The 56,176-nt window shown below is 65.0% G+C and carries 54 protein-coding genes (1 of these 54 cut by a window edge); 40 read left to right on the forward strand and 14 right to left on the reverse strand.

Features of this window, described 5'->3' with window-relative positions; all coding sequences use genetic code 11:
* Positions 1-255 precede the first annotated feature (255 nt).
* A complete protein-coding gene (locus JQ627_RS20605) occupies positions 256-1,323 on the reverse strand; it encodes a GTP-binding protein (protein ID WP_212485986.1) in 1,068 nt (355 codons plus the stop codon).
* 120 nt (positions 1,324-1,443) lie between these two features.
* On the opposite strand from JQ627_RS20605, the gene JQ627_RS20610 reads away from it, so the two are divergent.
* On the forward strand, positions 1,444-2,541 hold the full coding sequence (locus tag JQ627_RS20610; protein WP_212485987.1) for a cyclase family protein: 1,098 nt from the start codon (positions 1,444-1,446) through the stop codon (positions 2,539-2,541).
* Positions 2,542-2,759: 218 nt separating this feature from the next.
* On the opposite strand, the gene JQ627_RS20615 is transcribed toward JQ627_RS20610, so the two are convergent.
* The 5 genes from JQ627_RS20615 to JQ627_RS20635 all read right to left on the reverse strand — a co-directional run bounded on the left by JQ627_RS20615 (position 2,760) and on the right by JQ627_RS20635 (position 10,771).
* Positions 2,760-4,103, reverse strand: coding sequence for a cytochrome c (locus JQ627_RS20615; protein ID WP_212485988.1), 1,344 nt, complete (start codon positions 4,101-4,103; stop codon positions 2,760-2,762).
* A complete protein-coding gene (locus JQ627_RS20620; RefSeq protein ID WP_212485989.1) occupies positions 4,100-6,265 on the reverse strand; it encodes a molybdopterin cofactor-binding domain-containing protein in 2,166 nt (721 codons plus the stop codon). The genes JQ627_RS20615 and JQ627_RS20620 overlap by 4 nt, the downstream gene beginning before the upstream one ends.
* Before the next feature lie 8 nt (positions 6,266-6,273).
* Positions 6,274-6,738, reverse strand: coding sequence for a (2Fe-2S)-binding protein (locus tag JQ627_RS20625; RefSeq protein ID WP_212485990.1), 465 nt, complete (start codon positions 6,736-6,738; stop codon positions 6,274-6,276).
* A gap of 751 nt (positions 6,739-7,489) precedes the next feature.
* Entirely contained in the window at positions 7,490-8,914 is a 1,425-nt protein-coding gene (locus JQ627_RS20630; protein ID WP_212485991.1) for a methyl-accepting chemotaxis protein, read from the reverse strand.
* A gap of 108 nt (positions 8,915-9,022) precedes the next feature.
* Positions 9,023-10,771, reverse strand: a complete 1,749-nt coding sequence (locus JQ627_RS20635) for a methyl-accepting chemotaxis protein (RefSeq protein ID WP_212485992.1) — start codon at positions 10,769-10,771, stop codon at positions 9,023-9,025.
* A 203-nt stretch (positions 10,772-10,974) separates the two neighbouring features.
* Here JQ627_RS20635 and JQ627_RS20640 point away from each other — a divergent pair, with 203 nt between their 5' ends.
* From JQ627_RS20640 to JQ627_RS20670, 7 genes are all read left to right on the forward strand, one after another.
* A complete protein-coding gene (locus JQ627_RS20640) occupies positions 10,975-11,721 on the forward strand; it encodes a YebC/PmpR family DNA-binding transcriptional regulator (protein ID WP_028150892.1) in 747 nt (248 codons plus the stop codon).
* Positions 11,722-11,946: 225 nt separating this feature from the next.
* Positions 11,947-12,474 (forward strand): crossover junction endodeoxyribonuclease RuvC, encoded by a 528-nt coding sequence (gene ruvC, locus JQ627_RS20645; RefSeq protein WP_212485993.1) that lies wholly within the window; start codon positions 11,947-11,949, stop codon positions 12,472-12,474.
* Positions 12,471-13,088: a Holliday junction branch migration protein RuvA gene (gene ruvA / locus JQ627_RS20650; protein ID WP_212485994.1), complete on the forward strand. Its 618-nt coding sequence runs from the start codon at positions 12,471-12,473 to the stop codon at positions 13,086-13,088. Before ruvC ends, ruvA begins: the two co-directional genes overlap by 4 nt.
* Positions 13,089-13,108: 20 nt before the next feature.
* Entirely contained in the window at positions 13,109-14,143 is a 1,035-nt protein-coding gene (gene ruvB, locus JQ627_RS20655; protein ID WP_193375700.1) for a Holliday junction branch migration DNA helicase RuvB, read from the forward strand.
* Between the two features lie 149 nt (positions 14,144-14,292).
* Complete coding sequence (locus tag JQ627_RS20660) at positions 14,293-15,207, forward strand: metallophosphoesterase (protein WP_212485995.1); 915 nt, start codon at positions 14,293-14,295, stop codon at positions 15,205-15,207.
* Between the two features lie 69 nt (positions 15,208-15,276).
* Positions 15,277-15,726 (forward strand): tol-pal system-associated acyl-CoA thioesterase, encoded by a 450-nt coding sequence (ybgC, locus tag JQ627_RS20665; RefSeq protein WP_212485996.1) that lies wholly within the window; start codon positions 15,277-15,279, stop codon positions 15,724-15,726.
* 93 nt (positions 15,727-15,819) lie between these two features.
* Positions 15,820-16,287 (forward strand): nuclear transport factor 2 family protein, encoded by a 468-nt coding sequence (locus tag JQ627_RS20670; RefSeq protein ID WP_212485997.1) that lies wholly within the window; start codon positions 15,820-15,822, stop codon positions 16,285-16,287.
* Positions 16,288-16,540: 253 nt separating this feature from the next.
* Here JQ627_RS20670 and JQ627_RS20675 read toward each other — a convergent pair whose 3' ends face one another.
* Positions 16,541-17,254, reverse strand: a complete 714-nt coding sequence (locus tag JQ627_RS20675; protein WP_212485998.1) for a type 1 glutamine amidotransferase — start codon at positions 17,252-17,254, stop codon at positions 16,541-16,543.
* A 29-nt stretch (positions 17,255-17,283) separates the two neighbouring features.
* A complete protein-coding gene (locus JQ627_RS20680) occupies positions 17,284-18,210 on the reverse strand; it encodes a LysR family transcriptional regulator (protein ID WP_212485999.1) in 927 nt (308 codons plus the stop codon).
* 151 nt (positions 18,211-18,361) lie between these two features.
* On the opposite strand from JQ627_RS20680, the gene JQ627_RS20685 reads away from it, so the two are divergent.
* From JQ627_RS20685 to JQ627_RS20725, 9 genes are read left to right on the forward strand one after another with little or no spacing between them, the layout of a single operon-like run.
* The gene (locus JQ627_RS20685) at positions 18,362-19,318 is read left to right on the forward strand and encodes an N-carbamoyl-D-amino-acid hydrolase (protein ID WP_212486000.1); all 957 of its coding nucleotides are present in this window, start codon (positions 18,362-18,364) and stop codon (positions 19,316-19,318) included.
* Positions 19,319-19,354: 36 nt separating this feature from the next.
* Entirely contained in the window at positions 19,355-20,182 is an 828-nt protein-coding gene (locus tag JQ627_RS20690; protein ID WP_212486001.1) for an ABC transporter substrate-binding protein, read from the forward strand.
* Positions 20,179-21,036 carry an amino acid ABC transporter permease gene (locus JQ627_RS20695; RefSeq protein WP_212486002.1) on the forward strand — a complete coding sequence of 286 codons (858 nt, stop codon included), beginning with the start codon at positions 20,179-20,181 and terminating at the stop codon, positions 21,034-21,036. The genes JQ627_RS20690 and JQ627_RS20695 overlap by 4 nt, the downstream gene beginning before the upstream one ends.
* Positions 21,033-21,797: an amino acid ABC transporter ATP-binding protein gene (locus tag JQ627_RS20700; RefSeq protein ID WP_212486003.1), complete on the forward strand. Its 765-nt coding sequence runs from the start codon at positions 21,033-21,035 to the stop codon at positions 21,795-21,797. Before JQ627_RS20695 ends, JQ627_RS20700 begins: the two co-directional genes overlap by 4 nt.
* 16 nt (positions 21,798-21,813) lie before the next feature.
* Positions 21,814-22,644 carry an ABC transporter substrate-binding protein gene (locus JQ627_RS20705; RefSeq protein ID WP_212486004.1) on the forward strand — a complete coding sequence of 277 codons (831 nt, stop codon included), beginning with the start codon at positions 21,814-21,816 and terminating at the stop codon, positions 22,642-22,644.
* Positions 22,631-23,515 (forward strand): polysaccharide deacetylase, encoded by an 885-nt coding sequence (locus tag JQ627_RS20710; RefSeq protein ID WP_212486005.1) that lies wholly within the window; start codon positions 22,631-22,633, stop codon positions 23,513-23,515. The genes JQ627_RS20705 and JQ627_RS20710 overlap by 14 nt, the downstream gene beginning before the upstream one ends.
* Before the next feature lie 8 nt (positions 23,516-23,523).
* On the forward strand, positions 23,524-24,180 hold the full coding sequence (locus JQ627_RS20715; protein ID WP_212486006.1) for an aspartate/glutamate racemase family protein: 657 nt from the start codon (positions 23,524-23,526) through the stop codon (positions 24,178-24,180).
* A 41-nt stretch (positions 24,181-24,221) separates the two neighbouring features.
* Entirely contained in the window at positions 24,222-25,805 is a 1,584-nt protein-coding gene (locus JQ627_RS20720; RefSeq protein WP_212486007.1) for an ABC transporter substrate-binding protein, read from the forward strand.
* The gene (locus JQ627_RS20725) at positions 25,802-27,175 is read left to right on the forward strand and encodes an amidohydrolase family protein (protein ID WP_212486008.1); all 1,374 of its coding nucleotides are present in this window, start codon (positions 25,802-25,804) and stop codon (positions 27,173-27,175) included. The genes JQ627_RS20720 and JQ627_RS20725 overlap by 4 nt, the downstream gene beginning before the upstream one ends.
* Here the strand turns inward: JQ627_RS20725 and JQ627_RS20730 are convergent.
* Complete coding sequence (locus JQ627_RS20730; RefSeq protein ID WP_212486009.1) at positions 27,165-28,088, reverse strand: LysR substrate-binding domain-containing protein; 924 nt, start codon at positions 28,086-28,088, stop codon at positions 27,165-27,167. The genes JQ627_RS20725 and JQ627_RS20730 overlap by 11 nt on opposite strands.
* A gap of 273 nt (positions 28,089-28,361) precedes the next feature.
* On the opposite strand from JQ627_RS20730, the gene JQ627_RS20735 reads away from it, so the two are divergent.
* The 10 genes from JQ627_RS20735 (at position 28,362) to JQ627_RS20780 (ending at position 37,438) form a co-directional block, all read left to right on the forward strand.
* Complete coding sequence (locus JQ627_RS20735; protein ID WP_212486010.1) at positions 28,362-29,396, forward strand: ABC transporter substrate-binding protein; 1,035 nt, start codon at positions 28,362-28,364, stop codon at positions 29,394-29,396.
* Positions 29,397-29,424: 28 nt separating this feature from the next.
* A complete protein-coding gene (locus JQ627_RS20740; RefSeq protein ID WP_212486011.1) occupies positions 29,425-30,465 on the forward strand; it encodes an ABC transporter ATP-binding protein in 1,041 nt (346 codons plus the stop codon).
* Positions 30,462-31,337 (forward strand): ABC transporter permease, encoded by an 876-nt coding sequence (locus JQ627_RS20745; RefSeq protein WP_212486012.1) that lies wholly within the window; start codon positions 30,462-30,464, stop codon positions 31,335-31,337. The genes JQ627_RS20740 and JQ627_RS20745 overlap by 4 nt, the downstream gene beginning before the upstream one ends.
* A complete protein-coding gene (locus JQ627_RS20750) occupies positions 31,334-32,140 on the forward strand; it encodes an ABC transporter permease (protein ID WP_039153716.1) in 807 nt (268 codons plus the stop codon). The genes JQ627_RS20745 and JQ627_RS20750 overlap by 4 nt, the downstream gene beginning before the upstream one ends.
* An 8-nt stretch (positions 32,141-32,148) precedes the next feature.
* Positions 32,149-33,345 (forward strand): FAD-binding oxidoreductase, encoded by a 1,197-nt coding sequence (locus JQ627_RS20755; protein WP_212486013.1) that lies wholly within the window; start codon positions 32,149-32,151, stop codon positions 33,343-33,345.
* 27 nt (positions 33,346-33,372) lie between these two features.
* Positions 33,373-33,669, forward strand: a complete 297-nt coding sequence (locus JQ627_RS20760; RefSeq protein WP_212486014.1) for a (2Fe-2S)-binding protein — start codon at positions 33,373-33,375, stop codon at positions 33,667-33,669.
* On the forward strand, positions 33,666-35,084 hold the full coding sequence (locus tag JQ627_RS20765; RefSeq protein WP_212486015.1) for an NAD(P)/FAD-dependent oxidoreductase: 1,419 nt from the start codon (positions 33,666-33,668) through the stop codon (positions 35,082-35,084). Before JQ627_RS20760 ends, JQ627_RS20765 begins: the two co-directional genes overlap by 4 nt.
* Positions 35,081-36,202, forward strand: a complete 1,122-nt coding sequence (locus tag JQ627_RS20770) for an FAD-binding oxidoreductase (RefSeq protein WP_212486016.1) — start codon at positions 35,081-35,083, stop codon at positions 36,200-36,202. Before JQ627_RS20765 ends, JQ627_RS20770 begins: the two co-directional genes overlap by 4 nt.
* A 15-nt stretch (positions 36,203-36,217) precedes the next feature.
* Positions 36,218-36,565, forward strand: a complete 348-nt coding sequence (locus tag JQ627_RS20775; protein ID WP_212486017.1) for a RidA family protein — start codon at positions 36,218-36,220, stop codon at positions 36,563-36,565.
* Between the two features lie 147 nt (positions 36,566-36,712).
* Complete coding sequence (locus tag JQ627_RS20780) at positions 36,713-37,438, forward strand: hypothetical protein (protein ID WP_212486018.1); 726 nt, start codon at positions 36,713-36,715, stop codon at positions 37,436-37,438.
* Here the strand turns inward: JQ627_RS20780 and JQ627_RS20785 are convergent.
* Positions 37,428-38,276, reverse strand: coding sequence for a tetratricopeptide repeat protein (locus tag JQ627_RS20785; RefSeq protein WP_212486019.1), 849 nt, complete (start codon positions 38,274-38,276; stop codon positions 37,428-37,430). The genes JQ627_RS20780 and JQ627_RS20785 overlap by 11 nt on opposite strands.
* 235 nt (positions 38,277-38,511) lie before the next feature.
* On the opposite strand from JQ627_RS20785, the gene JQ627_RS20790 reads away from it, so the two are divergent.
* Positions 38,512-40,107: an ABC-F family ATP-binding cassette domain-containing protein gene (locus JQ627_RS20790; protein ID WP_212486020.1), complete on the forward strand. Its 1,596-nt coding sequence runs from the start codon at positions 38,512-38,514 to the stop codon at positions 40,105-40,107.
* Between the two features lie 150 nt (positions 40,108-40,257).
* Here the strand turns inward: JQ627_RS20790 and JQ627_RS20795 are convergent, their stop codons facing one another.
* A complete protein-coding gene (locus JQ627_RS20795; RefSeq protein WP_212486021.1) occupies positions 40,258-41,592 on the reverse strand; it encodes a dicarboxylate/amino acid:cation symporter in 1,335 nt (444 codons plus the stop codon).
* Positions 41,593-41,716: 124 nt separating this feature from the next.
* Between JQ627_RS20795 and JQ627_RS20800 the strand changes: the two genes are divergently transcribed.
* The 5 genes from JQ627_RS20800 to JQ627_RS20820 all read left to right on the forward strand — a co-directional run bounded on the left by JQ627_RS20800 (position 41,717) and on the right by JQ627_RS20820 (position 48,740).
* Entirely contained in the window at positions 41,717-43,036 is a 1,320-nt protein-coding gene (locus JQ627_RS20800; RefSeq protein ID WP_212486022.1) for a solute carrier family 23 protein, read from the forward strand.
* Positions 43,037-43,108: 72 nt separating this feature from the next.
* Positions 43,109-43,945: an SDR family oxidoreductase gene (locus JQ627_RS20805; protein WP_212486023.1), complete on the forward strand. Its 837-nt coding sequence runs from the start codon at positions 43,109-43,111 to the stop codon at positions 43,943-43,945.
* 86 nt (positions 43,946-44,031) lie between these two features.
* Positions 44,032-44,853: an NAD-dependent protein deacetylase gene (locus JQ627_RS20810; protein ID WP_212486171.1), complete on the forward strand. Its 822-nt coding sequence runs from the start codon at positions 44,032-44,034 to the stop codon at positions 44,851-44,853.
* Between the two features lie 141 nt (positions 44,854-44,994).
* Positions 44,995-47,079, forward strand: a complete 2,085-nt coding sequence (locus JQ627_RS20815) for a hydantoinase/oxoprolinase family protein (RefSeq protein ID WP_212486024.1) — start codon at positions 44,995-44,997, stop codon at positions 47,077-47,079.
* A gap of 2 nt (positions 47,080-47,081) precedes the next feature.
* Complete coding sequence (locus JQ627_RS20820; protein WP_212486025.1) at positions 47,082-48,740, forward strand: hydantoinase B/oxoprolinase family protein; 1,659 nt, start codon at positions 47,082-47,084, stop codon at positions 48,738-48,740.
* A 38-nt stretch (positions 48,741-48,778) separates the two neighbouring features.
* On the opposite strand, the gene JQ627_RS20825 is transcribed toward JQ627_RS20820, so the two are convergent.
* Positions 48,779-48,958, reverse strand: a complete 180-nt coding sequence (locus JQ627_RS20825; RefSeq protein WP_212486026.1) for a hypothetical protein — start codon at positions 48,956-48,958, stop codon at positions 48,779-48,781.
* Between the two features lie 228 nt (positions 48,959-49,186).
* Here JQ627_RS20825 and JQ627_RS20830 point away from each other — a divergent pair, with 228 nt between their 5' ends.
* From JQ627_RS20830 to JQ627_RS20845, 4 genes are all read left to right on the forward strand, one after another.
* Positions 49,187-50,905, forward strand: coding sequence for a PQQ-binding-like beta-propeller repeat protein (locus JQ627_RS20830; RefSeq protein WP_212486027.1), 1,719 nt, complete (start codon positions 49,187-49,189; stop codon positions 50,903-50,905).
* Between the two features lie 122 nt (positions 50,906-51,027).
* Positions 51,028-51,336 (forward strand): cytochrome c, encoded by a 309-nt coding sequence (locus JQ627_RS20835; RefSeq protein WP_312015796.1) that lies wholly within the window; start codon positions 51,028-51,030, stop codon positions 51,334-51,336.
* A 37-nt stretch (positions 51,337-51,373) separates the two neighbouring features.
* Positions 51,374-52,141: an ABC transporter substrate-binding protein gene (locus tag JQ627_RS20840; protein ID WP_212486029.1), complete on the forward strand. Its 768-nt coding sequence runs from the start codon at positions 51,374-51,376 to the stop codon at positions 52,139-52,141.
* A 2-nt stretch (positions 52,142-52,143) separates the two neighbouring features.
* The gene (locus JQ627_RS20845) at positions 52,144-53,028 is read left to right on the forward strand and encodes a sugar phosphate isomerase/epimerase (RefSeq protein WP_212486030.1); all 885 of its coding nucleotides are present in this window, start codon (positions 52,144-52,146) and stop codon (positions 53,026-53,028) included.
* Between the two features lie 48 nt (positions 53,029-53,076).
* On the opposite strand, the gene JQ627_RS20850 is transcribed toward JQ627_RS20845, so the two are convergent.
* On the reverse strand, positions 53,077-53,721 hold the full coding sequence (locus JQ627_RS20850; protein WP_212486031.1) for a glutathione binding-like protein: 645 nt from the start codon (positions 53,719-53,721) through the stop codon (positions 53,077-53,079).
* A 116-nt stretch (positions 53,722-53,837) separates the two neighbouring features.
* On the opposite strand from JQ627_RS20850, the gene JQ627_RS20855 reads away from it, so the two are divergent.
* Entirely contained in the window at positions 53,838-54,482 is a 645-nt protein-coding gene (locus JQ627_RS20855) for a TetR/AcrR family transcriptional regulator (protein ID WP_212486032.1), read from the forward strand.
* A 170-nt stretch (positions 54,483-54,652) separates the two neighbouring features.
* Here the strand turns inward: JQ627_RS20855 and JQ627_RS20860 are convergent, their stop codons facing one another.
* Positions 54,653-55,618: a glyoxylate/hydroxypyruvate reductase A gene (locus JQ627_RS20860; protein WP_212486033.1), complete on the reverse strand. Its 966-nt coding sequence runs from the start codon at positions 55,616-55,618 to the stop codon at positions 54,653-54,655.
* A 144-nt stretch (positions 55,619-55,762) separates the two neighbouring features.
* Here JQ627_RS20860 and JQ627_RS20865 point away from each other — a divergent pair, with 144 nt between their 5' ends.
* Both JQ627_RS20865 and JQ627_RS20870 read left to right on the forward strand, forming a co-directional pair.
* A complete protein-coding gene (locus JQ627_RS20865) occupies positions 55,763-56,131 on the forward strand; it encodes a YciI family protein (RefSeq protein WP_212486034.1) in 369 nt (122 codons plus the stop codon).
* Positions 56,128-56,176, forward strand: the start of a protein-coding gene (locus JQ627_RS20870; protein ID WP_212486035.1) for an RNA polymerase sigma factor. 1,250 nt of this gene lie beyond the right edge of the window; only the first 49 of its 1,299 coding nucleotides appear in the window; its start codon is at positions 56,128-56,130; its stop codon lies off the right edge, out of view. Before JQ627_RS20865 ends, JQ627_RS20870 begins: the two co-directional genes overlap by 4 nt.

The following is a 56,176-nucleotide window of genomic DNA, read 5'->3' on the forward strand; positions in this document are numbered from 1 at the left end:
ACGCCTCAAGCTCAAGCGGGCCGGCTGGAACGATGCCTTCCTCTTCGAACTCCTCGGCTACATGCGATAGCCCTGCCCTGGAGGGGGAGGGTCGATCGCGCGCAGCGCGAGCGGGGTGGGGTGAGCTCTCCCCACGGGCACTGTTCGAGGTGGAGAGACTGTCACCCCACCCCGCTGCGCATTCCGCTTCGCTGCATGCACAGCGACCCTCCCCCTCCAGGGCAGGGTCGGCAGCGTCGCTCATTTCGACGCGCCTCACGCTGCGGCGCGAACCGCCTGCCAGAGCTCAAGCACTTCCGCACGCGCGATCCCGCGCGTGATGAAGACGATGCGCGAGCGGCGATCGCTGTCGGGCCAGCCGCTGAGTGCCACCGGCGGATGGAAGACGTGATGCACGCCATGGATCACGATCGGCACCGGTTCGTCACGGAGATCGAGAATCCCCTTCACCCGCAGCAAATCCTGGCCGCGCGCGTTGCGCAAATGCGCAAGCCAGCGCGTCACAGCCATCCAGTCGAGCGGTTCATCGAACGCCAGCATGAAGCTCGCGATCGACGCATCGTGATCATGATGGCCATGATCATGGTGCGCGTGGTGATCGTGATGCGAATGGCCGGCGTGCGCATGCGGCTCCGCGAAGGCCCGCTCGTTGAGCCAGCGCTCAACGTCTATCCTTTTCAACTCGGGATCGATCAGGCCGGCGCCGAATAGCTGCGCGGGATCGATCTCGCCGTGACTGACGCTTTCGATTCTGGCGCCGGGATTGAGCCGCCGCAGGCGCAGCTCAAGCGCCGCGATGTCCTCGACCAAATCGCTCTTGGTGATCAACAGCCGGTCGGCCAATGCCACCTGTTTCACCGCCTCATACTGACGATCGAGCTGATGCGGCGCGTTGACGGCATCGACCGTGGTCACGACCGTGTCGAGCCGCAGGAAGTGCGAGACGAGCGGATTGTTGAGCAGGAGCTGCACGATCGGCGCGGGGTCGGCGAGACCGGTGGTCTCGACCAGGATGCGGCGGAACGGCGGAATCTCGCCGCGGTCCTGCTTCACCAGAAGGTCTCGCAGCGTCTGCTCGAGGTCGCTGCGGATGGTGCAGCAGATGCATCCGCTCGCGAGCACGGCGACTTCGCCATCGACGCGTTCGACCAGGAGATGATCGAGACTGACCTCGCCATACTCGTTGATGATGACGGCGCTGTCCTTCATGCCGTCGTGGCGCAGCAGGCGATTGAGCAACGTGGTCTTGCCGCTGCCGAGAAAGCCGGTGATCAGCGAGACCGGAAGTCGCTGTGCGGATTTGTCGCTTTCAAACAGGCTCATTGGAAGCTCTCGCACCAACGGTCTTCATTTTGTCGCTGGACAACAACCTAGCGGAGGAGGAGGGTTGCGGAAACAATTTTAGAGTCCGAGCTTGTTCGGACCACAACCTGGGAGGGTGCAATGTCTAATGAGATCAATAACGTAGATCAAGACGGCAGCGGCGCCACGACTGACCGCCGGACCTTGCTCCGCACCGCGGGCATCGCCGGCGTCGCCGGCGCGGCGCTCGCGGGCTCGATGCATGGCAAGTTCTCGCTGGCGCCGATCAGCGAGGCCCAGGCGCAGACTGCAACCTCCATGCCCAAGAATGTCGACAAGCCATGGTGGCCCTCGAAATGGGGCAAGGATGACGAGTCCGGCGCATCCAACCACATCACCCCGGCGAAGGTCCTCGACGCGGCGAAATGGATCAAGGACGGCAAGATCTACAAGATCGGCCGCGTCTATGAGGCCGCCATGCCGCTGTTCGGCGCGCGTGTATTCGCGCTGCGCATTCCCGGCAGCCCGACCGGCGGCCCGTTCGGCGACAACAAGCTCGTCTATCACGACGAATTCCTCGCCACCGAGATCGGTCAGACCGGCACGCAGTTCGACGGCCTCGGCCACATCGGCATCCAGATGGGCAAGGAGGGCGACAAGAGCGAGATGCGATTCTACAACGGCTTCACCGCCGCCGAGATCAGCGACGCCTACGGCCTCAAGAAGCTCGGCATCGAGAAGCTTAAGCCGATCTTCACCCGCGCGCATCTGATCGACATGGTCGCGCTCAAGGGTGGCATGATGGATGCGGGGCAGGAGATCACCTCGGCTGACATCAAGGCGGCGCTGGCGAAGCAGAACATCCCCGAGAGCGACATCAAGCCTGGTGACGCGATCATGTTCCACACCGGCTGGGGCTCGCTCTGGATGAAGAACAACGATCGTTTCAACAGCGGCGAGCCCGGCATCGGCCTCGACGCTGCCAAATGGATCGTCGAGAAGGATCTTGCGCTGACCGGCGCGGACACCTGGGCGGTCGAGGTGGTCCCCAATCCCGACAAGACGCTCGCCTTCGTGGTCCATGCCGAGCTGCAGACCAAGAACGGCATCCACAACCACGAGAACCTGATCTTCGACGAGCTGATCGCCGACAAGAAATATCAGTTCGTCTATTCCTTCACCCCGGCGCCCATCAAGGGCGCCACGGGAAGCAACGGCTGTCCGATTGCGATTACGTGACAGGCCTGTAGGGGATGCAGGATGCTACCCTCCCCTGGAGGGCCCCTGGAGGGGGAGGGTCGATCGCGCGAAGCGCGAGCGGGGTGGGGTGACGGTCCCTCCATTGAAGCGGTGCCCGCGTGGAGAGATCACCCCACCCCGCTGCGCATTCCGCTTCGCTGCATGCACAGCGACCCTCCCCCTCCGGGGCCCCTCCAGGGGAGGGTAAGAGGACCGCGTTACTCTGCCGTCTGCTCCCGCAGCTCGGCCACGTCCTTCGCCGTCAGCTTCGAGCCCTTGGTGCCGAACCGCGCCGTGACGTAGTTCGCCACCGCCGCGATCTCGTCGTCGCTATACGCATTGCCGAACGCCGGCATCGAGAGCGCGCCGTCCGGCGTATGCCGCCTGGTGCCTGACAGCACGATCTGTGCGACGTTGGTGGCGGCGGGGTCGTTGACGGCCCAGGTGCCGGTTAGCGTCGCCATTGGCGAGACCGGGCTCTCGCCGCTCCAGCCATGACAGCTGGCGCAGGCGCTGGCGAACACCATTTTGCCGCGTGCGTCGGCCGTGACGCCGTCCTTGTGCGAGGCGGGCGCGGCCGGTGCCGTGGTGGCAGGCAGGTCGGGCGAGGCCACCGGCGGCACGCTGCGCAGATAGGCGACGACGGCGCGGATGTCTTCGGGAGCGAACTGGCTGAAGCTGCGATCGACCGCTTCGCCCATCGGACCCGAGGCCGAGCCGTGGCCCGGCGCGTGGCCAAGCGACAGATACGAGATCAGGTCCTCGTCGCGCCAGTTGCCGAGGCCGGTGGCCTTGTCGGAGGAGATGTTGAAGGCGCGCCAGCCGGCCGTGATCGCGCCGCCGAACTTCTTGCGGTTGTCGAGCGCAAAGCCGAGATTGCGCGGGGTGTGGCACTCGCCGCAATGCGCCAGCGCTTCTGCGAGATACGCACCTCTGTTCCACTCCGGGCTCTTCGAGGTGTCAGGCGTGAAGCGCGTGTCCGGATTGAACACGGCCGACCAGAACATCATCGCCCAGCGCTGGTTGAACGGGAACGACAGCGTGTTCTCCGGCGCCTTCGCGCGCACCGCCGGCAGGCTGAACAGATACGCCTTCACCGCCAGCACGTCCTCATCCGTCATGTAGGTATAGGACGTGTAGGGCATCGCCGGATAGAGCCGTGCGCCGTCATGGCGCTTGCCATGCTGGACTGCGTTGAGGAAATCCTGGTCGCTGTAATTGCCGATGCCGGTGTCCTTGTCCGGCGTGATGTTGGTGGAATAGAGCGTGCCGAACGGCAGCTTGAAGCCGAGCCCGCCGGAATAGTCCTTCTCGCCGGGCTTGGTGTGACAGACCATGCAGTCGGCCGCCTTCGCCAGATACTCGCCGCGGTCGACCAGGCTCGCCTTTTCGAGCTTGGCCGGCACGCCGGTCGGCTTGCCCGCGCGGTAATCCGCCAGCGCCACCTTCGTGCCGCCGGCGAAATCGAGCGGGCCGGGCCCGCGGATGATCCAGACGCCGAGCCCTGCGGCGACGATTGCGATCACAACGACGCTTGTGAGGATACGCATCTTGCCGCTCATGCCTTCTTCCCCGCAGCCAGCAGTTTTCGATCGATCGGCAGGCGCCGTAGCGTCACGCCGGTTGCGGCCAGAATCGCGTTGCGCAGCGCCGGCGGTCCGGCGTTGACGCCGGCCTCACCGATGCCGCCCGGTGCCTCGCCGCTCTTGACGACGATGACCTCGACCTTCGGCGTCTCGTTGATGCGCATCATGCGGTAGTCGTGGAAGTTCGACTGCTGAACGCGGCCCTTGTCGATGGTGATCTCACCATAGAGCGCCGCGGTGAGGCCGAAGATGAGCCCACCTTCGATCTGCGCCTTCACCGTGTCGGGGTTGACCGCAATGCCGGTGTCGACCACCGAGGTGATGCGGCGGAGCGCGATCTCGCCGAATTCGTCGACCTCCGCTTCCACCACGGTCGCGATGAAGCTCGCGAATGATGGCTGCACGCAGACCCCGCGGCCGACGCGCGGCGGCAACGGCTGGCCCCAGCCGGATTTTTCCGCGACATGGTTGAGCACCGCGAGCATGCGCGGGTTCCTAGTCAGCATGGACTTTCGGAATTCAATTGGGTCCTTTCCGGCCTTGCGCGCAAGTTCGTCCATCGCGCATTCGACCGCGAACACGTTGTTGTTCGGGCCGACGCCGCGCCAGAAGCCGGTCGGGATCGACAACGGTTCGGCGCGGACATACTCGACGTGGAAGTTGGCGAAGTCGTAGGGCGCATCGACCGCCGCGTCGATCGCGTCGATGTCGATGCCCTTCTGGAACGCCGGCGGCAGCCAGCGCGCCAGCACGGCGGAGCCCGCGACCTTGTACTTCCAGCCTGCGATCTTGCCGTCGACCAGCGATGCCGTGATCTGGTCGCGATAGACCGGACGATAGACGTCGTGCTGGATGTCCTCTTCGCGGGTCCACACCACCTTCACGGGATAGTCGACCTGCTTGGCGATGTTGACCGCCGCGACCACCATGTCGGGTTCGAGCTTGCGGCCGAAGCCGCCGCCGAGCAGATGCTGGTTGACGATCACCTTGTCGACGGGAACACCGGCGGCCTTCGCCGCCTCGGACTGCACGCGCGTCATGATCTGCGTGCCGGTCCAGATCTCGCAAGCATCGGGCCTGACGTGGACGGTGGCGTTGATCGGCTCCATCGAGGCGTGCGCGAGGAACGGCAGCTCGTAGGCGGCCTCGAACTTGTCGCCGGTGGCGAGCGCCTTGGCGATGTCGCCGTCGGATTTCGCGATCGCGCCGTCCTTCTCGCTGGCCTTGCGCAAATCGTCCCAGATGTCCTTGGTGGATATCCCAGCGTTCGGCCCCTCATTCCACTCGATCTTGAGCGCCTCAAGGCCTTTCTTTGCCGCCCACATGTGATCGCCGATCACCGCGACGGCATCGTCGAGCACAACGACCTTGCGCACGCCGGGCAGCTTCACCGCGGCGCTGTCGTCGACCTTGCCGACCTTGCCGCCGAACACCGGGCAATTGGCGATCGCGGCGATCTTCATACCGGGCAGGATCGCGTCGATGCCGTAGAGCGCCTTGCCGTTGACCTTGTCCGGCGTGTCCAGTCGCTTCAGCGGCTGGCCGATGAGGACGAAATCCCTGGGATCCTTGACCGCGACGTCCTTTGGCGGCGTCTGGCCCTGTGCGGCAAGCGCCAATTCGCCATAGCCGAGCTTGCGGCCGCTCGCGGCATGGGAGACCTCGCCCTTCGAGGCTGTGCAGCCTGAAGGCTCGACGCCCCATTGGCTGGCCGCGGTCTGCACCAGCATCGCGCGTGCCGTGGCGCCGGCCTTGCGCAGCGGCGTCCACCAGGCGCGGATCGAGTTCGAGTTGCCTGTGACCTGGAGCCCGAAGGTCGGGTTGCCGTAGAGCTTGTCGTTGGGCGGGGCGTGCTGGACTTCGACCTTGCTCCAGTCGGCATCCAGCTCTTCGGCGATCACGGCGGAGATCGAGGTGTAGGTGCCCTGGCCCATCTCCACCTGCGGCATCATCAGGACCGTGCGGCCGGTCTGATCGATGCGGATGAAAGCGTTGGGCGCGAACTTGCCGTCGGTTACATCGCGTTGCACCGGCTCGTTGCCGGCGGCGCGTAGCGGCAGATGGAAGGCGAGCAGGAAGCCGGTGGCGAGGCCGCCGGTCAGAAGCGTGCGGCGGGAGACGTCGTTGTGTGCATTCATGGCGAACCTCAGGACTGACGGCCGGAGGCGGCCTGCTTGATGGCCTCGCGGATGCGGACATAGGTGCCGCAGCGGCAGATGTTGCCGGCCATGGCGGCGTCGATATCTGAATCGTCAGGGTGAGGCGTTGCCGCCAGCAGGGCTGCGGCCGCCATGATCTGGCCGGACTGGCAGTAGCCGCACTGGATCACCTCGGCATCGAGCCACGCCTTTTGCACCTTCGCGCCTGCCGGCGTGCTGCCGACATGCTCGATGGTGGTGACGGCGCGGTTCGCCACCGCACTCACCGGCAGCACGCAGGAGCGCACCGCCTTGCCATCGACATGCACGGTGCAGGCGCCGCATTGCGCGATGCCGCAGCCGAACTTCGTGCCGGTCATTCCGAGGATGTCGCGCAGCACCCACAGCAAGGGCATTTCGGGTGGTGCATCGAAGGATTTCGTTTCGCCGTTGATGGTGAGTGTTGTTGCCATATGCATCCCCTTGCTTGCTGGATCGCTTGCGGCGACCTGGTCGGCGAATTTCCGCGCGACCATAATCATACCGATGCGAAACGATGAAGCGTCGAAATTTCCGGCGATGCATATTTGCGCGGCCGACGCATCAGGCCATGACGTTCACGAATTCGTGCGACGATCTCTGCAAGGGTTTTGGGCTAATTGATATGATAATCGTCATGTTTTGACGCATTTTCGTCGCACGCATCGTTGATCGCCGCAGATGATCGTGCGAATGCGGAAATTCATGCGATGACGAAATTCGTGCGATTGGGAAAGTCGGGCGGCGGCACGCACTGCTGACGGGATCAATTGCAACGACTCATTGTTGTGCCCTCTCCCCTTGTGGGAGAGGGCAGCGACGCCGGTAGACGCAGACTCACTCGGGTGAGGGGTCTTTCTCCGCGTATGATCCTCTCATTCCGAAGCAGCTTTGTCCGCCGATAGAGACCCCTCATCCGGCGCCATAGCCGAAGCTTTGCTTCGGCGTTCTTAAGAATAGGCGGCCGAAGGCCGCCTATGCCACTTTCTCCCACAAGGGGAGAAGGGAAGAGGAGAGTGAGGATTTCGGAATAATGGCAATATGCCCCTGTTTTGCCCGACGAGTCAAACTGCGTCTTAAACTGCGTCCTGGCCGGCCGGCGCAAGCCATTGATTCCCCACGCCCCGGCTACTGTGCATGGGGTTGTTTTTCAGATTTTTGATTCAAGGGCCGCAGCGGCGGGCGTCAGCTCTGCCGAAAACCCATCCGGAAGGCGCCCCAGTGCTTGCCGCGGATCACGATCGGCGAGGACAGGTCCTTCATCAGCACGAACTGCCCGCCGCCCATGTCGCGGCGATAGGTCTGGAGCAGGAACGGTTTTGTGTTGGCCGCGACCTTCTTCACCGCGCGGTCGCTGAACAGGCGGCGGTTGCGGCAATTGGCGTTGTTCCAGACGGGGTCCTTGCCCTGCGGCAGGCGGTAGTTCGGGTTGTGGGTCGGCAGATAGCCGCCCTTGGCCCAGGCGACGCAGAACACGATGCGGGGGTCTGACTTCTGGATCGGGTCCTGGATGGCGGGCAGCACGCGGTCGGTGAAGTCGACGTAGCTGGTCTTGTATTGCTTGGGATCGGTGCCGGGGATTTCCCGGTAGTTCTCGTCCAGGAGCTGGTCGAGCGTGATCTCGCCGCGGTCGATTGCGGCCTCGAACTCGTCCGAGATCCGCCTTGCGGTCTCGACGACGACGCGGATCAGCGGCGCATCCGATGTCTCCACGCCGCTGTCGGCGATCATCGCGATCAGCGCTTCGGACGTGTCGAGCAGTTTTGTCACGCGCTGATCGGCGTTCTTGAGATCGCGCGAGGACAGGTCGACGCCCTTGGCGAGCTCGTTGAGCTCGCTGATGACCGTGTCGCAATGGCCGAGATTGGAGGTCGCGGCGCGCGTGACGCTGTCGATCTCCGCTTCCACCGAGGCAAAACCCTGCTGGACCCGCGAGATGATGCCGGAGATCTGCTGGGCGCCCTCGCCGGCAGTCTTGGCACGTTGCGAGGCGTCGCTGCTCTCACCGATCAGGCCTTCGATCTGGCCGTCGAGATCGCGCACGGTGTCGGAGATCTGATGCGTGGCCGCACGGGTCGCTTCCGCGAGGTTCTTGACCTCGCTTGCCACCACCGCAAAACCGCGGCCGGCATTGCCGGCGCGCGCCGCTTCGATGGTGGCGTTGAGCGCGAGCAGATTGGTCTGCTTCGCGATCGCCTCGATCGAGCCGGACACTTTTGCCACCTGCGCCAGCGCCGAGCCGACGGCGCTCAGGCGGGCCTCGATCCGCTCCACGGCTGCGACGAGCTCGGAGATGTGGCTGACCGCGGTGTCGACCGCGCCGCGCGACTGCGCGATCTCGCCGACCGCCGCCGATGCGGTCGATTGCACCGCTTGTGACGCATTGGCGATGTCGTGATTGGCCGAGACCATCGTCTCGGCCGTCTCCTGGAGGTGATGGAACCGTTCGGACTGGTTCGCGACGCGGTTGGCGACTTCCTGGACGTTGCCGGCGATGTCGGCGAGCTCGACGCCGAGACCGCCGATGCGGTCGGCGAGCTGGTCGATCAGACGTTCGGCAAGTGTCCGGTTGGAGCCGGTGTCCAGTACTGCAAGTTGGGCGAGGGACATGTACGGGCTTTCCTCCAAGCGGAGCCGTTCATCGGCTCACCACGGCATTCCCATTCCAATTTTATTCAAAGCGGTGATTCGCGCGTCGGCGTCTTGCCTGAGCGTGCACTAGAGCTTGTAAGCCGTGCGGAATCCGCCCCAATGCCGGCCCTGGACGCGGATCGGAACGTCGATCTCGCGCATCATCACGGTGTTGCCGTTGCCCATGTCGCGGGCATAGCTCTGGACCAGGTACGAGCGCAGGTTGTGCGCGGCGGCGAGCCCCGCGGGATCGTTGAAGATCCGCCGGTTGCGGCTGTTGGCCGTGTTCCATGCGGCGTCGCCAGGCCGCTGCGGATGCGAATAGATCTTGTTGTGCACCGGCAGGAAGCCGTTGCGGTCGACCATGGCGCAGAACGCCATGCGCGGTTCCTTGGCGAGAAAGGCTTCCTGGAACGGCGGCAGCGCGCGGTCGGCCCAGTCCAGATATTTCGTGCGGTATTGTTGCGGATTGGTGCCGGCGATCTCCGCATAGTCGGTGTCGAAGAGGTCGTCGATCCTGACCTCGCCGCGTGCAACCGCCTGCTCGAAGATCCGGGTCAGCGCCGTGCCTGCTTCCATGGCGCGGGTGACGAACTCGGTGTTCTCCTCGTGGATCGACCAGAGCCGGTCTTCGATCTTTTCGCTGAGCTCGGCGTTGGGGCCGACGAATTGCGCGCGGGCGCCGGCCTTGGTCTGCTCGATCACGCGCAGGCGGCAGGCGCCGACGCCTTCGAGCGTGCCGTCGACGACGGCCTGCGTGGCAAGCTTCGCCGCCTCCGCGCCGCCGATCAGCACGCCGTCCATCGCGATCTCGTAGACCTGCAACACGCCGCGCGCGGTTTCGAACTTGAGATGGCAGGGCAGCCGTTCGGTCTTGCGACGGTCGTCGTGCTCGCTCTGGCGCAGCAGCACCGCACAGCGCGATTTCAGCTTCTGTGCGAAGGTGGTGACGGCCTTGCCGGCGCTGGCGACGTTCTCGCCGTGGGTCTCAGCGGCCTTGGTTGCGGCATCGATCTCGGCCGCGCTCTCACCGACCGAGATGATGAACTCAGACGCGCTTGCCGCATTGCCGGAGACTTCGCTGGTGGTGGCATTCTGCTCGGCGACCGCGCCGTTGACGGTGTCGAACACCGGGCGGATCGCCTCGATCGCCTGCGCGATGCGGTGCACGGCGTCGGCCGAGCCGGCGGCGTCGCGCTGGAGCGCGTCGATCTTCCTGGTGATCTCCTCCGTCGCACCCTGGGTCTGCACCGCGAGCGCCTTCACTTCGGTAGCGACGACCGCAAAGCCCTTGCCGGCCGCACCCGCACGCGCGGCCTCGATGGTCGAGTTGAGCGCGAGCAGCGTCGTCTGCCGCGCGATCTGCGCGATGAGATTGACGACATTGCCGATGGCGGCGGAGGATTCGCGCAGGCGGTCGACATTGGCGCGGGCTTCCTGCGCCGCCGCGCTGGCCTCGTCGGCCAGCTTGCCGGCCTCGCGCACCTGCGCGCCGATGCCTTGCGCGGACTGGGTGAACTTGTCGGCGGCATGGGCAAAGGTGGAGGCGGTCGACTGCGCCGCATTGGTGCGGCCGGTGAGGGCGTCGGTGCGCTCGCGAATATCCGCGAGCGTTGCCGCGGTCGCCTCCGCGCCGCCGGCGACCGAATTGGCCGCACGCTCGAGCTGGCGGATCATGGCGCCGAGCTCGAGTTCCAGCAGTTCCAGGATTTCCCTGGCGGAATCGCCCTCGGCCGACGGCGCGGGCGGGGGATCGACCGGCGACGGCGCGGCCGGTGGGGGCGCCACGGGCGCGGACAAGTCGGGCAGACGCTTCCGAAACAATGCGAACGCCATCAGGTCACTCTTGTCGGGGAACGGGCGGTTGCTATTTTCGCAAGCCAGAATGAAATCAGGGTTAACGGTGCCTGACTCCTAGGCACGGGGCACTACGGTATTACCTTAAAGTCGTAGAGCCTCTTTCATTCCGGTGGGTTGGCGGCCTATAAGGCCGCGCTTCCCGCGCTCACCTTTGGCGCACGATTCCTTACGAGACACGCATGGCCGGACATTCCCAATTCAAGAACATCATGCACCGCAAGGGGCGGCAGGATGCGCAGAAGTCGAAGCTGTTCGGCAAGCTGGCGCGGGAAATCACCGTCGCGGCCAAGCTGGGGACGCCCGATCCCAACATGAACCCGCGCCTGCGTGCGGCGATCATCGCGGCGCGCCAGGAGAACATGCCGAAGGACAATATCGAGCGTGCCGTCAAGAAGGCGCTCGGCAATGAGGGCGAGAACTATGACGAGATCCGCTACGAGGGTTACGGCCCCGGCGGCGTCGCCGTCATCGTCGAGGCGCTGACCGACAACCGCAACCGCGCCGCCTCCGACATCCGCTCCTTCTTCACCAAGTCGGGCGGCAATCTCGGCGAAACCGGTTCGGTCTCCTTCATGTTCGACCGCACCGGCATCATCGAATACGACCGCAGCGTCGCCTCCGACGACGCCGTGCTGGATGCCGCGATCGAGGCCGGCGCCGACGACGTGGTCTCGGGCGAAGGCGGTCACGAGATCTACGCCTCGACCGAAGGCTATCGCGACGTCGCCAAGGCACTGGAAGCCAAGTTCGGCGAGCCGCGCAAGGCCGCGCTGATCTGGAAGCCGCAGAACACGGTCGCGGTCGACGACGAGACTGGCGAGAAGCTCCTGAAACTGATGGACCTGCTCAACGAGCACGACGACGTCCAGCACGTCTACGCCAATTTCGAGGTGTCTGACGCGCTGATGGCGAAGATGGGCGGCTGAGCCTAATCCTCCGCTGTCGTCGCCCGGCTTGACCGGGCGACCCAGTATTCCAGAGACGCCCGAGGGATACGGATAAGTCGCGGCGTACTGCATACCCCGCCTTCGCGGGGTATGACGCCTGGGGTTTGTGGCGCGCAGCGCCACTCACCCACGAGCCCCCACTTCCCCTGTTACTTCCGTTCTGTTTCTGTTTCCCCCACCGCAGCCAGCCGCTATCACTGGCCCATGACCGCGCTCCCGATTCGTGGCCCCGTTCGCATCATCGGCATCGACCCCGGCCTGCGCCGCACCGGCTGGGGCGTGATCGAGGCCGAGGGCAATCGCTTGATCTACGTCGCCTGCGGCTCGGTGGAACCGCCGGACGATTTGCCGCTGGCGAGCCGGCTGCTCGCGATCCATGAGGGGCTCGCCGCCGTCCTGTCCGGTCACAAGCCGATGGAAGCGGCGGTCGAGCAGACCTTTGTGAACAAGGACGGCGTCGCGACGCTGAAGCTCGGCCAGGCCCGCGGCGTCGCCATGCTGGCGCCCGCAATGTTCGGCATCAGCGTCGCCGAATACGCGCCGAACCAGGTCAAGAAGACGGTGGTTGGCGCCGGCCACGCCGACAAGCACCAGATCGCGATGATGCTGAAGATATTGCTGCCGAAAGCCGAGCCGCCGTCCGCGGACGCCGCCGACGCGCTCGCGATCGCCATTACCCATGCCCATCATCGCCAGAGCACGGCGCTCAGGCTGAAGGTGGTGGGCTTATGATCGGCAAGCTCAAGGGCCTGATCGATTCCTACGGCGAGGAGTTCGTCATCCTCGACGTCGGCGGCGTCGGTTATCAGGTGCACTGCTCATCGCGCACGCTGCAGCATCTGCCGTCGCCCGGTGAAGCCGCCGTGCTCTCGATCGAAACCTATGTCCGCGAGGATCAGATCAAACTGTTCGGCTTCCGCACCGACCAGGAGCGCGAATGGTTTCGCCTGCTCCAGACCGTGCAGGGCGTCGGCGCCAAAGTCGCGCTCGCGGTGCTCGGCACGCTCGCGCCTTCCGACCTCGCCAATGCCATAGCGCTGCGCGACAAGGCCGCGGTCGCGCGTACGCCCGGCGTCGGCCCCAAGGTCGCCGAGCGCATCGTCACCGAATTGAAGGACAAGGCGCCGGCCTTCGCCAATGTCGATCCCGCCGTCGTGCATCTTGCCGGCGCCGTCGACGACCAGCGCGCGCCGCGCCCGGTGGCAGATGCGATCTCTGCGCTCGTCAATCTCGGCTACGGCCAGCCGCAGGCTGCCGCGGCCATCGCATCGGCATCGCGCAGCGCCGGTGAGAATGCCGAGACGGCGCAACTCATCCGCCTCGGCCTCAAGGAGCTCGCGAAGTGAGCGACCCCAAGGCCAACCGCATGGTCTCGCCCGAGCGCCGCAGCGACGATGTCGGCGACACCGCGCTGCGCCCGCAATCGCTGTCCGACTTCGTCGGCCAGCAGCAGGCGCGCAAGAATCTCTCGATCTTCATCGAGGCGGCGCGCAAGCGCGGCGAGGCGCTGGATCACGTGCTGTTCGTAGGTCCCCCCGGCCTCGGCAAGACCACGCTGGCGCAGATCGTCGCCAAGGAGCTCGGCGTCGGCTTTCGCGCCACCTCGGGTCCCGTGATCGCCAAGGCCGGCGATCTCGCCGCGCTGCTGACCAATCTCGAAGAGCGCGACGTGCTCTTCATCGACGAGATCCATCGCCTCAGCCCGGCGGTGGAAGAGGTGCTCTATCCCGCGATGGAGGACTTTCAGCTCGACCTGATCATCGGCGAAGGCCCGGCGGCGCGGTCGGTGAAGATCGAGCTGTCGAAATTCACGCTCGTCGGCGCCACCACGCGCGCTGGCCTTCTCACCAATCCCTTGCGCGACCGATTCGGCATTCCGGTGCGGCTGAATTTCTACACGATCGAAGAGCTGGAAAGCATCGTCACCCGCGGCGCGCGCGTGCTCAATGTCGGCATGAGCGCCGACGGCGCCAACGAGATCGCGCGCCGCGCCCGTGGCACGCCGCGCATCGCCGGCCGCCTGTTGCGGCGCGTGCGCGATTTTGCCTCCGCTGCCGATGCCGCCTCGATCGACCGCAAGATCGCCGACCACGCGCTGAGCGCGCTCGAGGTCGACGCCGCGGGCCTGGACGCCATGGACCGCCGCTATCTCACGACCATTGCGCAGAATTATGGCGGCGGCCCGGTCGGCGTCGAGACGATGGCGGCCGCGCTGTCCGAGCCGCGCGATGCGATCGAGGACATCATCGAGCCTTATCTGATCCAGTGCGGCTATCTCCAGCGCACCCCGCGCGGCCGCCTGCTCACCTCGCACGCCTTCCGCCATCTCGGCATCGCCGAGCCCTCGCGCGATGCCGCGGCACAGTTCGGCCTGTTCGGCTCGGACGAGAGCGACGACTGATTGCGTTGATGCAAGGTGCGTCGGTTGTCATGAACTTCCGGTAACCTTTGTGCGGAATTCTGCACGCGAATGCAGACCGTCTGCACGAGCGGACCCAAATTCCGCTTCAATCGGACCGCATCACGAGGTCGCATCACCATCGAGCTTCCATGATCACGCGTCGTCATCTCATCCGTTCCATCGGCGGCCTGTCCGCGCTCGGTGTCTCGACCGCGGCCTATGGCGTCGGCATCGAGCCGCTGCGGCTCCGCGTCACCCGCTATCATCCGACCCCGCGGCAATGGCCGGCGGATTTTCCGCTCAAGATCGCCGTCGTCACCGACATTCATGCCTGTGATCCCTGGATGTCGCTGGAGCGGATCGAGGGCATCGTCGATCGCACCAATGCGCTCAACGCCGATGTCATCGTGCTGCTCGGCGACTATGTCGCAGGTGTTCACCAGGTCACGCGCATCATTCCGTCAAGCGAATGGGCCAGGGTGCTCGCGGGCCTCAAGGCACCGCTCGGCGTCCATGCCGTCATGGGCAATCACGACTATTGGGTGGACAGGGTCGTGCAGCAGGCCGGGCACGGGCCGACAGTCGCCCATCGTGCGCTGGAGGCGGCCGGCATTCCCGTCTACGAGAACGACGTCGTGCGTCTCACCAAGGACGGACGCTCCTTCTGGCTCGCGGGCCTCGGCGATCAGCTCGCCTACTATCCCGCGAAGCGCTACGGCCGCGTGCACCGGCTTGGCGCCGACGATCTCGCGGGGACGCTCGCCAAGGTCACCGACGATGCGCCGGTCATCCTGCTCGCGCATGAGCCGAATATCGCGCCGCGCGTGCCCGCGCGCGTCGCGCTGCAACTGTCCGGCCATACCCATGGTGGCCAGGTCCGCCTGTTCGGCTGGTCGCCGGCCGTTCCGCCGCAGCAGGGTGTTCGGCTCGCCTATGGTCATGTCCGGCTGAAATGCGACGTCATCATCTCCGGTGGCCTCGGTTGCAGCATCATGCCGGTCCGCGTCGGCGTGCCGCCTGAGATCGTCGAGGTGACGCTGGGAAGGACGCCGGCCGTGGCATAACCTGCGCTTGCGCGGCTGGCTGTTTTTGCGCAAAACGGGCTGGTTGCAAAAAGCGAAGAGGCTCGCGACGTGACTGCCCATCTCGACGGCGAGATCCGCGACGGCCGCCACCACATGCAGGTCCGCGTCTACTACGAGGACACGGACTTCTCCGGCATCGTCTATCACGCCAACTATCTGCGCTACATGGAGCGGGGGCGCACCAATCATCTGCGGCTGATGGGGGCCGAGCAGCAGGCGCTGTTCGACCAGGTCGAAACGGAGGGCGCGGGCTTCGCCTTCGTGGTGCGCTCGATGCATCTGGATTTTCTAAAGCCCGCGCGGATGGACGACGTGCTCGACGTCGTGACGTGGCCGGTTGCGGTGAAGGGCGCCTCCATCATGCTGGGGCAGGAGGTGCGGCGGGCCGAGGACGTGCTGGTGAAAGCCGAGGTGCGCGTCGCCTTCATCAGCGGCGGCCGCGCCCAGCCGATCCCGAAATCGATCCGCGCGCTGATGAAGGCCGATTTGATTTCGTGATCGCCCGATAAGTGATCGCCTGATTTGTAATGGCCTATCGACTCCACCAACTGCAGCGATAGATTGCGGCCCCAGCCAATCGATGAGGCCACCATGTCGCGCCCGCCGCTTCCGCCCTTCACCCGAGAGACCGCCGCGCAGAAGGCGCGCATGGCCGAGGACGCCTGGAATTCACGCGATCCGGTGCGCGTCTCGCTCGCCTATACCGAGGACAGCCGCTGGCGCAACCGCTCGGAGGTTTTCCAGGGCCGGGAGGCCATCGTCGCGTTCCTCACCCGCAAATGGGAGAAGGAGCACGACTACCGCCTGATCAAGGACCTCTGGGCCTTCGATGAGAACCGCATCGCGGTGCGCTTCCAGTACGAATGGCACGATGCCGGCGGCCAGTGGTATCGCTCCTACGGCAACGAGCAGTGGGAGTTCGACGAGCACGGCTTGATGCGGCGGCGCGAGGCCTCGATCAACGACATCATGATTGCGGAGAAGGATCGCCGGTTTCACTGGCCGGCGCCGGGACCGCGGCCGGCCGATGTGCCGGGGCTGGGAACGGAGCCGTTCTGATAATTTTCACAAGCGGTGCTGCTTCTACCCTCTCCCCTTGCGGGAGAGGGTGGCGCGCCGCCTTGCGGCGAGACGGGTGAGGGGTATCTCTCCGCGAGTCCACTCTCAGATGAGTTCGCCGACAGAGACCCCTCATCCGGCGCCATAGCCGAAGCTTTGCTTCGGCGTTCTCAAGAACGGCGGCCGAAGGCCGCCTATGCCACCTTCTCCCACAAGGAGAGAAGGGAAGAGCCTGCGCGGTGAGTGCCGCGGACTACAGTGCCGCGCGCCGCGCAAGAAACCTCGTGATCGCCCCACCCAGCTTCGCGTTGTCCATCGGCTCCGCCAGCGACGCCCTCGCCGATGCAACGACATCGTCCGGCGCCTTGCCGTCGCGCAGCTCGCAGCACACTTGCGCGAACTCCACGTCGAACTCCGGATGCGGCTGCAGGGTCAGCGTGGCGCCGTTGGCGTAGAGCAGGCCGGCATGCGGGGTGAATTCGGACGAGAGGATCGTCAGCGCGTCGTTCGGCGGCTCGATCACCTGGTCCTGATGTGAGGCGGCGATCGCGACCGCTTCGCCTTCGACCACGCCGTTCTCGGGCAGCACCTGATAGACGTGGCGGCCGATGCCCCAGCCCTTATCCGACTTCTGCACGGTGCCGCCGAGCGCCTGCGCGATCAGCTGGTGGCCGAAGCAGACGCCGACCATCGGCGTCTTGTTGGCGTAGGCCGTACGTACGAAATCCTCCAGCGGCGCGATCCAGTCGAGCCCGTCATAGACGCCGGCCGCAGCTCCAGTGATCAGCACCGCCTCGAGCTTGCTCGGATCGGGAAGAGTGTCGCCGTTGGGGATGCTGACCACGTCGACCGTAGCCGTCGGGTCCTCCGCGCGGACCATGCGCTCGAACATGTCAGGAAACGAGCCGTGCTGCTCGCGATATTTTTGCGGGACCGCCCCGGTCTCGATGATGGTGATGCGTGCCATATGCCCCCCGGGTCAAAAGGTTGCGAAGCTCAGTCGCTTTCTGCCCCATGTTGCTGGTGTGGCGCTGTGCGCTCCAGCAGCGTGCTCTCCTTGCGGACCTCGTTGAGAAAGGCCCTGGCCAGGCGCGACAGCGGCTCGGCTTCCGACCATAGCATATAGGCCACCGCATGCGTCGTCGGCGTGAACGGCCGGACGACGAGGCCGCTGCCGCCGTTCTGCCGCGGCGAGAAGGGATCGACCACCGCGGCGCCGACGCCGGCGGCAGCGAGCACGCAGGCCGTGTTGCAGTAACGCACCTCGACGGTCGGCCGGAACGGCGCACCAGCGCGAGCAAAGCTGTCGCGCACGGCCTCACCGAGCCGCGTGCCGCGCTCAAGTCCGATGAAGGGCAGCCCGGAGAGATCCGCAGCCGAGATCACCGGCTGATCGGCGAGTGGATGCTGCGGTGGCAGCACGCAGACCATCTCGCCGGTATGCACCACCTCATGCGCGATCCCGGGATGATGCGTCAGCCCGAGCGCGAAGCCGAGTTCGGCGACGCGGCTGAGCACGCCCTCGATGATGCCCTCGTAGCGCCGCACGTCGAAGAACACGCGCGTCTCCGGGCGGCGGCGCAGGAAGCCGGATAGTGCGGAAGGGATGATGCTGTAGGCCAGCGGCGGCGTCGCGACGATGGAAAGATGCCCGGAGCGGTTCTCGCGCAGATCGCGCACGCGGCTCTCGAGTTTTGCGTGCAGCGCAAAGATCGCCTCGCTCTCCTTGTAGAGCGCCATCGCCTCCGCGGTTGGAAACAGCCGGTTGTTGACGCGCTCGAACAGCGCAAAGCCTGCCTGCGCCTCCATCGTCTTCAGCGCGTTGCTGACCGCGGGCTGCGATAGCGCCAGTTCCTCCGCCGCCGCCACCGTGGTGCGGTGGCGGATGACGGCACGCAGGATTTCGAGCTGACGCAGGTTCATATCACTGCCGATTATACTTTGGGCCAAAACATCATAGCAGAATGAATTGATTTTGCAGCCCCGCTTGCGCGTAATGGCCGCGGATTTGCACGTCGCATCAAAGGGTTCATTCGCCCATTGAGGCAGCACTGCGCACAGATTGGAGGCAATCTTGGTTCGTGTCCTTCGCGCCGCCGCCGCTCAGATGGGGCCGACGCAAAAAGCCGATACGCGTGAGCATACGCTGAAGCGGATGCTCGACATGCTGGAGGAGGCCGCCCGCCGCGGCGCCAGCCTCGTGGTGTTTCCGGAGCTTGCCTTCACCACCTTCTTCCCGCGCTGGCTGCTCGAAGGCGAAGCGCTCGACCATTATTTCGAGCGCGGCATGCCGAACCCGGCCGTTGCAAAACTGTTCGACCGGGCGCGCGCGCTGCGCGTCGGCTTCTATGTCGGCTATGCCGAGCAGACAGCAGATGGCCGCCGCTATAATTGCGCCATCCTGGTCGATCGCGACGGCGAGATCCTCGGCCGCTATCGCAAGGTGCATCTGCCGGGCTCGGTCGAGCCGCGCGAAGGCGCGCGCTACCAGCAGCTCGAGAAGCGCTACTTCGAATATGGCGATCTCGGCTTTCCTGCTTTCCGTGCCGGCTCGTCCTGGGCCCACGCCATCATGGGCATGATGATCTGCAACGATCGCCGCTGGCCGGAATCCTGGCGCGTGCTTGGCCTGCAAGGCGTCGAGCTCGTCTGCATCGGCTACAATTCGGCGGCCTACGATCCCAATGGCGGCACGACGGAAGACGGAGCGCTCCGCACCTTCCATTCGACGCTGGTGACGCAAGCCAACGCCTACATGAACGCGACCTGGGCGATCTCGGTGGCGAAGGCGGGCGAGGAGGACGGCTCCGGGCTGATCGGTGGCTCCTGCATCGTCGATCCCAATGGCCGCATCGTCGCGCAAGCGCAGACCTTGGCCGACGAGGTGATCGTCGCCGACCTCGATCTCGACCTCTGCCGCCAGGGCAAGGACAAGATGTTCAACTTCGCCGCCCACCGGCGACCGGAGCAATACAGGGTGATCACCGAGCGCGCCGGCGTCATCGAGCCGGCCGTTCTCGACGCGGACTGACGGGATCTCTCCAACGGCGTTGGCAAAGGAGCTGACATGACACGTCTCTCGCATTTCCTTGGGCTAGCAGCATTGGTTGCCGCGACGTCCGCACAGGCGGCCGAGCTTCCGGCGGAGATCAAGCAGGCGGGCACGCTGAAGCTCACAGTCAACTCCACCTACGCGCCGATGGAATATCGCGATCCCGCGACGAACGAACTCGTCGGCCTCGACATCGATCTCGCCAACGAGCTCGCCAAGCGGCTCGGCGGCCTCAAGATCGTCTGGAGCGAGACGCCGTTCGCCGAGCTGATCCCCTCACTCCAGACCAGGCGTGCCGATTTCATCATCTCCGGCATCTCCGACCGCGCCTCGCGGCGCGAGACCGCCGATTTCGTCGACTACCTCGGAACCGGTCCGCAGTTCTTCGTGATGGCGGAGAACGGCGCCAAGGACGCGACCGATCTCTGTGGTAAGAAGGTCGGCACCACGCGCAGCACCAGCTTCCCGGTCGAGATCGAGAAGTGGAGCAAGCAGAATTGCGAGCCAGCCGGCAAGCCGGCCATTCAGTACGTCCCGGGCGAGAATTCTATCGACGTCCGCAACCAGCTCAAGCAGGGCCGCATCGACGCCGCCGTGCAGGGCAGCGAGACGCTGCCTTACGCGCAGACACAGGAGCGCGGCAAATATCGCGTCGTCGGCGAGCCGTTCGCCAAAGGCTATCAAGGCATCATGTTCCGCAAGGACGACACCGTCTTGCGCGAGGTGGTGACGGAGAAGCTCGCGGCCATGATCGCCGACGGCTCCTACAAGGCCGTCCTCGACAAATGGGGCCTCGGCGCCAACGCGGTCGCCCAGCCCATGCTGAACGCGGCGCCGCAATGAAGCCGGCGCCGGCGCTCGCGGAGGGGTTTCCCGATCTGTCGGGGATGCGGATCGCGCGCGAGCCGCACTGGTTTCGCTGGCTCAGCGCGGCCCTGATCGTCCTCGTGCTGGCGGCGATCGTGCGCGCCTTCGCCGGCGGTCAGATCGAATGGTCCTATGTCAGCCGCTTCCTGACCGCAAAAGTCATCCTCGAAGGCATCGTCAACACCATGGTGATGGCGGTGCTGGCAATGGCGCTCGGCATTGTCCTCGGCATTGTCGTGGCGATCATGCGGCTGTCGCCCAATCCGGTGCTGAAGACGGTCGCGGCCGGCTACACCTGGCTGTTCCGCGGCACGCCGCTGATCCTGCAATTGCTGCTGTGGTTCAATCTCGCGCTGGTGTTTCCGACCATCGGCATTCCCGGCCTGTGGAGCGCGCGCGCCGTCGACGTCATGACGCCGTTCCTCGCGGCGTTTCTCGGCCTCGGCATCAACCAGGGCGCCTACACGTCCGAAGTGATGCGCGCCGGCATGCTGTCGGTCGACATCGGGCAATACGAAGCGGCGCAGGCGATCGGCATGGGGCGGCTGCGCGCGCTGCGGCGGATCGTCCTGCCGCAGGCGATGCGCGTGGTGATCCCGCCGCTCGGCAACGAGTTCATCGGCATGGTGAAGGCGACCTCGCTCGCGAGCGTCATCCAGTATCCGGAACTGCTGCACAACGCCGAAAATATCTACTACGCTAATTCCCGCGTGATCGAGCTCCTGATCGTCGCCGGGCTCTGGTACCTGCTCGTGGTCTCGATCCTGACGCCGCTCCAGATGCTGCTCGAACGCCGTTTTGCCCGCGGCACATTGCGGCTAGCGCGATGACAAAACCCCTCGTCGCGATCCGCTCGGTCAGCAAGAGTTTTGGAGAGTTCCAGGCTCTCAAGACCGTCTCGCTCGACGTCTGGCCCGGCGAGGTGATGTGCCTGATCGGCGCCTCCGGCTCGGGCAAGACCACGCTGCTCCGCTGCATCAACCAGCTTGCCGCGATCGATGCCGGTGGCATCTGGCTCGACGGCGAACTCCTGGGCGTGCGCGAGCAGGGCGGGAGACTCCATCGACTTAACGAGCGCGCGATCGGGCGGCAGCGATTGAAGACCGGCATGGTGTTCCAGCGCTTCAACCTGTTTCCGCACAAGACGGCGCTGGAGAACATCACCGAAGGCCCGCTTCAGGTGCAGGGACGCAAGTCCGACGAGGTGCGCGCGGAGGCACTCGAACTGCTCCGGCGCGTCGGATTGTCCGCCAAGGCGGACTGGTATCCCGCGCAGCTCTCCGGCGGCCAGCAGCAGCGCGTGGCGATTGCGCGCGCGCTCGCCATGAAGCCGATGCTGATGTTGTTCGACGAGCCGACCAGCGCACTCGATCCGGAACTCGTCGGCGAGGTACTCGCGGTCATGAAGGAACTGGCGCGCAGCGGCATGACCATGATGGTGGTGACACACGAGCTCGGCTTCGCGCGCGAGGTCGCAGACCGCGTCGTCTACATGGATCAGGGTGCTATCGTCGAGCAGGGACGCGCATCGGACGTGTTGGGCGCACCGCGCGAGGAGCGCACCAAGGCATTTCTTTCGGCAGTGATCTGAAAATGGGGGCGCGTTGATGAAAAGACTGTTGGTTGCGGCGGCGTTCGTAGGCGCCATGGGTGCTTCGGCTCTAAGTGTTCAGGCTGGGGCGATCGAGCTGCCCGCGGAGATCGCCAAGCGCGGCAGCATCAAGGTGGCGCTGGTGCCGAACTATCCGCCGATGGAGTTCCGCGATCCCGCCACCAATACGCTGTCCGGCTTCGACATCGATCTCGGCGAAGCCATCGGCCGCAAGCTCGGAATCAAGATCGAATGGCAGGAGACGAGCTTCGATCAGTTCATGCCGTCGATCTCGACCGGCCGTGTCGACGCGATCCTCTCCGGCTTCACCGACTACGCCAGCCGGCACGAGACGGCGACCTTCATCGACTATCTCCGTACCGGCCCGCATTTCTTCGTGCAGCAGTCGCGTGCGGCGGAGTTCAAGGACATGGCCGCGTTCTGCGGCAAGAAGGTCGGCGCCAGCCGCCGCACCATGTTCCCCGCCATGATCAATGCCTGGAGCGAGAAGAGTTGCGGCAGCACCCCGGTTGTTTTCGTCGGCACCGACGGCTCGGCTGACGCCCGCACCCAGCTGAAGCAGGGCCGCATCGACGCCGCCGTACAGGGCAACGAGACCCTTCCTTATATCATGGACCTCGAACCCGGCGCCTATACGCCGGTCGGCACGCCCATCGCGCCGCAATTCATCGGCATCGCCATTCCGGTCAAGGAAAAGGCGCTTCAGCAGGCCATGCTGGAGGCGGTCGACGCGCTGATCGCCGACGGCAGCTACAAGACCCTGCTTGCCAAGTGGAAACTGACTGACAACGCACTCGAGAAGGCGACCATCAATGCTGGACAGTAAGGCACTCCAGAGCATCCCGCTCGTCCCGGCCAACACCGCAGATCCCGCGCCGGAATATCCCTGGCCGAAGCCGTACAATTCGGCGATGTTTCTCTCCTTCGACGTGGACGCGGAGAGCGCCTGGACCAGCAAGGACGCCGTTCACGCACAGCGGCTCATCACCATGAGCTATGGTGGCTATGAGGCGCGCGTCGGCACGCCGAAGCTGCTGGAGTTGCTCGACCAGCTCGACCTCAAGGCGACCTTCTTCGTCACGGGATGGTCGGTCGACGCCCATCCGGCGATGGCCGAATCCATCCTCAAGGCTGGCCACGAGATCGGTCATCACGGCTATCACCATCTCTTGCCCGATCCCGGTGACCCCTGGATTGAGGAGGAGCTGGAGCGCGGCTTCGAGGCGCTGAAGCGCCGGCTCGGCGTCAGGCCGACCGGCTATCGCGCGCCTTACGGCGAATTCACCGAGGAGCTGCGCGTTGCGCTGGTGCGCCACGGCATCGTTTACACGTCCTCGTTCCGCGACGATGTGCGGCCCTATCGCCATCGCCTCGCCGACGGCAAGCTCGGCACGATCGAGCTGCCGGTGACCGCGAGCTATGACGACTGGATGCACGGCCTCTCGGCCCGTTTCAGCCCGCGCTCGATCTTCCCCAAGGAGCACGTGCTCTCGATCTGGAAGGACGAGCTCGACGAAACCAGGGACTGGGGTGCGATGGTGACGACGGTGCTGCACCCGCAATGCAGCGGCCGTCCGATGCGGCTGCGCCTGCTGCGCGAGTTCCTGACCTACGCAAAGTCGTGCCCTGACGTCTGGATCACGACCGGCGAGAAGATCGCGGAAAACTTCCTGCGCCACGAAGCCGGTAGCCGCTGAGTACTGTCATGACCCGTCGTCGCATCCTCGTCATCAACCCCAACTCCTCGGCGTCGGTGACGGCGGCGATCGACGAGGCGGTCGCGCCGCTGCGCATCGCCGGCGGGCCTGACATCGAGGTGGTCGGCCTCGCCGAGGGACCGCCGGGCATCAGCTCGCAGCGCGATGCCGACAGCGTGGTCATGCCGCTGGTCAACCGTGTGTCGCGCGACAATGCGGATGCCTTCGTGCTTGCCTGCTTCAGCGATCCCGGCCTGCATGCGGTGCGCGAGGCGGCAGGCACGCGCCCGGTGATGGGGATCGCCGAATGCGGCATCTTCCGCGCGCTGATGCTGGGCGAGCGGTTCGGCATCATCGCGCTCTCGCCGTCGAGCATCCGCCGCCAGCAGCGCATGGCGCGGGTGATGGGCGTCGACAGCCGCTATGCCGGAAGCTGGTCGGTCGGCGCAAGCGCGGCGGAGACGGCAGGCGCCGATATCCGCGGTCGATTGATCGAGGCCGGCCGCGCGCTGGTCACGCAATGCCGCGCCGATGTCGTGGTGATGGGCTGCGCCGGCATGGCCTCGCACCGCGCGGCCATTGCGGAGGCAACCGGCGTGCCCGTCATTGAGCCCGCACAGCAGGCAGTCGCGGCCGCGATCGGGGCGGTCTTGTTGAATACGTAAGAAGAATCCACGCAGTTCGATTCCGTCAGGAGCCCTTTGTAATGCCTATCTCCCGCCGTTCGCTCCTTGGGGCTGCCGCTGCAATGCCGGCGCTTTCGCTGCCGGGCATCGTTCGTGCCGAAGCGCAGAGCACCTTGCGTTTCATTCCCGTCATCGACCTTGCCTTCGTTGATCCCATCTATTCGACCGCGCAGGTGTCGCGAAACCATGGCTTCATGGCCTACGATACGCTCTACGGCATGAGCTCCTCGCTGCAGGTCTCGCCGCAGATGCTGTCGGGACACGCTATCTCCGGCGACCAGCTCCAGTGGGACCTCACGCTTCGCGACGGCCTGTTCTGGCATGACGGCGAGCGCGTGCTCGCCCGTGACTGCGTCGCCAGCATCCGCCGCTGGGCGGCGCGCGACGGCTTTGGTGGCGAGCTGCTGGAGGCGACCGCCGAGCTGTCTGCCGCTGACGACCGTACCATCCGTTTCCGTCTCAAGCGTCCGTTCCCGCTGTTGCCTCAGGCGCTCGGCAAGGCCGCGATCAATCCCTGCTTCATGATGCCCGAGCGGCTGGCGAGCCAGGATCCATTCAAGCCGCTGACCGAGGTCATCGGCAGCGGGCCGTTCCGCTACCTCGCCGACGAACGCGTGCAGGGCGCGCGCAACGCCTACGCCAAGTTCGATCGCTACCAGCCGCGCACCGACGGCAAGCCGGATTGGACTGCGGGCCCGAAGATCGTGCATTACGATCGCGTGGTCTGGACCACCACACCCGATGCCGGCACCGGCGTCGCCGCGCTTCAGACCGGCGAGCAGGACTGGCAGGAGACCACGCCGCACGATCTGCTGCCGATCATCAAGGCGGCCGGCGATATCGAGACGCGCATCCTCGATCCCAGAGGCTACGCCTGCATGCTGCGCCTCAATCATCTGCAGCCGCCGTTCGACAATCCTGCCGTGCGCCGCGCGCTGCTGGGTGCGATCGACCAATCCGCCTTCATGACAGCCGTGGCCGGCACCGATCCGGCCTTCCAGGTGTCGCCGATCGGCTATTTCGCGCCTGATACCCCGATGGCGAGCGACGTCGGCCTCGAGGTGTTCCGCGGCCCGCGCGACTACGCCAAGGTCAAGGCCGAGCTGAAGGCCGCCGGTTACAATGGCGAGAAGATCGTGGTGCTCGTCCCGACCAATTCGCTGGCGCAGAAGCCGCTCGGCGAGATCGCGGTCGACAGCTTGCGCAAGGCCGGCATGAACGTCGAATATGCCGGGCTCGATTTCGCCGTCGTGTTGCAGCGTCAGCTCAAGAAGGAGCCGATCGGGCAGGGCGGCTGGAGCGCGGCGGTCGGCAACTGGCAGGGTATCGACTGGCTCAATCCGGCCGGCAACACCAATATCCGCGGCGAAGGCAAGGTCGCTGGCTGGTACGCGAGCGAGAGGATGGGGGCCTTACGCAGCCAGTGGCTGGCCGCCTCCGAGCTTGCAGAGCAGCAGCGCATCTGCCGCGAGATCCAGGCGGTGGCGTTCGAGGAAATCCCCTATATTCCGATCGGCCTGTACAAGCAGCCGACCGCCTATCGCAAAGCCATCACCGGCATTCTCGACGGCACCGCCGTCTTCTGGAACGTACGCCCCGCATGAGCACCACAGCAATCTTCGGCAGCTATGTGCTGTCACGGAAAGACGGCGCGCAGGACGTGCTACGCGACCATTGGGTTCTGGTCGAAGGCAAGACCATCGCGGCGGTCACCCGCGACAGGCCGAGCGCGGACCAGGTCTATGATCGTCCCGGCCGCTTCGTGCTGCCGGGGCTGCTGAACCTGCACAATCACTGCTTCTCCGAGGCGGTGGCGCGCAGCCACAGCGAGGACGGCAACGGCCGCAAGAACAACCAGAGCATCGTCTATACGGTGCTGTTGCCACTGACCAAGCGCGGCGCCGATATCTTGTCGGCGGAGGAGCGGCTCGCGGTTGCGCGGCTCGGTATCCTCCAACTGCTTAAGGGCGGCGCCACCACGGTCATGGAGCCGTTCCGAAATTCGATTCCGGAAATGTTCGATGCCGCCGAAGAGATGGGCATCCGCTTCTACGGCGCGCCCTATCTGTTCTCGACATCCGATGCCAAGGCTGGCGCCGATGGCGTGGTCCGTTACTCCGGCGATGACGGTACCGCCGACATGGCGACCTGGGATGCGCTCTACCAGCGCTGGAACAACCGCGGCGACGGCCGCATCAGCCTTGCCATGAGCCCGCATGCCACGGACACCTGCGGTCCCGATCTGTTGAAAGCCTGCGCCACCCGGGCGCGTGAGCTTGGCGTGCCCATCACGACGCACATGGCGCAGAGCCGCGCCGAGGTCGAGACCATCGGCAAGCGCTATGGCGGCCGCACGCCGGCAGAGTACCTGGACTGGCTCGGCCTGCTCGCGCCCGACCTCATGGCGGCGCACTGCATGTTCAGTTCCGACGACGATCTCAAGCTGATGGCCGCGCGCGGCATGACCGTGCTGAACTGCCCGCGCGTGTTCGCGCGTGCCGGCGTCACCGCCGCGTTCAGCCGGTTCGCGGAGCATGGCGTGCGCACCGTGGTCGGCACCGACGGCTACAACATGGATCTGCTCGGTGAGCTCAATGCGGCCTCGCTGATCTCCAAGATTACTTCACAGCGCGCCGATGTCGCGAACTCGCCCGAGCTGATCGAGGCGAACACGGCCGTGGCGGCCGACGTGATCAAGCGGCCGGACCTCGGCCGGATCGAGCCGGGTGCGACGGCCGATCTCACCGTCGTCGATCTCACCCATCCGCATCTTCAGCCGCTGTTCGATCCGCGCCGCGCGCTGATCGCGCTCGCCAACCGCGCCAACATCGATCAGGTCATGGTCGACGGCCGCGTGCTGGTCGATGCCGGCCGCTATCTCGGCGCCGACGAAGCCGCGATCACGGCGGCGGGCACCGCCGCGATCGGCAAGATCTGGGACCTGCCGGAGGCACAGGCCGCGTTCAACGGCTGATCGCGGCCTCGGGCAGGTCGTCGAATTCGGCGAGCGCCTTGCGCATGGTCTCGACCAGATCCAGCGCCACCGGCGACGGGCTGCGCTGCGCGGGAAAGACGGCGGAGAATTCGAAGTCGATGCGCGGCAGGAAGCGGCGCACGACGACCCCGCGGGTGGAGAATTCCTGCGCGGTGAAGGGATCGCAGATCGCGACGCCGAGTCCTGACGACACCATGCCGCACATGATTTCCGACAGCGTGGTCTCGACCCTGAGCACGCGGCGGACATCGTGGCGATGGAAAACCTGATCGACGAGATGCCGGCTCGACGTCCCCGAAGACAGCGAGATGAAGGTCTCGCCCTCGAAGTCGCGCGGCTCCAGCACTTCCTTCTCCGCGAGGCGATGACCTGTCGGCAGCACCGCGACGCGCGCGGGCGCGGGAAGTTTCTGGCTCGGCAGGCCGGAATGCGCGATCGGCACCTCGGCAAAGCCGACGTCGCATTGGTTGTTCAGCACCCAATCCACCACGATCGGCGAGATCACGCCGAAGAAGGCGAGGTTGAGGTTCGGCCGCTCCTTCAGGAAGTGACCGGTCAGCCGCGGCAGGTAGCCGTTCGACAGCGCCGGCAGTGCCGCGATCCGCAGCGAGCCGGTGCGGCGGCCACGGATTTCCTCCGCCGCCGCAGTGATGCGCTCGAGGCCCACGAAGGAACGCTCGACTTCAGTGTAGAGCGCCATCGCTGCGGCGGTCGGCACGAGGCCGGTGCCGCGCCGCTCGAACAGCTCCATCTTCAAGAGCGCCTGGAGGTCGCGCAGCAACCGGCTGACCGCCGGCTGCGTCACCTTCATCAGCGCCGCCGCCTCGGTCACGCTCCCGGTCAGCATCGTCGCGCGGAAGGCCTCCACCTGCCGCGAATTGATCCGCGCCATCCCAGTTTCCATTCATAACATTTGCGCATGCAGAGGGTGCCATTATTCATTGGACGATGGAAGTATAGGTTTGCGATCTTTTTCATCAGGACTGGAGACAGCCCGCTTTTTCGGCAGATTGGAGGGGTTTAGACCTCCAGATCGTGCCAAAACCCGCCGAAGCAGGGGCCGGAGCCCTGTCCGGAGAGGATTTGCGCGGAAGGAAATGCGGAAGGGCTTCCGTCAGAGATTTTTCGGCACGTCACCTCATCCCGGTATTGGAGATCGGTCCATATGAAGACTCTCAGCCTGCTGACCGCGGTCAGCATTGCAGCGCTCATCGCCGTCCCGTCGGCCGCCCCGGCCCAGCAGAAAACGCTCTACGTCGCCGGCTACGGCGGCTCGTTCGAGAAGACGATCCGCGATGAGGTCATCCCCGCCTTCGAGAAGGAGAACGGCGTCAAGGTCGAGTACGTCGCCGGCAACTCCACCGACACGCTGGCCAAGCTCCAGGCGCAGAAGGGCAATCAGCAGATCGACGTCGCCATCGTCGACGACGGCCCGATGTACCAGGCGATTCAGCTCGGCTTCTGCGGCAAGCTCGACGGTCTGCCGGCCGATCTCTACGACACCGCGCGCTTCAAGGACGATCGTGCGGTCGCGATCGGCATCGTCGCCACCGGCCTGATGTACAACACCAAGGTGTTTGCCGAGAAAGGCTGGGCGCCGCCGACCTCGTGGAACGATCTGAAGGACACGAAATACGCCAAGCAGCTCGTCATCCCGCCGATCAACAACACCTACGGTCTCGAAGCGCTGGTGATGCTGTCGAAGATGAACGGTGGCGGTGAGACCAACGTCGATTCCGGTTTCAAGATTTTCAAGGAGCAGATCAACCCGAACGTGCTCGCCTATGAGCCGTCGCCGGGCAAGATGACCGAGCTATTCCAGTCCGGTCAGGCCGTGATCGCGGTGTGGGGCACCGGCCGCGTGCAGAGCTTCGCCAACACCGGCTTCCCCGTCGATTTCGTCTATCCGAAGGAAGGCGCGGCGACGCTGCTGACGACGGCGTGTCCGATCACCAAGCCCAATGCCTCGCCGCTTGCGTCCGGCTTCGTCAAGATGCTGCTCGATCCAAAGATCCAGCTCGTGATGCTGAAGGACTACGGCTACGGCCCGGTGCTGAAATCACTGGTGGTACCGCCGGAGCTCGGCAAGATGGCGCCGATCGGCGAGCGCGCGGCAAAGCTCTATAATCCGGACTGGACCGTCATCAACGAGAAGCGCGAGGAGTGGACCAAGCGCTGGAATCGCGAGGTCGAGCGCTGATCTGATCGTTCGTAGCGGAGACAGCGTTATGGCCTATCTCGAGCTCGATCGGGTCGCCAAGCAGTTTGGGGCGCAGACTGTGGTCGATGACTTCAGCCTGTCGGTGGGGAAGGGGGAGTTCATCTCCTTCCTCGGCCCGTCCGGCTGCGGCAAGACCACGACTCTCCAGATGATAGCGGGCTTCCTCGATCCCACCCACGGTGCGATCCGCCTGGAGGGCAAGGACCTGACCGCGATCCATCCGGCCAAGCGCGGGCTCGGCATCGTGTTCCAGAGCTATGCGCTGTTTCCGCACATGACGGCGGCGGAGAACGTCGCCTTCGGCCTGGAGATGCGCAATGTACCGCGCGCAGAAAGAGCCGAGCGCGTCCGTGCCGCGCTCGCGATGGTGGGCCTCGCCGGTTACGAGGATCGCCATCCGCGCCGGATGTCCGGCGGGCAGCAGCAGCGCGTGGCGCTGGCGCGGGCGCTGGTGATCAAGCCGAGCGTGCTGCTGCTCGACGAGCCGCTCTCCAATCTCGACGCAAAACTGCGGGAAGAGATGCAGATCGAGCTGCGCCAGATCCAGCGCACCATCGGCACCACCACGATCCTCGTTACCCACGACCAGAACGAAGCGATGTCGCTGTCCGACCGCATCGTGGTGATGAGTCAGGGCAAGATCGAGCAGATCGGCACGCCGCAGGAAACCTACGAGAAGCCGTCCTCGGCATTCGTCTCGCAATTTCTCGGCAAGACCAACGATTTTGCCGCGACGATCGATCGGACCGCCACGCCGGCGCGGGTGACGGCGGGCTCCTGGAGCGCGCCGGCGCCGGTGGGCCTTAGCGGTCCCGTGACTGTCAGCATTCGCCCTGAAAGAATCGGCTTTGGCGCTACGGGGCTCAACGCAAAGATCGTCACGCGCATCTTCCAGGGCAATCACTGGCTGTTCCAGTGTGACAGCGAATGCGGGCCGGCGATTGTGATCCGCCAGAATGATGGCGAGAGGCAGCCGGCCGAGGGCGAGGCCGTTCACCTCGCCTGGCGTCCCGAGGACATGAGTGTGCGCAGCGGAGCCTCCGCATGAGCGCGGCCGCCGAAGAGCCCAACACGCGTGCGCCATGGGCGCTGACGGCGCCCGCCTTGATGCTGTTCGTCGGCGTGCTGCTGATTCCGCTCGCCATGACCGTGATGCTGTCGTTCCACGACTGGGGCCAGTACAAGGGCATCGAGCCCGTCTTCATCCTCAAGAACTGGCACGAGATCGCGACTGATCCCTATTACGCAGAAATGTTCTGGCGAACGTTTCGCATCGCGATCCTGACCACGCTGCTCACCGCATTGCTTGGCGCACCGGAAGCCTACATCCTCAACCGCATGGACGGCCGCTGGAAGAGCTTTTTCCTGCTGATCATCCTCGGGCCGCTCTTGATCTCCGTGGTGGCGCGGACGCTTGGCTGGGCGCTGCTGTTCGGCGGCAACAACGGCCTCGTCAACAAGCTCCTGATGTCGCTCGGAGTGATCCGCTCGCCCATTCCCTTCATGTTCACCGAGACAGGGATGGTGGTCGCGCTCGCCCATGTGATGATGCCGTTCATGGTGCTGTCGGTGTGGGCCGCGCTGCAGCGGCTCAACCCGCAGATCGAGAACGCCGCGATGTCGCTCGGCGCCGGGCCCGTGACCATCATCCGCCGCATCATCATGCCGCAGATCATGCCGGGCGTGCTGTCGGGGGCGATCATCGTGTTCTCGCTCTCGGCCAGTGCCTTCGCGACGCCCGCGATCATCGGCGGCCGGCGGCTCAAGGTTGCGGCGACGCTGGCCTATGACGAATTCCTCAACACGCTGAACTGGCCGCTCGGTGCAGCGGTCGCGACGCTGCTGCTGGTCGCGCTCGTGCTGATCGTCGTCGGCAGCAACGCGCTGATCGAGCGCCGCTACGCGGAGGTGTTCCGATGAGCCGGAACGGCCCGCTCGCGCTGATCTTCCACACCATCTTCGTCATCGTCATGGTGGCGCCGATCCTGGTCGTGTGCCTGGTCGCCTTCACGCCCGAGGGCTTTCTGTCGCTGCCGACCAACGGCTTCTCGCTGCGCTGGTTCAGGGCGATCGCCAACTATCCCGAGTTCATCCACGCCTTCTGGGTCAGCCTCGGGCTCGGCGCGCTGTCGTCCCTCGTGGCGCTGCTGTTCGCTGTGCCGGCGGCGCTGGCGATCGCGCGCTACCGCTTCCGCGGCCGCGATGCGCTGGCGGCGCTGTTCCTGTCGCCGCTGATGATCCCGCATGTCGTGCTCGGCATCGCCTTCCTGCGTTTCTTCACCTCGGCCGGCCTCGGCGGCAGCTTTGCCGCGCTGATCATCGCGCATGTCATTATTGTGTTTCCGTTCGCGTTGCGGCTGACGCTGGCGGCGGCGACCGGCATGGACCTCTCGGTCGAGATGGCGGCAGTCTCGCTCGGCGCCAACGGCTGGACGCTGTTTCGCCGCGTGACGCTGCCGCTGATCCTGCCCGGCGTCATCAGCGGCTGGGCGCTCGCCTTCATCCAGTCCTTCGACGATCTCACCATGACCGTCTTCCTCGCCGCACCCGGCACCGAGACGTTGCCGGTGCGCATGTTCCTTTATATCCAGGACAACATCGATCCGCTGGTGACGTCGGTCTCGGCCTGCGTCATCGCGATCACCATGACCGCCCTCATTCTGCTCGACCGCTTCTACGGGCTCGACCGTGTGCTCGCCGGCAAGGGCGATACGGGACGATAGGAGAACTCATGTCTAAAGCGTTGCCGAGCGAAGTGGGCGCCGGTTCGCGTGAAGAAAACGCGTCAAAACTAAAGTCAGAATACGACGTCGCCGTAGTCGGCGGCGGATTGCTCGGCTCCGCCATTGCCTGGGGCCTCGGCCGACTCGGCAAGCGCGTGGCCGTGCTCGACGAAGGCGACATCACCAAGCGCGCCTCGCGTGCGAATTTTGCGCTGGTCTGGGTTCAGAGCAAAGGTCTGGGCATGCCCGCCTATACCGTCTGGACCTTGCGGGCGTCGGAAGCCTGGGGCCGGCTTGCTTCAGAGCTGAAGCAGCAGACCGGGCTGGACGTCTCGCTTCAGCAGAATGGCGGCTTCCATCTCACGCTTGGAGATGACGAATTCGGCCAGCGTACCGAGCTGGTCAAGCGCATGCACAACCAGACGGGTGCTGCCGATTACAAGATGGAGATGCTCTCCGCTTCCGAGGTGAAGAAGTCGCTGCCGCTGATCGGGCCGGAAGTTTCCGGCGGCAGCTTTTGTCCGCTCGACGGTCACGTCAATTCGCTGCGAACCTTCCGCGCCTTCCATACCGGCTTCAAGGAATTCGGCATCGACTATTTCCCGGAGCAGCCCGTCTCGGCGATTTCGAAGAGCGGCGGCGAGTTCCGCCTGACCACGCCGAAGGGCGAGTTGCGCGCCGCCAAGATCGTGCTTGCTGCCGGCAATGCCAACCAGACGCTCGCGCCGATGGTCGGCCTCTACGCGCCGATGGGCCCGACCCGCGGCCAGATCGTGGTGACCGAGCGCACCATGCCGTTCCTGCCGCATCCGCTGACCACGATCCGCCAGACCGACGAGGGCACGGTGATGATCGGCGACAGCAAGGAAGACGAGTTGGATGATCGCGCGCTGAAACATTCGATCAGCGCGGTGATGACCGATCGCGCGCAGCGGATGTTCCCGCATCTGTCGCGGCTCAACGTTGTCAGAAGCTGGGCCGGCATCCGCGTGATGCCGCAGGACGGCTTTCCGATCTACGACCAGTCGGAGACGCATCCCGGCGCGTTCGTCGCCTGCTGTCATTCCGGCGTGACGCTCGCCTCCAACCACGCCTTCGAGATCGCACGCATGGTTGCGCAAGGCGCGCTCGAGCCGGAGCTGGTCGGCGCGTTCTCGGCGAGCCGCTTCGGCGGCACGGGCGCCGCGAACAACAGCGGCTATTAGAGATATCAAGGAGCCAAGAGGCATCCCATGTTTAAGCGATCCGAACAGGACAAACGGCCACAGCTGCAGATCTTCGTCGACGGCGTAGCCGTCGCGGCGCGGCAGGGCGACACCGTCTCCGCCGCGCTGTTGGCCTCCGGCCGCGACGCGCGCCGTTCGACCGCAGTGAGCGGCGCGCCCCGTCTGCCCTATTGCATGATGGGCGTGTGCTTCGACTGCCTCGTCACCATCGACGGTGTCGGCAACCGCCAGGGCTGCCTCGTGCCCGTCGCCGAGGGCATGCAGATCGAGATTCAGAAGGGCAAGCGGGAGATCGGAAAATGATTGTGGCTCCCAAACGCGAAGACTATGACGTCGTGGTGATCGGGGCCGGGCCCGCCGGCCTCGCAGCCGCCGCGACCTCCGCCGAAGCCGGCCTGTCGACGCTGCTGCTCGACGAGAACATCGGCCCCGGCGGCCAGGTGTTTCGCGCCATCTCATCGACGCCGGTCACCGAGCGCAACCAGCTCGGCGCCGACTATTGGGTCGGTGCGGATCTCGTCCAGGCGCTACGCGCGAGCAATGCTGAAGTCATTCATCGTGCGACGGTCTGGAGCCTCGACCGCAACCTCGAAATCGCTGTCTCCATCGGTGGCGCGTCCGCCTTCGTCAAGGCGAAGCGCGTGATCCTGGCGACCGGCGCGCTGGAGCGGCCGTTCCCGATTCCCGGCTGGACGCTGCCGGGCGTGATGACCGCGGGTGCCGCGCAGACCATGCTGAAGTCGTCGGGGCTGGTGCCGGACGGACGTACGGTGATCGCGGGGCAGGGGCCTCTGCTCTGGCTGCTCGCCGCGCAGATTTTGCGGCTCGGGGGCCGCATCGACCGCATCCTCGACACCACCCAGCGTGGCAACTACTTCGCGTCCCTGCCGCATGCCTTCGCCTTCCTGACCTCGCCCTATTTCATCAAGGGCCTGACAATGATGCGCGAAGTGAAGGCCAAAGTGCAGGTCGTATCAGGCGTAACCGAGCTTTCGGCATCCGGTGATGGCCAGCTCGCGAACGTGAGTTATGTCGCGGGCGGCAAGCGCGAGACCATTCCTGCTGATCTGTTGCTGCTGCATCAGGGCGTCGTGCCCAACGTCAATCTGGCGATGTCGGCCGGTGTCGAGCATCGCTGGGACGATCTGCAATTGTGCTGGTCGCCGCTGCTCGATGCGAGCGGCAATTCGTCGGTCGCCGGCATTGCGATCGCCGGTGATGGCGCCGGCATCGGTGGTGCCAATGCAGCCGTGGTCCGTGGCCGCATCGCGGCGCGCGCGGCAGTGGAAGCGTTGGCGCCTGCGGCTGCCGCAAAGCTTGCGCCGATGGCGGCGCTCCGTGCCGATCTCGCCAAGGCCGAGCGCGGCCGCGTCTTCCTCGACACGCTGTTCCGCCCATCGCAGCAGTTCCGCATTCCCGCAGGTGACACCATCGTCTGCCGCTGCGAGGAAGTCACTGCGAAGGACGTTCTCGATGCCGTCGCGATCGGCGCGACCGGGCCGAACCAGCTCAAGGCCTATCGCCGCACCGGCATGGGTCCATGTCAGGGCCGGCTCTGCGGCCTCACCGTCACGGAGTTGATGGCGCAGGCGCGCGGCAAGACTCCGCAGGAGATCGGCTATTACCGGCTCCGCGCGCCGGTGAAGCCGATCACGCTCGCCGAACTCGCCGCCGTTCCGAAGAGCGAGGCGGACATCAAGGCCGTGGTGCGCGGATGACGAAAAACGTGGATGCGATCGTCGTCGGCGGCGGCATCCACGGATGCTCGACGACGCTGCATCTCTGTCTCGCCGGCCTGAAGCCGGTGCTGATCGAGAAGGACTATGCCGGCCGGCACGCCTCCGGCGTCAATGCCGGCGGCGTGCGTCAGCTCGCAAGGCATATCCCCGAGATCCCGCTCTCGATCCGCTCGATGGGCATCTGGGAGAAAATCGAAGACCTGCTCGACGACGATTGCAGCTTTGAGAGCCACGGCCAGGTTCTCGTCGCAGAAAACGAGGAGGAGCTCGCGGTCTGCCGCGCACGCGTCGCCGAGCTCAACGCGCTCGGCTTCACCCACGAAGAGCTGATCGACGCGACTGAACTACGGCGCCTCGTGCCGGCGGTTGCCGAGACCTGTCCCGGCGGCGTGGTCTCGCGCCGCGACGGCGCGGCCAATCCGGCGCAGACCACGACCGCGTTCCGGCGCAAGGCCGAGCAGCTAGGTGCGACCGTGCGCGAAGGCGTGGCGGCCAGCAACATCCGCTACAGCGGCGGTCTCTGGCGCGTCGATGTCGGAACGGAGAGCTTTGCCGCGCCGGTGCTCGTCAACGCTGCGGGCGCCTGGGCCGGCAAGATCGCGGCCGCGCTCGGCGAGCCCGTTCCGGTCGAGACCGTGGCGCCGATGCTGATGATCACCTCGCGCGTGCCGCATTTCATCGATCCCGTGGTGATCCTGCGCGGGCGCAAACTGTCCTTCAAGCAGTTCTCCAACGGCACCGTGCTGATCGGCGGCGGTCATCTCGCGACGCCCTACCAGGACCGCAACGAGACGGTGCTGGACTGGAGAAGCCTCGCGACCAGCGCCCGCACCGTGTTCGAGCTGTTCCCGGTGATGCGTAGCGCCACCATCGTGCGCGCCTGGGCCGGCATCGAGGCGAAGATGAAGGACGATATTCCCGTGTTCGGGCCAAGCAGCCGCCACAAGGGGCTCTATCACCAGTTCGGCTTCTCGCTGCACGGCTTCCAGCTCGGCCCCGGCGCCGGCGCGGTCATGGCGGAGCTGATCGTCAACGGCGGCACCCAGACCCGTGTCAGCGATCTCGGCATCGACCGCTTCCATCCGACCACGCTCTAACAACAAGAGGACATCATGAGCATCACCCGCAGCATCCGCACGCCCATCATGCACCGCGCCGTCGAAGCCAACGGCTTCGTCTTCGTCGGCGGCACCATCGCCGACGACACCTCGGTTTCGATGGGTGAGCAGACCCGCAACATCCTCGGCAAGATCGCCGGCTATCTGAAGGAAGCCGGCACCGACAAGTCACGTGTCGTCAGCACCTCGATCTTCGTCACCGATCTCTCCAAGAAGAAGGAGATGGACGCGGTCTGGACCGAGTTCTTCGGCGACAATCTGCCGACGCGCGCCACCGTCGGCGTCGCCGATCTCGGCGGCGGCGCGCTGATCGAGGTGGTGGTCACCGCACTCAAGGGCTGATGGCGCTATTGCCTCTTCTCTCGGCTCTTCCTCTCGGATCTCCTCACGGATCCGTGATCGAAACATGACGAAGATATAATGTTCGGAGTCGGCTGCGACACTTTGACGCGCGGCCGGTTCCGTTTATCAGTAGGGCATCTGTCGGAAATGCCCATGTCCTCGCAGACCAACAAGAACAAGCTGACGATCAAATTTCGCTGCCCCGGAGAGCTGGAGGGACTGCTGCCGCAGCCAACCCCGGCGAATCTTGGCGTTCCCGACTGGCTCAAGTCGATGCCGGCGACGGCCTTCAGTGCCCTCAACCAGCAGGACGACGAAACGATCAAGCGCTGTCCGCCATTCATCGATGCGATGACATGCGGTTTCCTGATTCCGCTGATGTGCGATCTCCGGGTCGAAGACGGCGAGGTTAGCTGGGACAACGATATCCCGCCGGGCGGCGAGATCGATTTTCCGCGCTCCCCGATCAGCTTTCACGATCAGGGGCAGCTGACGGGCTCGCCGCTGTTCGAAGACGATCGCTTCGTCATCAAGTTTCACAATCTCTGGACCATCGAGGCACCGGATGGCTACGCGTTGTTCTTCACGCATCCGGTCAATCGCTTCGATCTGCCCTTCACGACGCTGAGCGGTCTCGTCGATTGCGATCGCTATCGCGACAGCTGGATTCACTTTCCGGCCCACTGGCACAACACCAGCTTTCGCGGCGTGCTGCCCAAGGGCACGCCGATCGCGCAGTGCATTCCGGTCAAGCGCGAGGACTGGAGCAGGCAAACCTCTGCCTTTACGGAAGACGAGACGCAGAAAGTTCACGCCTTGCGCGCCGCGCTGAAGCGCGAGCCGGGTCTGTATCGGCGAAAATTCAGGGCGTAGTCACCGGCTCGGGTTCGCGTTCGAGGAATTTCGCCGCCGCGCTCGGGCGAAAGAAGAAGCGGCCATGCGACGAGGTCGCCATCGCGAAGGCGGCGCGACTGAGCAGGTGCGGCCGTCCGCGAAGCACCAAACGCAGAGCGGTTTCGCCGCTGGTGCGTTCGCCCATCTCCATCAGGCAGATCGCGAGATTGGCGCGCGACAGCGTGTCGCCGGGGCGAAGCCCGAGCGCGTGGCGATAGGTGTCGGCGGCCTCGGCATAGGCCCCGTCAAGCAGCTCCGCCCAGGCGAGTTCGGTGAGGACATCGGGGCGTCCCGGCGCAGCGCTGCGCGCAGCGGTCAGGACGCGGCGCGCTTCGCTGCGATTGTTGTTGCGCACATGCATGCGGCCCATGTCGAGCTGCAGGTCGATGCTGCCGGGCGCGAGCGCAAGGGCCTGCTCGATGATTCCGATCGCCGCACCGATCTCGCCGGCATTCGCGAGCTGGCCCGCGAGTTCCTGAAACGCCGGCAGATAGGGCGGCCGGCGGGCGGCGGTCCGGCGCAATTGCGCGATTCCGTCATTCGCTCGTCGCGCGCCGCACAATGCATGGCCGAGCAGCGTCTCGACTTCCGGATCGTCATTGCGCTTGGCGGCACGTTCGAGCGGAGCGATCGCCTCCTCCGTGCGGCCGAGGCCGATCAGCGCGTGCGCCAGGATCATCACCGCGTTGCGGTCCGTGCGATTGGATTTGAGAGCTTCGCTTGCAAGCCGCGCTGCAGCATCGAACTGCTTGTTTCGCAACGCCACGAAGGCTTGTTGCAGCAGTTGGGCGAGGGCGTTGTTCTGCCTGCCGTTCACGAATTGGCCTCTTGGTTGAGACTCGTCATTGAAAAAATTGGGCTTTATCCGCCTCTATCGCGCACGACGCGGAGCGTCCATCAAAGAGTTCGTGAAGTATTGAGGGCTTCGCCCGAGGACATGGCTTGATCTTGCCGCCCAGCGGGATTATCAGCGGGCTCTCAATCAGGAGATTCGAAAGCCATGGATTTTACCCCGACCGCAAAGCCCATCTGCCTTGCTCACGGGGAATTCCATGCCTGCTTCAATCATCCTGTCGAACCTGTCGCTGTCCACGCCTGACGGCCGTTCACTTCTTTCCAACATCGATCTGACATTCGCGGCCGAGCGGACCGGTCTCGTCGGCCGTAATGGCGTCGGGAAGACGACGCTGCTCGCGTCGATGTCCGGGGACCATGTTCCCCAGTCCGGTCGCGTCCTGGTCAATGGCACCATCGGCCTGCTGCGCCAGGATGTGCAGTCGCCTGCGGGCGCGACCGTGGCCGATCTGTTCGGTGTGCGGCACGCCCTCGAGCTGCTGCGCAGTGCTGAACGTGGCGATGCTTCGGCCGACGATATCGCCGCGATCGACTGGACGCTCGAAACGCGGCTGGAGGCTGCGCTGGCGCGCCTCGGCTTCGATGCGTCTCCCGATACGGGGCTATCGTGCCTTTCCGGCGGCCAGATCACGCGGGTTCGTCTCGCCGCGCTGGTTTTCGCTGAGCCCGACTATCTGCTGCTGGACGAGCCTACCAATAATCTCGACCGGGATGGGCGCAAGGCGGTGACTGATCTCCTTGCCGCCTGGCGCGGCGGCGCGATTGTCGTCAGCCACGACCGCGGCCTGCTCGACATCATGGACGCAATCGTCGAACTGACGTCGCTCGGTGCCACGCGATACGGCGGCAACTGGACCAGCTACCGCGCGCAGAAGGCAGTGGAGCTTGCGGCTGTGAGGCACGACCTCGCGCATGCCGAGAGGCGCCTGTCCGAGATCGACGGCAAGGCGCAGGAGGCCGCTGAGAAGAAAGCGCGCAAGGACAGCGGCGGCCGGAAGAAGCGTGCCAAGGGTGACATGCCGCGAATCCTGGCCGGTGCGCGCAAGGACCGTAGCGAAGACACGGGCGGCAAGACCACACAGATCGCCGAGCGGCGGCGCGTGGAAGCGCTCGATGCCGTCGACACCGCACGCCGACGCATCGAGATTCTCCAGCCGCTGTCGGTGAAGCTGCCAGCGACGAACCTGCCGGCGGGCAGGGAGGTGCTTTGGCTTGACGAGGTCAGCGCCGGCTATCAGCCGGCGCAGCCGGTCCTGCGCGATCTCTCACTGACGCTCGTCGGCCCGGAGCGCGTCGCGCTGGTCGGGCCTAACGGTTCAGGCAAGACGACACTGCTGAAGCTGATTGCCGGCGAGTTGCGCCCGTTCGCGGGCACCGTGCGGGTCAGACCGGACTTCGCGCTGTTCGACCAGAAGGTCAGCCTGCTCGATCCCGCGCTCTCCATCCTGGAAAACTTCCGGCGTCTCAATCCGAAGGCGGGGGCGAACGAGTGCCATGCCGCGCTCGCGCGCTTCATGTTTCGCGCCGATGCGGCCCTGCAGATCGTCGGGAGCCTGAGCGGCGGACAGCTGTTTCGCGCGGGCCTCGCCTGCGTTCTGGGCGGGTCGACACCGCCGTCCCTGCTCGTCCTGGACGAGCCGACCAATCATCTCGACATCGGCTCCATCGAAGCCGTCGAGGCAGGCTTGAGGGCCTATGACGGCGCGCTGCTCGTGGTCAGTCACGACGAGGCGTTCTTGCAGGCGATCGATATCACGCGCAGGGTCGAGCTGGTCGCCAACTCGGCTCTCTAGGGCTCGCTGTTCGATAACAAAAACCCGACGCCCTGCCCCCAGCGCGTCGGGTGGAAAGATAGACTATCAATCGGTGATCCCAACGCCATTGTTGTGACGCGTGCCTTGCCAATTCTCCAGTCCGGGAGACTACCGGCTGCGTGGCGCGGCCTACGAGGTCGCGCCGCCGCCCGGTTCCAGCGCCTCGCCCATCTCCAGCGGATGAGCCATGGTCTCGTGCAGCGCCTCGCGATCGAGCTCGCCTTCGGAGATGCTGATGACGACGCAGGCGACGCCGTTGCCGATCAGATTGGTCAGCGCGCGGCACTCGCTCATGAACTTGTCGATGCCGACCAGGATCGCGATCGACTGGATCGGGATGTCGGGAACGATCGAGAGCGTCGCGGCAAGCGTGATGAAGCCGGCGCCGGTCACGCCCGACGCGCCCTTCGAGGTGATCATGGCGATGCCGAGAATGCCGAGCTCCTGCCAGATCGTCAGATGGGTGTTGGTCGCCTGCGCCAGAAACAGCGTCGCCAGCGTCATGTAGATGTTGGTGCCGTCGAGATTGAAGCTGTAGCCCGTCGGAATGACGAGGCCGACCACCGAGCGCGAGGCGCCGAGATGCTCCATCTTCTGGATCATCTGCGGCAGCACCGTCTCCGACGAGGAGGTGCCGAGCACGATCAGGAGCTCGTCCTTGATGTAGGCGATGAAGCGCAGGATCGAGAAGCCGGAGAGCCGGGCGATCGAGCCCAGCACGATCAGCACGAACAGGATGCTGGTCAGGTAAAACGTGCCGATCAGGGCTGCGAGGTTGAGCAGCGAGCCGAGGCCGTAGGCGCCGACGGTGAAGGCCATCGCGCCGAACGCGCCGATCGGCGCCACGCGCACGATGATGCGGATGATGCCGAAGAACATCTTGGCGGCCTTGTCGATCGCCTCCGCGATCGGCTCGCCGGTCTTGCCGAGGAAGGCGATGGCGAAGCCCGACAGGATCGAGACCAGCAGCACCTGCAACAGATCGCCCCGTGCGATCGCGCCCACATAGCTGTCGGGGATGATCGCCATCAGATGGGCGACGATGCCTTCCTCCTTGGCCTTGGTCACGTAGGTCGCGACCGATTTCGGATCGATCGTGGCGGGATCGATGTTGAAGCCATGACCCGGCTGGAGAATCTCGCCGACCAGGAGGCCGATGGCGAGCGCGACGGTCGAGACCGTCTCGAAATAGATCAGCGACTTCAGTCCGACCCGGCCGACGCGCTTGAGGTCGCCCATCGAGGAAATGCCGTGCACCACGGTGCAGAAGATCACCGGCGCGATCATCATCTTGATCAGCGCGATGAAGCCGTCGCCGAGCGGCTTCAGCTCCTTGCCGAGATCGGGATAGAAATAGCCGATGAGCACCCCGAGCGCGATCGCGATCAGAACCTGCACGTAGAGGATCTTGTACCAGGGCTGATGCCGGCGATGGACGGCTGGCTGGATCGCGACTTGTGTCATATTGTGTGCCCCGGAACGCATTGATCTTGCATGATTTGCATCATGTGATGGACGCCGCAGAAGCGACAATCACATTTTTGTCGGATCGCACGAAGATCGATCGCTGCACCGCACCGGGGGGAACATGACGATCGCAAAAGGCTCGCACGAGGAATCGGAAGGCTATTTTCCGCGTTGGAAGCTGAAGACTTCGGGCGTGATCATGCCGGAGGAGCGGCTGTCATGGGGCCAGACCGTCGTCTCCGGTCTCCAGCATTGCGTCGCGATGTCGGGGTCGACGATCATCGCGCCGCTGCTGATGGGATTCGATCCCAATGTTGCGGTCCTGTTCTCCGGCATCGGCACGCTGATCTTCTTCGTCATCGTCGCGGGGCGCGTGCCGAGCTATCTCGGCTCGAGCTTCGCGTTCATCGCCGTTGTCATCGCCGCCACCGGCTATGCCGGGCAGGGGCCGAATCCGAATCTCGCTGTTGCCCTCGGCGGCATCGTCGGAGCCGGCGTGCTCTACGGCGTGATTGCGCTGATCGTGATGTGGTCGGGCGTCGGCTGGGTCGAGCGCTTGATGCCGCCGGCCGTCACCGGCGCTGTGGTTGCCGCGATCGGCCTCAACCTCGCGCCCGTGGCGGTCAAGGCGGTGAGCGCCAACGGGTTCGACACCTGGATCGGGCTCGCGACCGTTCTGATCATCGGGGTAGTGGCCGTTGCTGCTCCGGGCCTGTGGCGCCGCCTCCCGATCATCCTTGGCGCAGTGGGCGGATATCTTCTGTACTTGCTGTTCGCGAACGGCCTCGGCTTCGGCAAGCCAATCGACTTCACCCAGCTTGCGGCTGCGCCATGGATCGGCCTGCCGAGCTTCACCACGCCGATCTTCCAGGCCGATGCAGTCTTTCTGATCGCGCCGGTTGCGGTCATTCTCGTCGCCGAGAACCTCGGTCACATCAAGGCCGTCGGCGCCATGACGGGCCGGAGCCTTGATGGCTATCTCGGTCGCGCCCTCTTCGCCGACAGCCTCGCGACGATCGTGGCGGCCTGCGGCGGCGGCACCGGCGTCACCACCTACGCCGAGAACATCGGCGTCATGGCCGCGACGAAGGTCTATTCGACCCTGTTGTTTGCGTTCGCGGCCACGGTGTCGATCGTGCTTGGCTTCTCGCCGAAATTCGGCGCGCTGATCCTCTCGATCCCGGGTCCCGTCATCGGCGGCCTCTCGATCGTGCTGTTTGGATTGATCGCCGCGATGGCGGGCCGGATCTGGGTCGAGAACAAGGTTGATTTCGCGAACCCTGCGAACCTGATCACCGTTGCCGTGGCGCTGACTGCGGGCGCCGGCGACCTCACGCTCAAATTCGGCGCGTTCACGATCGGCGGGATCGGCACGGCGACTTTTGGCGCCATCATCCTTTATCAGATCCTGACCTCGCCGCTGGCGCGGCGCGCGGAATGAATCCCAGGGATGCGCGAAAGGATGGAACAAAACGCGCCGTCCGTCGATGATGAGACATTCCGGAGAGAACCCATGCCGCAAACCGATCGCTCGCCCCCCTTTCCCTCGCGCCTCGTCGGCCAATACGCGCTGGTGACCGGTGCCTCCCAAGGCATCGGCCGCGCCGTCGCCATCAGGCTCGCGCAGGAAGGTGCGACCGTCGCCATCAACTATGTCGATCACCCCGAGAGGGCCGAGGAGACGCTCGCGCTCGCAAGGACAGGATCGGCCGACCGCGGCCACGGCAAGCTCGATCATGTCGTCGTCAAGGCCGATGTCAGCAATGAGCAGGAGGTCGCTGCGATGTTCGAGACAGTCCTTTCGCGCTGGAAGCGGCTCGACTGCCTCGTCAACAATGCCGGCTTCCAGCGGGAGTCGCCGAGCGAGGCGCTCGACATCGAAACCTACCGCCGTATCATCGACGTCAATCTCAACGGCGCCGTGCTCTGCGCGCAGAAGGCACTCGCCCATTTCGTCGCGCGCGGCGGAGGTGGCAGCATCGTCAATTGCTCGAGCGTCCACCAGATCATTCCGAAGCCCGGCTATCTCGCCTATTCGATCAGCAAGGGCGGCATGGCCAATCTGACGCGCACGCTGGCGCTGGAATTTGCAGGCCGCGGTATTCGCGTCAATGCGGTCGGCCCGGGCGCGATCGACACGCCGATCAACGCGGCCTGGACCGGTGATCCCGCAAAGCGGGGCGTCGTCACCAGCCACATTCCCTTGGGGCGCGTCGGGACACCGGAAGAGATCGCGGCCGTGTTCGCCTTCCTTGCCTCCGGTGATGCGGGCTATATCACCGGGCAGACCATCTATGCCTGCGGAGGTCTGACGCTGTTTCCTGAATTCCGGGAGAATTGGGCGAGCTAGAGTTGATCAGCTCGACTGAGGGCGGCTGCTATCGTTGCTGCGGCGGACATCTGGCAAAACCGGCCGGCGCAGACTACATCTGCGCCATGGCAAACCCTCCGCTGGCAAACCGTTCGCTCGAAGATTTCGTCGGCCGGCACGAAAATCTGTTCGTGCTGACCGGCGCCGGATGTAGCACCAATTCGGGCATTCCCGATTATCGCGACAGCCACGGCAACTGGAAGCGGACCCAGCCGGTCAATTTCCAGGCCTTCATGTCGGAAGAGCGTACGCGCCAGCGCTATTGGGCGCGCAGCCTGATCGGCTGGCGGCGCTTCGGCCAGGCCAGGCCGAACGATGCGCACCACGCGCTGGCCCGGCTCGAGGCGAACGGGCAGTGCGGGATGCTGCTGACCCAGAACGTCGACCGGCTGCATCAGTCCGCCGGCCACCGGCAGGTGATCGACCTGCATGGCCGGCTCGATCTGGTGCGCTGCATGGGCTGCGGCGGCAAGACCCCGCGTAACGAATTCCAGGATGCGCTCGGTCGCGCCAACGCCGAATGGCTGACGCTCGACGCTGCGGACGCGCCGGACGGCGACGCCGACCTGGAGCACGCGGATTTCTCGTCGTTCGAGGTCCCGGCCTGCGAAGCCTGCGGCGGCATCCTCAAGCCCGACGTCGTGTTCTTCGGCGAGAACGTTCCCCGCGACGTCGTCGCCACCGCGCAGGATCACCTGGCACAGGCCGATGCCATGCTGATCGTCGGCTCATCGCTGATGGTCTATTCCGGCTTCCGCTTCGTGCAGGCTGCCGCGAAGCGGCGGATACCGATCGCCGCGGTCAATCTCGGCCGTACCCGCGCCGACGATCTCCTCACGCTCAAGGTCGAGGAGCGCTGCGAGGCCGCGCTGGCATTCCTGCTCTGAGCGGGCGGCGTCCCCCGCAATCTCCTATCGCATAGGTGCTAAGCAAACCGGTCTCGGCAGCTTCACCATTTGCGCCGTCGCTGGTATGAAAATTGCTGCCTTTTCGCCCTGAGTTTTGACGGTCAGCACGGAGAATTTGGAATGCTTGAGGGAGCCGAGGTGCGGCTTGCCGTTGATATCGGTGGCACGTTCACCGACATCGTGCTGGACGTGGGTGAGGTGCGCAAGACGCGCAAGGTGCTGACGACGCCGCAGCGGCCCGAGCAGGCGGTGCTGGACGGCATGCGGCTCATTCTCACCGATGCGCGCGCGCATATCAGCGACATCGACGTCTTCATTCACGGCACGACGCTCGCGACCAACGCGATCATCGAGCGGCGTGGCGCCAAGACCGCGCTGATCGCGACCGAGGGCTTTCGCGATGTGCTCGATATCGGCACCGAGAGCCGCTACGACCAGTACGATCTCAGCATCGACAAGCCGAAGCCGCTGGCGCCGCGTTCCCTGCGCTTCACCGTGCCCGAGCGCGTCGATGCCCACGGCGCCGTCCGTCTCCCGCTGGACGAGGCGGCAGTGCGTGCACTCGCGCCAAAATTGCGCGCGCTGAAGGTCGAGAGCGTCGCAATCGCCTTCCTGCACTCCTACGCCAATCCCGAGCACGAGCGCCGCGCCGCCGCAATCCTCGGTGAGGAGATGCCGAGCATCTCCGTGACCGTGTCCTCTGCGGTGTGTCCAGAGATCCGCGAATACGAGCGCACGTCCACTGCGGTCGCCAACGCCTATGTGCAACCCCTGATCGACGGCTATCTCGCCCGCATGGCGGATGCCTTGCAGGTCGAGCAGTTCCGTGGCGCGATCTATCTCGTCACCTCCGGCGGCGGCGTCACCTCGATCGAGACGGCGCGGCGCTTTCCGGTGCGCCTCGTCGAGTCCGGTCCTGCCGGCGGCGCGATCTTCGCGGCGCAGATCGCAGCGCGGCTCGGTGAGAGCAAGGTGCTGTCCTTCGACATGGGCGGCACGACTGCAAAAATCTGCCTGATCGAAAAATACCAGCCCGAGACCTCGCGCGTGTTCGAGGTCGATCGTGCGGCGCGGTTCCTCAAAGGCTCCGGCCTGCCGGTGCGCATCCCCGTGATCGAGATGGTCGAGATCGGCGCCGGTGGCGGCTCGATCGCACATGTCGATGCGATGAAGCGCGTCACAGTCGGCCCGGAGAGCGCCTCGTCGGAGCCGGGACCGGCCTGCTACGGCCGCGGCGGCCAGCGTCCGGCGGTGACGGATGCGGACGTTGCGCTCGGCATGATCGATCCCGACGCCTTTGCCGGCGGTACGATCAAGCTCGATCCGGAGCTGTCGAAAAGGGCTCTGCTGAGCAGCGTTGGTGAACCGCTCGGCCTGTCGGCAGAAACCGCCGCCTATGCAGTGCACGAGGTCGTCTGCGAGAACATGGCGAGCGCGGCGCGCGTGCATGCGGTCGAGCGCGGAGAGATCGTCGGTCAGCACACGCTGATCGCCTTCGGCGGCGCCGCGCCGCTTCACGCGGCGCGTGTTGCCGAGAAGATCGGCGTCTCCCGGGTGATCGTGCCCTCGAATGCCGGCGTCGGCTCGGCGGTCGGATTCCTCGCGGCTCCCATCGCCTATGAGCTGGTGCGCAGCCGCCACGTTCGCCTCGACGATTTCGACACCGAAACGGTCTCCGATCTTCTGCAGGAAATGGTGACTGAAGCGCGCGCGCTGGTCGAGCCGGGCGCGGCCGGTGCGCCGGTCCGCGAACGCCGCGCGGCCTTCATGCGTTATGTCGGACAGGGCCACGAGATCACGGTCGAACTGCCGAACCGGCGGCTGACATCAGCCGATCTCGCCGGCCTGCGCCAGAAATTCGAGGCGGATTATTCGGCGATGTTCGAGCGGCCGATCCCGGGCGCCGCGATTGAGGTGCTGAGCTGGTCGGTGCTTGCGACCACTGATGCGCGCAACCCGTCCGCGGTTGCGGCCGTCGCGCGCAAGCCCGCGGCCAAGGCCGTCGGCAGCCGCAAATTCTTCGACGGCCGGGCGGGCGAGGTGATCGAGATCCCGCTCTATCGCCGTGAGGACATGGCACCGGGCGCGACGATTGCGGGTCCCGCCGTGATCGCGGAGGACGAAACGTCGACCTTCGTCTCGACCAGTTTTGACGCCCATATCGACGGTGCCGGCAGCATCGTCATGGAACGAAAGGCGGCCTGATCATGAGCAAGGCAAATGGCGCGAGCCTGATCGACCTCCAGATCATGTGGCACCGGCTGATCGCCGTGGTCGAGGAGCAGGCGCAGGTGCTGCTCCGCACCGCCTTCAGCCCGATCGTGCGCGAATGCGGCGACCTCTCGGCCGGCGTGTTCGACCTCAAGGGACGGATGCTGGCGCAGGCCGTGACCGGCACGCCCGGCCACGTCAACTCGATGGCGGAATCGGTCAAGCACTTCATCGCGCATTTCCCGCTGGAGACGATGAAGGAAGGCGACGCCTACATCACCAACGATCCCTGGATGGGCACCGGCCATCTCAACGATTTCGTAGTCACCACGCCGTGCTTCAAGGACGGCAAGATCGTCGCGCTGTTCTCCTGCACCAGCCATCTCATGGACATCGGCGGCATCGGCTTTGGGCCCGACGCCACCGACGTGTTCATGGAGGGGCTCTACATCCCCATGCTGAAGCTGATCGACCGGGGCGTCGTCAACGAGACGCTGATGGCGATGATCCGCACCAACACGCGGCTGCCGATCGACACCGAGGGCGACACCTATTCGCTGGCCGGCTGCAACGACGTCGGCTGCGAGCGCCTGGCCGAGATGATGACCGAGTTCGGCATCGACACGCTCGACGAACTCGGCGATTACATCTGCGACCGCTCGCGCGAGGCCGTGCTCGCCGAGATCGCGAAGCTGCCCAAGGGAAGCTGGCGCAACAGCATGGTCGTCGACGGCTACGACGCGCCGGTGACGCTGGCCGCGACGCTGACGATCTCGGATGATGGCATCCACGTCGATTTCGACGGCACCTCGGCCGCCTCGAAGTTCGGCATCAACGTGCCCCTGTCCTACACCACGGCCTACACCGTGTTCGGCCTCGGCTGCGTGGTCGCCTCGCAGATCCCCAACAATGCCGGCTCGCTCTCGCCGCTGACGGTGTCGGCGCCTGCGGGTGCGATCCTCAATGCGCCGAAGCCGGCGCCCGTGGCGTCACGCCACATCGTCGGCCAGATGCTGCCCGACGTCGTGTTCGGCTGCCTGCGCCAGATCATTCCAGAACGCGTGCCCGCCGAAGGCACCTCATGCCTGTGGAATCTCAACGTGCGTGGCCAGACCCGCTCGGGCGTCGGCGGCAATTACGGATTCTCGATGGCGGTGACCTCCAACGGCGGCACCGGCGCGCGCTTCGGCAAGGACGGCCTGTCGGCGACCGCCTACCCAAGCGGCGTGCGCGGCACGCCGGTCGAGATCGCGGAGACGCAGACGCCTTTGATCTTCTGGCGCAAGGAGCTGCGTCCGGATTCCGGCGGGGCAGGGCGCACCCGCGGCGGCCTCGGCCAGATCATCGAGGTCGGCAGCGGCATCGATGCGCCGTTCGACATCCTGGCTGCGTTCGACCGCATCGAACATCCGCCGCGCGGCCGCGATGGCGGCCAGAACGGCGAGGCCGGTTATGTCGGCCTGAAGTCCGGCCAGAAGATGCGCGGCAAGGGCTTTCAGACCATTCCGCCGGACGATCGGCTGGTGGTGCTGACGCCCGGCGGCGCCGGCATCGGCGATCCCCGCGAGCGCGATCGCGTGGCCGTCAACGACGATGTCGCGAGCGGCCTGGTGTCGGCCGACAATGCAGTTGCGATCTATGGACGCGCGAGGTGAGGTGACGGGCTCGGCGCCATCGCGCGCGTCACGCTGCCCTATCTCGTCATCATGATCGTGCTGCTGCTGACGCTCTTGCCCGGTATCGTCAAGGTGCTGCCGCGCGTGCCGTACGGATAACCCGCTTCAGCCCGAAGATTTTCCGATTGGGAAGAAACGGTCAGCGCAGCTGACGTTTCAAATTCGTGCTGCGCGTCAAATTCGCGCCGCTCGCGCATTCCATCTTTGCGCCCTCGCTCAACCGGCGTACTCTGTGAGAGCGAGCAGGAGTGCAACAGCAACCAGTTCAGGAAACGTAGCTCCTTTTGGCGATGTCCGCCGAGAGAGATCGAGAGCTGTTGGCAGCTCATATGCGATGGAGAAGAACCGACACTTAGCGAGCTGCAAACATCCCTCGCCGCGTCTGCGAGACGCGAGTTCAACAAGCACAAAAGCGGGAGGAACGGATGAAGAAGCGTTGGCGTAATTCTGGTCTACCTCTTGTTGCCGGCGCGACGCTGATCGTGTCGTCGGCGTTGGCCCAAACCGTGGATACGGCCCGGATCGAGACCGCCGGTCAGAATGATTGGCTCACCTATCACGGTTCGTACAAATCCCATCACTACAGCCCGCTTGCGCAGATCAATGCCAACAACATCGGCAATCTGGGCGTAGCCTGGACGCATATTCCCGGACGATCGACGCGCGGCCTGCAGTCAATGCCGCTCGTGGCCGATGGCGTGCTTTATTATTCGGGTTCGTACAGCCGGGTCTTTGCGCTGAACGGCGCGACCGGCGAGGTCATCTGGTCGTTCTTTCCGGAGCTCGACGAGGCGCTCATCAGCCGACAGACCCACTCGCCCTACAATCGCGGCGTAGCCCTTGGTGAAGGCAAGGTCTTCGTCGGTACGATGGATGGTCGTCTGTTCGGGCTCGATGCGAAGTCGGGAAAGGTGCTCTGGGAAACCAGGCTGATCGACTCGCAGAAGCTCACGGTCGGCTTCACCGGCGCGCCGCTTTACGCGAAGGGGAGCGTCATCATCGGCTCGCAGGGGGGTGAATGGCCGGGTCGCGGCCCGATCTTCGCCGTCGATGCCACCACCGGCAAGAAGAAGTGGGAGTTCCTGACCGTCGCGGGCACCGACGAGGCCATGAAGACCTGGGGCAACGATTCATGGCGCACGGGCGGTGGTGGCGGCTGGATGCCGGGCACCTATGACTCCGAGACCAACTCCATCCTGTGGGGCACCGCAAACCCGGCGCCGCTCTACGATTGGTCGGGCGCCGACTACAAGACGCAAGGTGCGCGTCCCGGCGACAATCTCTATACGAGTTCGGTCATTGCGCTCGATATCGATACCGGAAAGCTGAAATCCTACCATCAGGAACTGCCGCACGACGCCTGGGACTTCGACAGCGCCGTCGGTGAGTTCGTGATGCTCGAGCGCGACGGCCAGAAATACGTGGTTCATCCGAACAAGGGCGGCTTCGTCTTCGTCTACGACCGTAATCTTGGCGTGAAGAACGTCTGGCGGCTGGTCGAGAACATCAACTTCGTCAAGGATATCGATCCCAAGACAGGTGCGCTGATCGGCCGTCGCGATTTCCCCGTCGGGAAAGTCACGGAAGTACCGCTGTGTCCGTTCATTGGCGGCGGCATCAGCTGGAATGCCGGCTCGTACAACCCGAAGACCGGCCTTTACTACAAGATCGGCCAGGAATGGTGCATGACGCTGGATATTCAGAAGACGACGCCGGTCACCACGCCCCAGGTCCAGCTCAACATCGGCGCCGACTTCAAGATGGTGCCGCCTCCGAGCGGCGAGATCTACGGACATCTCGACGCGCGCGACCCGATCACCGGCGCGAAGAAATGGGAGGTTCGCTTTCCCGAGCCGCCGCTCGGGAGCGTTTTGTCGACCGCGGGTAATCTCGTGTTCGTACCCGACTCCCGCGGCATCCTTCACGCCTACGATGCCGAAACCGGGGCCGAGCTGTGGAAGCACAACAACGGTACTGGCCACCAGGGCGGTATCGTCAGCTACTCCGTCGGCGGCAAGCAATATATCGCCGTGACAGCCGGCTTCGGCGGCATGCTGGCGGACGAATATGCGCCGAACTTCGGCGGCGTCTACAAGAGCATGCCGCGTGACGATGGCGCCCTCGTCGTCTTCAGCTTGAAATAGCCTGCCTCAAACGATCTGCCGAGAAGCGGGTGCAAGCCCGCTTCTCGGTCGATTGCAGCGGCCGCGCGTGATTCAGGAATGGAGCGGACGTGTTGAAACTGCATTTGAAGTCACTTCCGGCGGTGCTGGGCGCTTCGTTGCTGTGCGTTGTGGTGGCTCGAGCACAATCTGCCACGCCTGCGCCGGACAACGGGTCGTTCGACGTCGAGCAGTTGTTCGCGGGGACCTGCGGCTTTTGCCACTCCGACGGCGGCCGGGCTGCCGGCAGGGGACCGCAACTGATGAATTCGCAACGAGACGACGAATTTCTGCACAATCGTATCAAGAGCGGCAAGCAAGGTGCGATGCCGGCATTCGGCGAGAGCTTCAGTGACGCGCAGATCGACCAGATCGTCAAATATATCCGCGCCTTGAAGCCGCGCGAGGGCTGACCCGCCGAGACCCGATCCATCCAGATGAGGACGTGGAATGAAGGCAATTGTCCCGGTCATCGTCGGAGCCGCCATCGCGCTGTCGGGACCGGCGCAGGCGCGAACCCTGGACGCGATCCGCGCGAGTGGCGCGCTCGGGCTATGCGCGCATCCCAACTCGCTTCCTTTTGCGCGCAAGGCCGGCGATCCGCCCGGCTTTCAGGTCGAGTTGGGACAGGTGCTGGCACGCGAGCTCGGTGTCTCGCTGCGGCTCGACTGGATCATCACGCAGTACCAGATGCGCAGCGCCGATTGTGACATTCTGTTGGACGTCATCGCCAACCGCGAAGCGCAAGGCGAAACCCGCTTGAGGATCTCGAAACCGTATTATCGCACGGGCGTTGCGCTTGCGGTGCCGTCATCCAGCGCGCTCACATCGTTCAAGAGCCTCAGCGAGCGTACCAAGGTGGGGGTGCAGGTCGGCTCTGTCGCCGCCATGATCATCGGTCAACGGCACGTGCCCACATCGACCTTCGGCTTCGAGAGCGACAGCCTCGACGCCGTGTCGAACCATGAGATCGATGCGGCTGCGGTCACGCCCACCGCGGCGAGCTATTTCAATCTGACGCATCCGGACAAGGCACTTCGGATCCTGGATCGCGACGAGGGCGTGGCCGACCTCAACTGGAACGTCGCCGTCGGCATGGTCCGCCCGGATGATGCGCTGCGCGAGGCGATCGACGGAGTGCTGGAACGGCTGCGCAACGACGGCACGATCGATCGGATATATCGCCGTTACGGTATCGTCCTCGAGGCGCCGAGATAGCCGTGCGTCTCGGCCACGGCAGTCCAAAGGGCTCGATCAATCGAGGCGTGGCACTCAGCAGGCGCAATGTCCTTCAATGCCTGGCCGCCGGAACGGCAATGGGAGCGGCTTCGGTATCCGCGAGCGAGAAACGCAAGATCGGTCTCCAACTCTATACGCTCCGCGACCTCCTAAAGAATGACTTTGAGGGCACCCTGCGCAACGTTGCTCGCTTCGGCTATAGCGAGGTGGAGTTCGCCGGCATTCTCGGCCCTGACGTGAGGCGCACCGGCGAGCTTTTGCGCAGCCTCGGTCTCAGCGCACCGTCGTTGCATCTCGAATATGGCAACCTGCGGGACAAGACCGGATCATCGTTCGACCTCGCCCATTCGCTTGGCAGCCGGTTCGTCGTCTGTCCATGGCTTGATCCGCCGGAGCGACAGACAATCGATGACTGGAAGCGGATTTGCGACGAGTTGAACAGGATCGGTGAACTGGCGGCGCGCGCGGGGGTGACGCTCGCCTATCACAATCATGATTTCGAGTTCGCAGACCTCGCCGGCGGCATCCTGCCATACGACGTTCTGCTCAGCCGCACGGACGAACGCTTCGTCAAGTTCGAGCTCGATGTCTACTGGGCAGCCAGGGGCAATCTCGACTCCGCGCGTGTTCTGAGGGCACATCCATCGCGATTTCGCCTGCTTCATCTCAAGGACATGGCGACGGATGGATCAACCACCGAGTTGGGGCGCGGCACGATCGATTTCGCAGGGATACTCGACGCAGCGTTTGAGAGCGGCGTACAGCATGTGTTCGTCGAGCAGGACGTTTCTGCCGAGCCTTTGCGAAGCATTGAGATCAGCATCGCTTTCCTTCGCCGCCAACCGCATTTTGCGCAGGGCAGATGATGCTGCCGTCCCGGCCCGGAGCCGGGACGACAATGCCTCGATTGTTCGCTACGCTGCCGCCTTCCTCCGCGCCTGCTCGGCCTTGTACAGCTCGAACTCCTCCGCGATTGCCTTCGCGACCGACGGACGCTGGCGCAGGCGGTCATGATAGGCCTTCACGTTCGGCCATTTCGCCAGCTCGATCGGCGGCGTCGCCATGGTCCAGTTGATGACCGTGACGAGATAGGCGTCGGCCACGCTGAAATGGTCGAGCAGGAACTCGCGTCCCTTCAGGTAATTGTCGAGATAGTCGAGCCGCGACAGGTTCTTCTCCAGCGCATATGCCTTGGTTTCCTGCGGCGCCCTGCGGTCGAGCACGGGGATGAAGAGGCCCTTATGCAGCTCGGTGCCGATGAAGCAGAGCCATTGATGCAGCCGGGTGCGATCGATGCCCTGGGTCGCACCGAGGCCGGATTGCGGGAACCGGTCGGCGACATATTGCAGGATCGCCGCGTTCTCGGTCAGCACCACGCCCTCGTCGGTGCGCAGCGTCGGCACCAGGCCGATCGGGTTGACGGTGCGGAAATCGGTGCCGTCGTTGAGCACCTTCTTGGTCGGCGGATCGACTTCGAGATAATTCGCTTCGGCGCCGGCTTCATACAGCGCGACGCGAGTCGCCATCGAACAGGCGAGCGGCGAGAAATAAAGATCCATCTTGGGCCTCCTTGGGCAATTCCTCGGTGTGACTCTTGGCGTGTCGCTCAACCTGGCCAGATTGATTTTTGTACTGTCTTGCATAGAATGGGTGCGGTCAAGGATTAATTTGCGAAATGGTACAAAAATCGAAGCCGCCAGCTGCTGCCACTCCGCCCAAGCGCCGCGGTCGCCCGCGCGCCTACGAGCCCGAAATCGCGCTCGGCAAGGCGCTCGACCTGTTCCGCCGGCAGGGTTTTGCGGCGACGTCGCTGGACGATCTCAGCGAGGCGACCGGCATGAACCGGCCGAGCCTCTACGGCGCCTTCGGCGACAAGCGCGAGCTCTACATCAAGAGCTACCAGCGCTACCGCGAGGAAGCCCGCGCATCGATGGTGGAGATCTTTCGCCAGGAGATGCCGGTGCGCCAGCGGCTCGAGCGCATCTTCGCCTCCGCGCTGAACATCTATCTCTCCGGCGAGACCGGTCCGCGCGGCTGTTTCACGGTGGTGACCGCTGCGTCCGAAGCGGTCGGTGATCCCGAGATCCGTGCCATGGTGCTGGATGGACTGACCGAGCTCGACAAGGCTTTTGCGAATTGCTTCCGCCGCGCCAGGGAGAAGGGCGAGCTGCCCGCGAGCGCCGACCCCGCCGCGCTGGCGCAGCTCGCCTCCGCAACCGTGCATTCAATCGCTATCCGCTCCCGCGCCCGCGTGTCGCGCAAAGAGCTGGAGGCGATCGTGAAGGGCGCGATTGACGTGATGGTGGGGGCCAAACCCTAGCTGTCGTCCCCGCATTCGCGGGCACCCATAATCACAGGGAGAAGTTTGGCGACGGCTGGTCGTTCGGTGCTGCGACCATCCGCAACGATAAATCACGCGGTATGGGTCCCCGCGTGTGCGGGGACGACAGCGAGGAGGCGCGTTCGCGCCTCCTTCAGGGAGCCGAAACGCTAATATCCCCGCGACCGATCCACCACGTTCTCAAGCGTCCCGCCCGTCTCGAACCGCGCGATCTGCTCGGCGACATAGGCCGAGATTGCATCCGCGTCGGTGTCGGCCGCGTTGTGCGGGGTCAGCAGCACCTTGGGGTGGGTCCAGAACCGGCTGTTCGCAGGCTGTGGCTCCTGCACGAACACGTCGAGCGAAACGGCGCCCAGCGTGCCGTCGTCGAGGCTGGCCAGGATATCGGATTCATTCTGGAGGCCGCCGCGGCCGGCATTGATCAGCACGGGCGCGCCGAGCGGGCTGTTGCGGTTGAGCTTCGCGAAGACGTCGCGGTTGAGGATGCCATGCGTATCGGGCGTCAGCGGCAACAGACAGACCAGGATGTCGGTCTTGCGCAGGAACGCATCGATTCCGTCCGTGCCATGGAAGCATTCGATGCCCTCGATCGTGCGCGGGCTGCGGCTCCAGCCGGCGACGCGGAAGTCGAGCCGCCGCAGCACGTCGGCGGCATCGGCACCCAGCGTGCCCAATCCCATGACGCCGACCGTGACCGCGCTCGCCGGCCACTGATATTGCGGCTCCCAGCGTTTTGCGCGCTGCGAGTCCCGCAAGTACAGCTCCTGGCGGTGGTGCATCAGCACGTGCAGCACGACATATTCGGTCATGCGATTGCTGAGATCAGGCACGGCGACGCGGACCAGCGGCACATCAGGCAGGCTCTTGTCCGCCATCAGCGCGTCGACGCCCGCACCCAGATTGAAGATCGCACGCAGGTTCGGAAAAGAGCCGAGGTCGCCCGGCACCGGCTTCCATACCGCGGCATAGTGTACCTCGGCCGGATCGAGCGCGGCGTCGGGCAACAGCACCACGCGGCGGCCGCCGCAGACCGCGTCGAACCGGGCCTTCCAGCGCTCCGGCAACCAGTTCTGCTGCGTGCTGTTGATCAGGACGGCCAGTGTGCCCATGCTCATTCGAAGTGCCTCGTCAGGTTCCGCTCTTGAAGGCCCTCCTTGGCACGATCCGACGGATTTTTCTCGCAAATTTTTTCCGCAGCCCTGTCGGGGCGATGCATAGTGGATCGTCTTCAAAACAAGCGTTCACGGAAGGTGCTGCCCATGCTTTATGCGATCCTTTGCTATCACGACGAGGACTTCGTCGGCTCCTGGAGCAAGGACCAGGACGAGGCCGTGATGAAGAAGCTCGCCGTGGTGCAGGAGAAGCTCACGAGCCAGGGCCGGCTCGGCCCGGTGGCGCGGCTGCTGCCGACCACCGCGGCGGCGACGCTGCGCAAGGAAGACCCGCCGCTGGTGCTCGACGGCCCCTATGCGGAGACCAAGGAGCAATTGCTCGGCTTCTACATCGTCGACTGCAAGAACCTCGACGAAGCGCTCGACGTTGCGCGCGACCTCGGCGCGGCCAATCCCGGCGGCGCTTATGAGGTGCGCCCTGTGGGCGTATTCAGGCCCGGAGGAATTTCGGCGTGAGCGACACCGATACCGCCTGGATCGAGACCGCGCTGACCTCGGCGC

The organism is Bradyrhizobium liaoningense, assembly GCF_018130785.1.
Taxonomy (GTDB): domain Bacteria; phylum Pseudomonadota; class Alphaproteobacteria; order Rhizobiales; family Xanthobacteraceae; genus Bradyrhizobium; species Bradyrhizobium liaoningense_A.

Bases quoted from the DNA above. Each gene is read 5' to 3' on its own strand.
- JQ627_RS20605 (WP_212485986.1), bottom strand. From the start codon at position 1,323: ATGAGCCTGTTTGAAAGCGACAAATCCGCACAGCGACTTCCGGTCTCG.
- JQ627_RS20610 (WP_212485987.1), top strand. From the start codon at position 1,444: ATGTCTAATGAGATCAATAACGTAGATCAAGACGGCAGCGGCGCCACG.
- JQ627_RS20615 (WP_212485988.1), bottom strand. From the start codon at position 4,103: ATGAGCGGCAAGATGCGTATCCTCACAAGCGTCGTTGTGATCGCAATC.
- JQ627_RS20620 (WP_212485989.1), bottom strand. From the start codon at position 6,265: ATGAATGCACACAACGACGTCTCCCGCCGCACGCTTCTGACCGGCGGC.
- JQ627_RS20625 (WP_212485990.1), bottom strand. From the start codon at position 6,738: ATGGCAACAACACTCACCATCAACGGCGAAACGAAATCCTTCGATGCA.
- JQ627_RS20630 (WP_212485991.1), bottom strand. From the start codon at position 8,914: ATGTCCCTCGCCCAACTTGCAGTACTGGACACCGGCTCCAACCGGACA.
- JQ627_RS20635 (WP_212485992.1), bottom strand. From the start codon at position 10,771: ATGGCGTTCGCATTGTTTCGGAAGCGTCTGCCCGACTTGTCCGCGCCC.
- JQ627_RS20640 (WP_028150892.1), top strand. From the start codon at position 10,975: ATGGCCGGACATTCCCAATTCAAGAACATCATGCACCGCAAGGGGCGG.
- ruvC (WP_212485993.1), top strand. From the start codon at position 11,947: ATGACCGCGCTCCCGATTCGTGGCCCCGTTCGCATCATCGGCATCGAC.
- ruvA (WP_212485994.1), top strand. From the start codon at position 12,471: ATGATCGGCAAGCTCAAGGGCCTGATCGATTCCTACGGCGAGGAGTTC.
- ruvB (WP_193375700.1), top strand. From the start codon at position 13,109: ATGGTCTCGCCCGAGCGCCGCAGCGACGATGTCGGCGACACCGCGCTG.
- JQ627_RS20660 (WP_212485995.1), top strand. From the start codon at position 14,293: ATGATCACGCGTCGTCATCTCATCCGTTCCATCGGCGGCCTGTCCGCG.
- JQ627_RS20670 (WP_212485997.1), top strand. From the start codon at position 15,820: ATGTCGCGCCCGCCGCTTCCGCCCTTCACCCGAGAGACCGCCGCGCAG.
- JQ627_RS20675 (WP_212485998.1), bottom strand. From the start codon at position 17,254: ATGGCACGCATCACCATCATCGAGACCGGGGCGGTCCCGCAAAAATAT.
- JQ627_RS20680 (WP_212485999.1), bottom strand. From the start codon at position 18,210: ATGAACCTGCGTCAGCTCGAAATCCTGCGTGCCGTCATCCGCCACCGC.
- JQ627_RS20690 (WP_212486001.1), top strand. From the start codon at position 19,355: ATGACACGTCTCTCGCATTTCCTTGGGCTAGCAGCATTGGTTGCCGCG.
- JQ627_RS20695 (WP_212486002.1), top strand. From the start codon at position 20,179: ATGAAGCCGGCGCCGGCGCTCGCGGAGGGGTTTCCCGATCTGTCGGGG.
- JQ627_RS20700 (WP_212486003.1), top strand. From the start codon at position 21,033: ATGACAAAACCCCTCGTCGCGATCCGCTCGGTCAGCAAGAGTTTTGGA.
- JQ627_RS20705 (WP_212486004.1), top strand. From the start codon at position 21,814: ATGAAAAGACTGTTGGTTGCGGCGGCGTTCGTAGGCGCCATGGGTGCT.
- JQ627_RS20710 (WP_212486005.1), top strand. From the start codon at position 22,631: ATGCTGGACAGTAAGGCACTCCAGAGCATCCCGCTCGTCCCGGCCAAC.
- JQ627_RS20715 (WP_212486006.1), top strand. From the start codon at position 23,524: ATGACCCGTCGTCGCATCCTCGTCATCAACCCCAACTCCTCGGCGTCG.
- JQ627_RS20720 (WP_212486007.1), top strand. From the start codon at position 24,222: ATGCCTATCTCCCGCCGTTCGCTCCTTGGGGCTGCCGCTGCAATGCCG.
- JQ627_RS20725 (WP_212486008.1), top strand. From the start codon at position 25,802: ATGAGCACCACAGCAATCTTCGGCAGCTATGTGCTGTCACGGAAAGAC.
- JQ627_RS20730 (WP_212486009.1), bottom strand. From the start codon at position 28,088: ATGGCGCGGATCAATTCGCGGCAGGTGGAGGCCTTCCGCGCGACGATG.
- JQ627_RS20735 (WP_212486010.1), top strand. From the start codon at position 28,362: ATGAAGACTCTCAGCCTGCTGACCGCGGTCAGCATTGCAGCGCTCATC.
- JQ627_RS20740 (WP_212486011.1), top strand. From the start codon at position 29,425: ATGGCCTATCTCGAGCTCGATCGGGTCGCCAAGCAGTTTGGGGCGCAG.
- JQ627_RS20745 (WP_212486012.1), top strand. From the start codon at position 30,462: ATGAGCGCGGCCGCCGAAGAGCCCAACACGCGTGCGCCATGGGCGCTG.
- JQ627_RS20750 (WP_039153716.1), top strand. From the start codon at position 31,334: ATGAGCCGGAACGGCCCGCTCGCGCTGATCTTCCACACCATCTTCGTC.
- JQ627_RS20755 (WP_212486013.1), top strand. From the start codon at position 32,149: ATGTCTAAAGCGTTGCCGAGCGAAGTGGGCGCCGGTTCGCGTGAAGAA.
- JQ627_RS20760 (WP_212486014.1), top strand. From the start codon at position 33,373: ATGTTTAAGCGATCCGAACAGGACAAACGGCCACAGCTGCAGATCTTC.
- JQ627_RS20765 (WP_212486015.1), top strand. From the start codon at position 33,666: ATGATTGTGGCTCCCAAACGCGAAGACTATGACGTCGTGGTGATCGGG.
- JQ627_RS20770 (WP_212486016.1), top strand. From the start codon at position 35,081: ATGACGAAAAACGTGGATGCGATCGTCGTCGGCGGCGGCATCCACGGA.
- JQ627_RS20775 (WP_212486017.1), top strand. From the start codon at position 36,218: ATGAGCATCACCCGCAGCATCCGCACGCCCATCATGCACCGCGCCGTC.
- JQ627_RS20780 (WP_212486018.1), top strand. From the start codon at position 36,713: ATGCCCATGTCCTCGCAGACCAACAAGAACAAGCTGACGATCAAATTT.
- JQ627_RS20790 (WP_212486020.1), top strand. From the start codon at position 38,512: ATGCCTGCTTCAATCATCCTGTCGAACCTGTCGCTGTCCACGCCTGAC.
- JQ627_RS20795 (WP_212486021.1), bottom strand. From the start codon at position 41,592: ATGACACAAGTCGCGATCCAGCCAGCCGTCCATCGCCGGCATCAGCCC.
- JQ627_RS20800 (WP_212486022.1), top strand. From the start codon at position 41,717: ATGACGATCGCAAAAGGCTCGCACGAGGAATCGGAAGGCTATTTTCCG.
- JQ627_RS20805 (WP_212486023.1), top strand. From the start codon at position 43,109: ATGCCGCAAACCGATCGCTCGCCCCCCTTTCCCTCGCGCCTCGTCGGC.
- JQ627_RS20810 (WP_212486171.1), top strand. From the start codon at position 44,032: ATGGCAAACCCTCCGCTGGCAAACCGTTCGCTCGAAGATTTCGTCGGC.
- JQ627_RS20815 (WP_212486024.1), top strand. From the start codon at position 44,995: ATGCTTGAGGGAGCCGAGGTGCGGCTTGCCGTTGATATCGGTGGCACG.
- JQ627_RS20820 (WP_212486025.1), top strand. From the start codon at position 47,082: ATGAGCAAGGCAAATGGCGCGAGCCTGATCGACCTCCAGATCATGTGG.
- JQ627_RS20825 (WP_212486026.1), bottom strand. From the start codon at position 48,958: ATGCGCGAGCGGCGCGAATTTGACGCGCAGCACGAATTTGAAACGTCA.
- JQ627_RS20830 (WP_212486027.1), top strand. From the start codon at position 49,187: ATGAAGAAGCGTTGGCGTAATTCTGGTCTACCTCTTGTTGCCGGCGCG.
- JQ627_RS20840 (WP_212486029.1), top strand. From the start codon at position 51,374: ATGAAGGCAATTGTCCCGGTCATCGTCGGAGCCGCCATCGCGCTGTCG.
- JQ627_RS20850 (WP_212486031.1), bottom strand. From the start codon at position 53,721: ATGGATCTTTATTTCTCGCCGCTCGCCTGTTCGATGGCGACTCGCGTC.
- JQ627_RS20855 (WP_212486032.1), top strand. From the start codon at position 53,838: ATGGTACAAAAATCGAAGCCGCCAGCTGCTGCCACTCCGCCCAAGCGC.
- JQ627_RS20860 (WP_212486033.1), bottom strand. From the start codon at position 55,618: ATGAGCATGGGCACACTGGCCGTCCTGATCAACAGCACGCAGCAGAAC.
- JQ627_RS20865 (WP_212486034.1), top strand. From the start codon at position 55,763: ATGCTTTATGCGATCCTTTGCTATCACGACGAGGACTTCGTCGGCTCC.